We start from the raw sequence: 55872 nt of genomic DNA, 5'->3' as shown, positions 1-55872 counted from the left end.
CGTATTCGTCGTGGTGGGACATCTCGCCGATGGCGTCGCGCATGCGCCGGGCGATCACCGCGTGCTCGTCGGTGCCGCGGCCGGCCAGGCGGCGCTCCAGCTCCTCCCGGGAGGGCGGCAGGATGAAGATCGATACCGCCTCGGGCATCTGGTGGCGCACCTGGCGGGCGCCCTGCCAGTCGATCTCCAGGATCACGTCCTGGCCGGCGGCCAGGGCCACCTGCACGGCGGGGCGTGAGGTGCCGTAGTAGTTGTCGAACACCCGGGCGTGCTCGAAGAACTCGCCGCGCTCGATCATCCCCTCGAAGGTGGGCAGGTCCACGAAGTGGTAGTTGACGCCGTCCACCTCGCCGGGGCGACGTTCGCGGGTGGTGTGCGACACCGAGACCTGGATGCCGTCGAGGCTGTCGATCAGCTCGCGCACCAGGCTGGTCTTGCCGGCGCCGGAGGGGGCGGAAACGATGAACAGCGTACCTTGAGACATGGGCGTGTCCGTAGTCAGCGGCCTGGGGCGATACCTTGGGATCGAGAGGGGGCGCAGTATCGCATACCCGCCCGGCCCCTGCACGCCGGCCCAGCCGGCACCCAGGGCTATTGCAGATAGCTTCCATCGCTCGGGGCTGATCCGGCGACAAGCCTGCGAGGAGGCGCTGTGAACCCCTCCTTGGGCGCTACCGACGCCCTGCTTCGCTCTCGCGTCCTGCTTCGCTTGCAGGGCCGGTGCTGGCCATCCATGGCCAGCCCGTTCGGAGCAATGCTCCTCACCCCTGGCGTAGGACCTCCTCTTCGGCTTGTCCCCGGCGCCCCTCGCTGTCGGCAACTGCGATAGCCCTAAGCGGTACCCCAGGCCGATGGCGGCGTCCCGCGCCGCGAGCTAGCAGGCCGGGGCGGCGGGCGCCTCCGGGGCCTGGGGCGGGGCGCGGCGACGCTCCAGCCACAGCCCCAGGGCGAACACCGCCAGACCGCCCAGGGCCAGGCCCGACCCCACCAGGCCGCTCGCCGACCAGGGGGCACCGGCCTTGATGGTGACCCCGGCCAGCCAGGCGCCGAGGGCGTTGGCGCCGTTGAAGGCGGCGTGGTTCATGGAGGCAGCCATGGTCTGGGCCTCGCCGGCCACGTCCATCAGGCGGGTCTGCAGCGCCGGGCCCAGGGCCATGCTGGTGCCCACCAGGCCGACGAACAGCAGGCCGGCGACGAGGTGGTCGGCGGCGAAGTAGAAGCCGCCCTGCACCACCAGGCACCAGACCAGGATGCGCGGCACCGCCTTCATCAGGTGGCGGTCGGCGAGGCGGGCGCCGACCAGGTTGCCGAGGATGCCGCCGAGGCCGAAGATCGCCAGCACCCAGGGGCCTAGCGCCTCGGCCATCCCGGCCTGGGCGCTCAGGGTCGGCACCACATAGCTGAACACCGCGAACATGCCGCCGAAGCCGATGCCGGCCACGCCCAGGGTGAACAGCACGCGCTGCTTGACCAGGGCGGAGAGCTCGCGACGGGGGCTCGCCTGGCGGTCGCGGGGCTGGGGCGGCACGAAGAGCCGGATCATGGCCATGGTGGCCAGGGCGATGGCGCCCACGGCGTGGAAGGCGAACTGCCAGCCGAGCCACTGGCCGGCCCAGGTGGCCAGCGGCGCCCCCACCACGATGGCGCTGGTCAGGCCCAGCATCACCCGGGCGATGGCCCGGGCGCGCTGCTCGAGGGGCACCGCCGCCGCGGCGACCAGCGCGGCCACGCCGAAGTAGGCGCCGTGGGGCAGGCCGGCGAGGAAGCGCAGGCCGACGAAGGGCCAGAACGAAGTGGCCAGGGCACTGGCGATGTTGCCCACGGCGAATACCAACATCAGCGCGATGAGCAGGGCCCGGCGCGGCACCCGGGCGGCCAGCGCCGAGATCAGCGGCGCGCCCACCACCACGCCCAGGGCGTAGGCGGAGATGGCGTAACCCACGTCGGCGGTGCCCACCGCCAGGTCGCCGGCCACGCGCTCCATCAGGCCCATGATCACGAACTCGCTGGTGCCGATGCCGAAGCCGCCCAGGGCCAGGGCGAGTTCGGCCAGGCGCGGACTGCGCGCGGCGCCGGAAGGGGGGGACGACATGGCGGCTTCTCCACAGACAAGAAACGATCCCGGGAGTGGCCGGGATCGCGGAAAGTTACCTATGATTTAAGACTAAAGTCTAAATCAATCTGGCGTATTCTGCGAGATAGCGATGGCCATGTTAGTAAGTCAACAATATCTGGCGGGCGGTGCCGGGGATGACCGGCACCCCTCCTCGAGGTCGCCGGTCGTCAGGGGATCGGCGTCCTGGCGGGGGCCCTGGCGCCAGCGACCCAGGCGCTCGGCGATCAGTTCCAGGGCGTACTGGGCGGCGACCGAGTTGCCGCTGGCATCGAGCGCCGGCGACCAGGCGCAGATCGACAGCCGACCGGGCACGATGGCGACGATCCCGCCACCGACGCCGCTCTTGGCGGGCAGGCCCACGCGATAGGCGAAGTCGCCCGCGGCGTCGTACATGCCGGAGGTGAACATCAGGGCATTGATGCGTTGCGCCATGTCGGGCGGGATGAAGGACCTGCCGGTGGTGAGTGCCCGGCCATCCGCGGCCAGGTAGTTCAGGGCGACGGCGAGGTCGGCGCAGCTCATGCGCAGCGCGCAGCAGGCGAAGTAGGCGGTCAGGACCTCGTCGACCTCGTTGTCGAGGTTGCCGAAGGCCTTCATCAGATAGGCCGCGGCGGCGTTGCGGGCGCGATGCTGCCATTCCGAGGCGAGCACCTGCCGGTCGATCAGGATCCCAGGGTTGCCGGACAGCGTCCGGGCGACGTCCTGGAGGTGCTTGGCCGGCGTGGCGAAGGCGCCGACCAGGTGGTCGGCGACCACGATGGCACCGGCATTGATGAAGGGGTTGCGGGGCTTGCCGCGCTCCGTCTCGAGCTGCATCAGGGAGTTGAACGGCATGCCCGAGGGATTGAGGCCGACTCGCCGCCACAGGGCGTCGCCATGGCGGCGTAGCGCCAGGCTCAGCAGCAGCACCTTCGACAGGCTCTGGATCGAGAAGGGCATCTCGGCGTCACCGGCCGTGTACAGCTGCCCGTCGTTGGTGCAGACGGCGAGGCCGAAGCGTGCGGGGTCCTGGTCCGCCAGGGCCGGGATGTAGTCGGCGACCCGCCCCATGCCGAGCCGGGTTCGGGCTCGACGATCGATGTCGTCCACCCAGGCCTGCAGCGCCGGCGAGGCGCCGGGCCGTGGACAGGAGAGTGTGGCGTTCATGGGGGTGACCTCGACAGGCAGGGAAAATGGCCCGGACGGGGTCCGGGCCGGGTGTCGCTCACTGGGCGGCGGGGCGGGCGGAGGACGCGCGTCGTACCCGCTCGCGGTCCTCGGGTTCGATCTCCCAGGCGGCCGGATCCACGTTCAGGTCGCTGAACTTGGCGGACTCGAAGATCGGTTGCCCGACGCCGGCCCGGATCTGGTCGTCGAAGTCGCGCATGACGCGCAGCCCCGGCTTGAACAACAGGATCAGGGCGATGAGGTTGGCCAGGGCCAGGAAGCCCATGGTCGTGTCGGCGAAGGCGAAGACGGTGCCCAGGTCGGTCATCGCCCCCCAGGTGCACAGGCCGATGATGGCCAGGCGGAAGGCGTTGAACAGGGTGCGGTTGCCGCGGCTGAAGAAGTCGAGGCTGTTCTCGCCCAGGTAGTAGTTGTAGAGGATGGTGCTGAAGCCGAACAGCAGCAGCGCGATGCTGACGAAGCTGCGGCCCCACTCCCCCACGTGGTCGGCCAGGGAGGCCTGGGTCAGGGCGATGCCGTCGATCCCGGCGCCGAGGGCCGGGTCATAGGCTCCGCCGAGCAGGATGATGAAGGCGGTGGCGGAGCAGATGATCAGGGTATCGATGAACACCGAGAAGGCTTGGACGATGCCCTGGTTGGCCGGGTGTGGCACATAGGCGACGGCGGCGACGTTCGGGGCGCTGCCCAGCCCCGCTTCGTTGGAGAACAGGCCGCGCTTGACCCCCATCAGGATGGCCGCGCCGATGCCCCCACCGATGGCCGGCTCGAGGCCGAAGGCGCTGTTGACGATCAGCAGGATGACGTCGGGCAACTGCGCCACGTTCAGCGCCAGGACCACGAAGGCGATCAGCAGGTAGCCCACGGCCATCACCGGCACCAGCACCTCGGTGACCCGTGCGATCCGCTTGACGCCGCCGAAGATGATCAGGCCCACGCACAGGGCGAGGGCGAGGCCGGTGTAGTGGGCCGGGATGCCGAAGGCATCGTCGAAGGAAGTGGCCACGGCATAGGACTGCAGGGCGGTGAAGGCGAAGCCGAAGGTGGCCAGCAGCAGCACCGAGTAGAGGGCGGCCAGCCAGGTCCAGCGGCGGCCGAGCCCCCGGGCGATGTAGTGTGCCGGGCCGCCGCGGTAGGTGCCGTCGGGCTCCGCGGTCTTGTAGGTCTGGGCCAGGGTGCACTCGAGGAAGCTGGTGGCCATGCCCATCAGGCCGACCACCCACATCCAGAAGACGGCGCCCGGGCCGCCGAGGGTGATGGCCACGGCAACGCCGGCGATGTTGCCGCCGCCGACCCGTCCGGCCACCGACAGCAGCAGCGCCTGGAAGGAGCTGAGGTGGCCGTGCTTGTCGCGCTTGAACGCCTGGCTGGCACCGAGGATGCGGAACATGCGGCCGAAATAGCGGAACTGGACGCAGCGGGAGCGCAGCGTGAAGCCGATCCCGACGGCGATCAGCAAGGCGATCAGCACCTTGCCCCACAGCAGGTCGTTGATCAGATCCAGCATCCTGCACCTCCCGTCATCGCGGTGGTCGTCGTGCGGGATGCGGGTGCGGCCGTCGCGGCCGCCATCATTGTTGTTGGCATGGGTCGTCGAACCTCTTGCTCTTGGATGGTGGTGGCTCCCGTCAGGAAGCCAGCCTATCCAGAGCAAGGCGCGTGCCAGTTGCGCGATGATGGGTTATGTCGTTGTTTCTTAGGAGGTATTCAGGGAGTGAGGGCGATAGTGAGCGCCGCCGAAGGGGTATAACCCCGGGGCGGCCCGAGTCGACGTGGTGTATGTAAGTGCATGAAATAGAATGGGTTATTTGCTGTTATAACCTGGGTTATGGTGGCGGGGAGGTTATAGGGGTTCCGGGCCGGTCTCGCGCATCTTCTTCAGGCGCTTGCTCAGCGCCGGCTGGGAGATGCCCAGCAGTCGCGAGGCGATGGACTGGTTGCCCTCGGCCCGGCGCATGGCCTCGTGCACCAGCAGGTCGGCGACCTCGTGCAGGGTCGGCAGGGGCTCGTCCGGGGCGAAGACCGCGCGTTCGGGGAGCGAGGCGTCCGGCGATGCGGGCTGCGTCCGTGTCGGGTCGATGGCCCGCTTGAACACCTCCATGGAGAGCGTCCTGGCGCGGTGGACGCTCATGGCGTCGTAGGCCATGGCACGCAGCTCCCGCACGTTGCCGGGGAAGTCGTAGTTGGCCAGCAGCACCGGCAGCTCGGGGGGATAGGTCGGCCGGGGCTTGCCGAGTTCGTCGGCGGCCTCGGCGAGGAAGTGATCCAGCAGCAGCGGGATGTCCCCCTTGCGGTGGCGCAGGGCAGGGATATGGACCTGGTGGGTACGCAGCCGGTAGTAGAGATCCTTGCGGAAGGTTCCCGCCCGTTGGCGCTCGCAGAGATCATGATGGGTGGCCACCACGATCCGCGCCCGCATCCGCTTGGGACGGTCGCTGCCCAGGGGGTAGTACTCGCCTTCCTGCAGCAGCCGCAGCAGCTTGACCTGGGAGGCCAGGCCGAGATCGCCGATCTCGTCGAGGAAGAGGGTGCCGTCCGCGGCCTGCTCGATCATCCCGCCGCGGGGCCGGTCGGCCCCGGTGAAGGCGCCCCGCTGGTGGCCGAACAGGGTGTCGGAGAAGACGTTGTCGTCGAGCCCGGCCACGTTGACGCAGACCAGCGGGCCCCGGCGATCGCTCAGCTCATGGGCTGCCCGCGCCACCAGCTCCTTCCCCACCCCGCTCTCCCCGCCGATCAGCAGGGGTTGGCCGCTCGGGGCCACCGATTCGAGGTACTGGAAGACCGAGCGCATGCCCTTGTCGTCGGTAACGATAGGGTCGAAGGCCTCGGGATGTTCCAGGGTGTCGCTGAGGAAGCGCCGGCGCAGCTCCTGGTTCTCGTGGCGCAGCTCCTGCAGCCGGATGGCGCGCTTGATGCCCTCGATCAGCCGGTCCTGCTCGTCGGTCTTGACGAAGTAGTCGAAGGCGCCGAGCTTGATGCAGTCGACGGCGGTCTCCACCTGGTTCAGGCCGCTGATCACGATGACCCCGATGTCCGGGTGCTCCTCGACGATGCGCCTCAGCAGTTCCTCGCCCGAGAGGTTGGGCATGGTGAGGTCCAGGGTCACCAGGCCGATGTTCTCCCGGGCCAGGATGGCCATCACCTCACGGCTATCCTGGCAGCGGTGGAGGTTGGTGATGCCGCCGCTGCGCTCCAGGGCGATGCCCAGGCTGCGCAGGAAGGAGGGCTCGTCGTCGACCAGCAGGAGGCCGAACGCGGGATAGAGGTTCATGCTCATCGGTCAGCGTGTGTCCAGGGGGTGTCGGTCGCCGGGCCGCCGTCGCTTGCCGGGACCACGGGCAGCGACAGGGTCACGGTGGTGCCCTCGCCGGGGCGGGAGTCGAAGGCCAGGCGGCCCCGGTGTTCGTGGACGATGCCGGCGGAGACCGACAGCCCCAGGCCGGTGCCGCCGCATTCGCGCCGGGTGGTGAAGAAGGGGTCGGTCAGCCGGTTGATCGCCTCGGGGTCGATGCCCCGACCCTGGTCGCGGACCTCCAGGATCACGGCCTGCCGGTCGGGCAGGTGGCGCGTGGTCAGGAAGATGCCCTGATCACGACGCTCCAGGGCCTGGCAGGCGTTCAGCACCAGGTTGATCACCACCTGCTCGATCCGCTGGGCATTGCCCCGGACGGTGGGCAGGTCGTCGGCGTAGCGTGTCTCGAAGCGGTCGGTGGCCTGGCGGATCGAGTTGTCGACCAGACGCACGGCCGTCTGCACCGCCGCGTTGAGGTCGAGGCGTTCGCCCAGATCGCTGCTGCCCTGCCGCGCGAAGTCCTTGAGGTCGCCGACGATGCGCTTGATGCGCTGGCTGCCCTCCAGCATCTCGTCGAGCATGGAAGGAATCTCGTCGCGAATGCGCGAGTAGGGCAGGCCGCCGAGCATGAAGTCCCCCTGGCAACGATAGTGCTCGTCGAGCAGTGGTTGGGCGTCGGCATAAGCGTCGCGCAGCACCGGCAGGTTCAGCAACAGCAGGCTGCTGGGGTTGTTGATCTCGTGGGCCACCCCGGAGACCAGGATGCCCAGCGAGGTCATCTTGTCGGCCTGGATCAGCTGTTGCTGCTGTTGGCGCAGCTTCTCGGTGCGGCTCGCCACCTCGCGCCTGAGCATGCGGTTCCAGATCACGATGCCGCCCAGGATCAGCAGCAGCAGCCCGGAGGCGATGGCCCCGACCAGGCCGAGGCGCTTCCAGGGGATGCCATCCGCCTGCTCCAGGGGGCCCAGCCACTCGTCGTAGATCGCCTGGTGGCGGCCGGTGTTCTTGAGGATGGCGAGGCCCTCGCTGAACTGGGCCAGCAGGTCGGCGTCGCCGTCGCGCACCGCATAGCCGTAGCGCAGCGAGAAGGGCCTGGCGACCGGCTCCAGGTTGGTCAGCCCGAGCTCCCGGCTCAGGTAGAGGGCCGGGAGATTGGCCACCAGGGCGTAGTCGTGCCGGCCGGCGGCCAGCGAGCGCAGCGCGTCCGCATGAGTCTCCGTGGTGACCAGGTCGGCGCCCACCGCCTGCTCGAGCAGGTAGTCGTGCATGATGTCGCCGCGCTGGACGATGACCTCCTGGCCGCGCAGCGCCTCCAGGCGCTCCACGGGGGGCGTGCCGCGGCGGGCGAAGATCGACTGGTGCACGATGGCATGGGGCGGTGCGAAATCGAAGGTGGCGTCGCGCTGCTCGGAATAGGACATGCCCTGGAGGACGTCGATCTCGCCACTCTCGAGGCCGCGGCGCATCTCGCTCCACACGCCCAGCTCGATGCGCACCTCGATGCCCATCACCTCGGCGATGGCTCGGGTCAGTTCCACGTTGTAGCCGGCGGGGCGACCGTCCTCGTCGAGGAACTCGTAGGGGGGATGGTAGCGATCCCCGCCGACCACGATGGTCCGGTCGCCGCCGTCCTGGGCCTCGGCGGCTGGCAGTGCGACGAGGCAGGCGAGCAGCAGCACGGCGATTCGCCGCCGCGCGGCGGCGAAAGCGCTCGGGCGGGGAGTAACGGTCGGCGTCACGGTCATTCGCGGGACTACTCGATGTTCTGCACCTGTTCGCGCATCTGCTCGATCAGCACCTTGAGTTCCACGGCGCAGCGGGTGGTGCTGGCGACCACCGACTTCGACGACAGGGTGTTGGCCTCGCGGTTGAGCTCCTGCATCAGGAAGTCCAGGCGCCGACCCACCGGCCCCTTCTGTCCCAGCTGGCGCTCCACCTCGCCCACGTGGGTGGCCAGGCGGTCGAGCTCCTCGTCCACATCGGCCTTCTGGGCGAGCAGGGCGAGCTCGGCCTCCAGGCGCTGGGGATCCAGCTCGGCCTTCACCGCCTCCAGGCGTTCCAGCAGCTGGGCGCGCTGGCGCTCGAGGATCTGCGGCATCAGGCGGCGTACCTCGGCCACCTGTGCCTCGATGCCGGCCAGCCGTTCGCGGATCAGGGCGGCGAGCTTGTCGCCCTCCCGGGCGCGGCCGGTCACCAGGTCGTCCAGGGTGGCCCGGAACAGGGCGAGGGCCTCGGCCTTGACGGTCTCGGGGTCGGGGCCGCGATTCTCCAGCACGCCGGGGTAGTCGAGCAGCGCCAGGGCGTCGGGCAGGGGGGCGTCGTGCACCTCCTGGCGCACCTCGCCGAGGGCGCGGGCCAGCTCGGCGAGCCGTTCCCGGCTGACCGCCAGGCCGGCGGCGTCGCCGGCGGGCTCGAAGCGCAGGCTGCACTCCACCTTGCCGCGGGCCAGGCGGGAACGCAGCGCCTCGCGGAAGCCGGGTTCCAGGTCGCGGAGGCCCTCCGGCAGGCGGAAGTGGGGCTCCAGGTAGCGCTGGTTCACCGAGCGCAGCTCGAGCTGCAGGCTGCCCCAGGCGGCGACGTGCTCCTGGCGGGCGAAGGCGGTCATGCTGTGCACCATGGCGGCGACTCCTGGCGGTTCCGGAACATCTAGGAGCCCGCAGTGTAACCGATTCCCCGGCGTCTCCGGTGGAAGGGTGTAGAATGGCGGCCCACTGATTCCCGAACCGATCCTGATGACGAGGTGCTATGTCTACCGACTTTCGACGCCCCAGCGGGCGCGCCCCCGAACAGTCCCGCGAGATCCGCCTGACCCGGGACTACACTCGCCATGCCGAGGGTTCGGTGCTGGTGGAGTTCGGCGACACCCGGGTGCTGTGCAATGCCAGCGTCGAGGCCGGGGTGCCGCGCTGGCTGCGCGGCAAGGGCCAGGGCTGGGTGACCGCCGAGTATGGCATGCTGCCCCGTGCCACCCATACCCGGGGCGGGCGCGAGGCGACCCGCGGCAAGCAGGGCGGCCGCACCCTGGAGATCCAGCGTCTGATCGGGCGCTCGCTGCGGGCGGCGGTGAACCTCAAGAAGCTGGGCGAGTTCACCATCACCCTCGACTGCGACGTCATCCAGGCCGACGGCGGCACCCGCACCGCCGCCATCACCGGCGGCTGCGTGGCCCTGGTGGACGCCATCCGCTACCTGCAGCGCAACAAGCTGATCAAGGGAGATCCCTTCAAGCAGCTGGTGAGCTCGGTGTCGGTGGGCATCTTCAAGGGCGTGCCGGTGGTGGACCTGGACTATCCCGAGGACAGCGGGGCGGACACCGACATGAACGTGGTGATGGCCGAGAGCGGCGGTCTGATCGAGGTGCAGGGCACCGCCGAGGCGGGCACCTTCAGCCGTGCCGAGCTCAATGCCATGCTGGAGCTGGCCGAGCAGGCCGGGGCGCAGCTGTTCGCCCACCAGCGCGAGGCGCTGGGGATCCCCGCCTGACGCCTCCCGTGTGCCGATAAACGCAGCACGCCGGCCTCGGGGCCGGCGTGCTGCGTTCCGGCGGGCCGGAACGGCGACGGGGGAGCGCTTCAGAGCTGCAGGTCGTACTCGACGATCAGCGGGGCGTGCTCGGAGAAGGTGGCGTCGTAGTCGATCCAGGCGTCGACCACGTGGCGGCGGAAGTTGGGACCCACCACCTGATAGTCGATGCGCCAGCCCTCCTGGCGGGAGCGGGAGACCTCCTCGTCGAGCTTCGGCCACCAGGTGTACTCCCCGGCGTCGCGGTTGATCTCGCGGAAGGTGTCGATGAAGCCGGTGGGGCCGAACACCTGGTCCATCCAGGCGCGCTCCTCGGGCTTGAAGCCAGGCGTCTCCTGGTTGTCGGCCCAGTTCTCCAGGTCGAGGGTCTTGTGGGCGATGTGCCAGGTGCCGCAGATGATGTACTCACGACGCTTGCGTGCCATCTTGCTCAGGTATTCCTGATACTGGGTCATGAAGGCCTGCTTGGCGGCGTAGTCGCTGCCGTCGGGCATCAGGAAGCTGGCGATGCTGAAGCGGTCGTAGTCGGCCTGCAGGAAGCGCGCCTCGTGGTCGCACTGCGGAAAGCCCAGCCCGTACATGATGGCCTTGGGGATCTTGCGGCAGTAGAGCCCGACCCCGGAGAAGCCGTCCTGCTCGGCGTCGAGGAAGTAGCCCTCGTAGCCTTCCGGGTAGAGGATGCTGTCGTCCAGCTCGAAGCTCTTGGCCTTGATGTTCTGGACGCAGACGACATCGGCGTCCTGGTCGGCCAGCCAGTCGAGGAAGCCTCGTCCGACCGCCTCGCGGATGCCATTGACATTGATGGTGGCGATTTTCATACATGGTCCCTTTACCGTCGCGCGTGTATGATACCCGACGTTTCGACGTTTGGGTAAATGGCTGCGACCAATAAACGTGATAGGAGGCCCCGTGGCGGATCGACGCATGCATCCCTACCAGCGTGACTTCATCGAGTTCGCCATCGACCAGGGGGTGCTGCGCTTCGGCGAGTTCACCCTCAAGTCGGGCCGCGTCAGTCCCTACTTCTTCAATGCCGGCCTGTTCCGCACCGGCGGCGCCCTGGCCCGCCTGGGGCGTTTCTACGCCCGCGCCATCGCCGACCGTGCCCCGGCCTTCGACGTGCTCTTCGGGCCCGCCTACAAGGGCATTCCCCTGGCCGCCACCACCGCCGTGGCGCTGGCCGACCATCACCACCGCGATCTGCCCTACGCCTTCAACCGCAAGGAGGCCAAGGCGCACGGCGAGGGCGGCAACATCGTCGGCGCCGAGCTCGAAGGCCGTGTGCTGATCATCGACGACGTGATCACCGCCGGCACCGCCATCCGCGAGGTGATGGGGTTGATCGAGGGCGCCGGGGCCCGCGCCGCCGGGGTGGTGATCGCCCTGGACCGCCAGGAGCGCGGCAGCGGTGAGCGCAGCGCCATCCAGGAGGTGGAGGCCCGCTACGGCATCCCGGTGACCAGCATCGTGACGCTGGACATGGTCCTGGCCTATCTTGAAGAGCATGCCGGCGAATCGCTGCGCGGCCATGCCGCCGCCATTCGCGACTACCGGGAACGCTACGGGGTGGCAGGGAAGGCGTGACGACGTCATCCGGCACGGTGCGCGGACGACCGACAAGGAGCGCGACATGAAAGCGAGACTGATGCTGCTGACCGGACTGTTGCTGCTGGGCGCCGCGGGGCTGGCCCAGGCCAGCAGCCTGGAGCTGAACCTGGGCCCGGACGCCGTGCAGTTCGAGGCGGCCGGCGAGCTGGTCGGCGGCATCGAGCTGGGCGGCGGCGTGGTGGACAGCGAGTATCGCGAGGATGCCAGCGTCTTCCATGCCCAGTTGATGGGCACCCGGCACACCGATGATCGCGAGCTGGGCGTGGGGGCCCGCTGGACCCACTACGATACCGACCATGGCGAGGGCGGTGGCCTGGGCCTGGGCGGCTATGGCTACGTCTATCTGCCCAACCTGCCCGAGGTTTCCCTGGGCGGTTACGGCTTCTACACCCCGGACGCGATCGCCACCCGTGACCTGCAGGATGGCTACGAGATCGGCGTGCGCGCCCGCTATAGCTTCACCCCCAACGTGGATGGCTATCTGGGCCTGCGCCAGCTGGGCGCCGACTTCGACGACGATGACGGCAGCCGCACCCTGGATCGCGGCGCCCAGGTCGGCGTGCGCCTGCGCTTCTGACTCCCGGGCTTCTACCCTGCAGCGGGCCCCGTCACGGGGCCCGCCTGCGTTTCCCAGGCCATCCCATGCTCGATATCGTCCTCTACCAGCCCGAGATACCCCCCAATACCGGCAACCTGATCCGGCTGTGCGCCAACACCGGTTTCCGGCTCCACCTGATCGAGCCGCTGGGCTTCGTGCTGGACGACAAGCGCCTGCGCCGCGCCGGCCTGGACTACCACGAGTGGGCCGCGGTGCGCGTGCATCGCGACTGGGCGGCCTTCCGCGCCGAGGTGGCACCCGCCCGGGTCTTCGCGGTTTCCACCCGTGGCCGCACCGGCTACCATGAGCCCGCCTACCGGGCGGGCGATGCCCTGGTGTTCGGCCCCGAGACCCGTGGCCTGCCCCAGGCGATGCTCGACGCCCTGCCCGAGGCGCAGCGGTTGCGCATCCCCATGCGGCCCGACAGTCGTAGCCTGAACCTCTCCAACGCCTGCGCGGTGGTGGTCTTCGAGGCCTGGCGGCAGCTGGGCTTCACAGGGGCGGCCGAGCCGTCCTAGGCACGCTCGCGACCGCTGCGTCGTCGCCTCCACGCTTCCGTTCCGGACGAGGTATCCCGAGATGTCCATCCAGCAGCGCCTGGCCAAGCTCAACCCCCGTCAGCAGCAGGCGGTGCGCTACATCGACGGCCCCTGCCTGGTGCTGGCCGGGGCCGGTTCCGGCAAGACCAGCGTGATCACCACCAAGATCGCCTACCTGGTGCAGACCTGCGGGATGAGCGCGCGACGCATCGCCGCGGTGACCTTCACCAACAAGGCCGCCCGGGAGATGAAGGAGCGCGTGGGGCAGATGCTCCAGGGGCGCGAGGGCCACGGCCTGACCGTCTCCACCTTCCATACCCTGGGGCTCAACATCATCCGCCGCGAGCTCAAGACCCTGGGCTACAAGCCGGGCTTCTCGCTGTTCGATCCCGAGGACGCCAAGGCGCTGCTGCGCGACCTGATGCACAAGGACGCCCAGGTCGAGGCCGACCAGATCAATGGCGTGCAGGGGCGCATCTCCCAGTGGAAGAACGACCTGGTGCTGCCCGGCCAGGCCATGTCCCATGCCGCCGACGAGGACGAGCTGTTCGCCGCCCGGGTCTATGAGGCCTACAACCGCCACCTCAAGGCCTACAACGCGGTGGACTTCGACGACCTGATCCTGCTGCCGGTGGTGCTGCTGCGCGACGACCCCGAGGCGCTGGCGCGCTGGCGCAAGCGCATCCACTACATGCTGGTGGACGAGTACCAGGACACCAACGTCAGCCAGTACCAGCTGGTCCAGCTGCTGATGGGCGAGCGGGCGACCTTCACCGTGGTGGGCGACGACGACCAGTCGATCTATGCCTGGCGCGGTGCCCGCCCCGAGAACCTGGTGACCCTCGGCGAAGACTTTCCGCGCCTCGAGGTGATCAAGCTGGAGCAGAACTATCGCTCCACCGGCACCATCCTGCGCGCCGCCAACGTGCTGATCGGCCACAACCCCCACGTCTACGAGAAGACCCTGTGGTCGGAGATGGGCGAGGGGGCGCCGATCCGCGTGGTGGTCAACCGCCACGAGGAGGCCGAGGCGGAGCGGGTGGCCAGCGAGATATTGACGCGCCGCATCAAGGAGCGCGCCGAGTGGCGCGACTTCGCGGTGCTCTACCGCGGCAACTTCCAGGCCCGGCTGCTGGAGCTCAAGCTGCAGCACTACCAGATTCCCTACAAGCTCTCCGGCGGTACCTCCTTCTTCTCGCGCAACGAGATCAAGGATGCCATGGCCTACCTGCGGCTGCTGATCAACCCCGCCGACGACAACGCCTTCCTGCGTATCGTCAACGTGCCGCGCCGCGAGATCGGCCCCGGCACCCTGGAGAAGCTGGCCAACTACGCCACCGAGCGCGGCGCCTCGCTGTTCGCCGCCTGCGGCGAACTGGGCCTGGCCGAGCAGCTTCCCACCCGGGCGGTGGAACGCCTGGGGCGGTTCACCCACTTCATCGACGCCGTGCGCCAACGCATGGACGGCGGCGATGCCATCGCCGCCATCCGCGACATGCTGCGCGAGATGGACTACGAGGCCTGGCTCTACCAGAACGCCAGCGCACCGACCATCGCCGAGCGGCGCATGGCCAACGTCTGGACCCTGATCGACCAGCTGGAGAAGTCGATGAACCGTGACCCCGAGGACACGGCCAGCACGGAGACCGAGACCGACGGTGTGGAGGCGGCCATCTCGCGCCTGGTGCTGCGCGACATCCTCGAGCAGCAGGCCGAGGAGGACGACTCCGACCGCGTCCAGCTGCTGACCATGCACGCCTCCAAGGGCCTCGAGTTCCCCCACGTCTACCTGATGGGCCTGGAGGAGGAGCTGCTGCCGCATCGCAATGCCATCGAGGCCGGCACCGTGGAGGAGGAGCGGCGCCTGGCCTATGTGGGCATCACCCGGGCCCGTCGCACCCTGACCCTGACCCTGGCGCGTCAGCGCAAGGCCTATGGCGAGCTGATGGATTGCGTGCCCAGCCGCTTCCTGGACGAATTGCCCGAGGCGGACCTGGAGTGGGAGGGCCGGCCCGACCGGGAGGACCCGGAGAAGAAGCAGGCGCGCGGCCAGGATGCGCTGGCGGGGATCCGCTCGCTATTGGGATGATTCCGGCGGCGGGAGAGCGCAAACGCGAGCGGGGCGCCGGATCGGCGCCCCGCTCGCATCGCATCGGTGCTTACTCGGCCTGGCTCACCATATAGTCGACGATGGCCTGGACCTCTTCGTCGGAGAGGTTCGCGGCGCCGCCCTTGGGCGGCATGGCGCCGATACCGTTGATGGCGCTCTCGTAGAGGGTCTCGACGCCCTTGTCGAGGCGCGGTCCCCAGGCTTCGGCGTCACCGATCATCGGGGCGCCGGCGGCTCCCGAGTCGTGGCAGGCGACGCAGGCCGAGCCGGCATAGAGTTCCGCGCCGTCCAGATCGCTGCCGCCACCGTTCTCGGCCGTGGCGCCCTCTTCCTCAGCGGCGCCCTCTTCCTCGGTGGCCCCTTCTTCGGTGGTATCTTCCTCGGCGGCGACTTCTTCCTCGCCTTCGGCCGGCGCCTCTTCCTCGGCCGCCTCATCGCCGCCCAGCTCGGGGACCTCCATCACCGGCTCGACCAGGTGGGCCAGGGCGGCTTCGACCTCGGCGTCGGAGAGGTTGGGGTTGCCGCCGCGTGCCGGCATGGCGCCGATACCGTTGATGGCGTGATCCAGCAGCGTCTCGAAGCCCTGGTCGGCACGCTCGGTCCAGGCATCCTCCTCGCCGCGCACCGGGGCGCCGGCGGCGCCGGAATCGTGGCAGGCGGCGCAGACGTTGCCGTAGATGGTCTCGCCGTCGGCGTCGCCACCGCCGTCGCCAGAGGAGTCGGCCGCCGCCATGGCCGTGCCGCACTCCTCGCCCTGCAGGCAGACCTCGCCCACCGGTTTCAGGCGCTCGGCGATGGCCTCACGCTCGGCGTCGTCCTGCGCCAGGGCAGAGCCGGCTCCCGCGGCCAGGCCCAGGGTGGCCAGGCACCCCATGATCAGCTTGCTGGATTTCACTCTCACCACCTCTTGACGGTCCTGTAGGAAGTTGTATGCGGCAGCGCCTGGGTCACAGCGACAACGCAGCCGAGCGAGATGCCATCGCGTCTCGAGTTGGCGGACAGTATACCGGCATCCCCTGCGGCTGGAAAATGGCTCCATCCCCGCCATTGGCATGAGAACCCGGCCGCAAGCGGCCGAGCGCTGGACAGCGGCCGGCCGGGCAGTTAGGATGACGACCGCTCGGCGACGCCGTGCATGCGCCCATAGCTCAGCTGGATAGAGCGTTGGCCTCCGGAGCCAAAGGTCGAAGGTTCGAATCCTTCTGGGCGCGCCAGTTATCGAGGGCCTACGGTTCTGCCGTAGGCCCTTCGCTGTTTTTGTGGCACACCTCATGTCCGTCATCGGATCGGTCGTTCCCATTCCATTCGCTTGTCGGGCCGATATCCCGTCTAGCCTTGACGGCCTGTCACGCCTTTATCAGGTGTTCCAGTTCCTCGAGATAGCTTTCCAGCACCAGGTTGGGCGGGGCGCCCTTGCGGGTGATGGCGTTGTAATGGGTGAGATAGTGCCACTTGCCGGGGTTCAGGGCGCGCATCCGGCCATCGCGAACCCAGCGCTCGGCATAGTGGGTCGGCAGGTAACCGATATAGCGACCGGAGAGGATCAGGAAGGCGATGCCTTCGCGGTCGGTGGCCGAAGCGGCGGCCCTGAGGGGCTCATGGAGTGCCTTGATCGCCGGCGTCTGGGCATAGGCGGGCACCACGGCATCGCAGTCCGCCAACTGGTCCTCCGCCACCCCCTCGGCGTCGAACAGGGGGTGCCCGGACGCACAGTAGAGCCGTGAGCACTCTTCATAGAGCGAGAGGTATTGTAGCCCGGGCAGGGTCTTGAGCGCCGGGATCACGCCGGTATGCAACCGGCCGTCCAATACCCCGAGCTCGATATCGCTGGGTGGTATCATGCGGATGTTGATGCGTACGTCCGGGCCGCGCTCCTTGAGCGCGCTAAGGGCATTGGTGATATGCATCTCGGGCATGGTCACCAGGTTGTCGGTGATGCCGATGTTGAGCTCACCCTTGAGCCAGGCATGCAGGCCGTTGACCCGGGTGCGGAAGCCTTCCACCGCGGCCAGCAGCTGCAGCGTGGCCTCATAGACCTCCGCGCCCTCGCTGGTCAGGGCGAAGCCACTGCGTCCTCGCTGGCAGAGCCGCAGGCCGAGCCGCGTCTCCAGGTCGTTCATCGCCATGCTGATGGCGGCCCGGCTAATATTCAGCTCCACCTCGGCGGCAGAGAAGCCTCCGCATTCCACCACCTTTCGGTAGATCCTCAGCAGGCGAAGATCGGCATCACTCGGCTGGCCCGTCAGGCCCGCTCTGCGGGGTGGCATGGGCAGCTTCCTCCTCTCGACGACATTCGGCTTGGAGGATACGTCCAAGCGGGCGGAAAGTTAAATAATAGCTTTCATGAGATTCAATACATCCGGATTTAACTTATCGACAACCGGATCTAGCCTTCCCCATAGAGTCACCGACAACGGCGATATCAACCGAGGGTGCTGCCATGTCAGATCGAGCGTTTCCTCAGGCCGCGGGGCTGAGCCGCGAACAGCTGGACGCCTACTGGATGCCCTACACCGGCAACCGCCAGTTCAAGCGCGACCCGCGGATCATCGTCGGTGCCCAGGGCAGCTACCTGACCGATGCCCAGGGCCGCCGGATCTTCGACGGCCTCTCCGGCCTGTGGACCTGCGGTGCCGGGCATGGCCGCCCGGAAATCACCGAGGCAGTGTCCCGCCAGCTCGCCGAGCTGGACTATTCGCCGGCCTTCCAGTTCGGCCATCCCAAGGCCTTCGAGCTGGCCCATCGCCTGCGTGAGCTGACGCCGGCCGGGCTGGATTACGCCTTCTTCACCGGCTCCGGCTCCGAGAGCGCCGACACCTCGCTGAAGATCGCCCGCGCCTACTGGCGCAAGAAGGGCAAGCCGACCAAGACCAAGCTGATCGGCCGCGCCAAGGGCTATCACGGCGTCAACTTCGGTGGCATCAGCCTGGGCGGCATCGGCGCCAACCGCGCCCTCTTCGGCCAGGGCGTGGATGCCGACCACCTGCCGCATACCCTGCTCCCGGAAAATGCCTTCACCCGGGGCATGCCCGAGCGCGGCGCCGAGCGCGCCGAGGAGCTGCTGGAGCTGATCGCCCTGCACGATGCCTCCAACATCGCCGCGGTCATCGTCGAGCCCCTGGCCGGGTCGGCCGGGGTGATCCCGCCACCCAGGGGCTACCTGCAGCGGCTGCGCGAGATCTGTGATCAGCATGAGATCCTGCTGATCTTCGACGAGGTGATCACCGGCTTCGGCCGCATGGGCGCCATGACCGGCGCCGAGGCGTTCGGCGTGGTGCCGGACATCATGAACGTTGCCAAGCAGCTGACCAATGGCGCGGTGCCCATGGGCGCGGTGATCGTGCAAGGCGAGATCTACCAGACCTTCATGGAGCAGGGCGGGCCCGACTACATGCTCGAGCTGCCCCACGGCTACACCTACTCCGGCCACCCGGCGGCCTGTGCCGCGGCGCTGGCGACCCTGGACGTGCTCGAGAACGACCGCCTGATCGAGCGCGTGCGCGATATGGGCCCGGTCTTCGAGGAGGCGCTGCACGGCCTCGAGGGCACCCGCTATATCAGCGACATCCGCAACTATGGGCTCGCCGGCGCCCTACAGATCGAGCCCTACCCCGGCGAGCCGGCGCGACGCCCCTTCGAGATCGCCATGAAGTGCTGGGAGAAGGGCTTCTACGTGCGCTACGGCGGCGACACCCTCCAGCTCGGCCTGCCCTTCACCGTCGAGCGCGAGGAGATCGACCGCCTCGTCAATGCCCTTGGCGACGCCATCGGCGAACTGGATTGAGAGGACTTACATGACCACCCTCGGCCATCTGATCAACGGCGCTCGCGTCGAAGACGCCGCGCGCACCCAGGACATCTTCAACCCCTCCACCGGCGAAGTGGGCGGCCAGGTCGCCTTGGCCAGCAAGGCCACCGTCGAGGAGGCGATCGCCGCCGCCCAGGCCGCCTTCCCGGCCTGGCGCGACACCCCGCCCGCCAAGCGCGCGCGCATCATGTACCGCTTCAAGGCCCTGCTGGAGCAGAATGCCGACGAGATCTGCCGGCTGATCGGTCAGGAACACGGCAAGATCGTCCACGACGCCAAGGGCGAACTGCAGCGCGGCATCGAGAACGTCGAATACGCCTGTGGCGTGCCGGAACTGCTCAAGGGCGAGTACAGCAAGAACACCGGCCCCGGCATCGACTCCTGGAGCGAATTCCAGCCGCTGGGCGTGGTCGCCGGCATCACGCCGTTCAACTTCCCGGCCATGGTCCCGCTGTGGATGTACCCGATGGCCATCGCCACCGGCAACACCTTCGTGCTCAAGCCCTCCGAGCGCGACCCGACCTCGACCCTCTATATCGCCGAGCTGGCGCTGGAGGCGGGCCTGCCCGCCGGCGTGCTCAACGTGGTCAACGGTGACAAGGAAGCCGTCGATACCCTGCTCGACGATGCCCGCGTGCAGGCCGTGAGCTTCGTTGGCTCCACGCCGATCGCCGAGTACATCTATAGCCGCGCCAGCGCCAACGGCAAGCGCTGCCAGGCCCTGGGCGGCGCCAAGAACCACGCCATCGTCATGCCCGACGCCGACATGGACAACGTGGTCAACTCGCTGACCGGCGCCGCCTTCGGCTCCTCCGGCGAGCGCTGCATGGCGCTGTCCGTGGCCGTGGCGGTGGGCGACGAGGCCGCCGACGCCCTGATCGCCAAGATGCAGGAGCAGATGAAGACCCTGAAGGTCGGCCCCTTCCATGATGCCGACAACGACTTCGGCCCGGTGATCACCAAGGCCCACCAGGAGAAGGTCTGCGGCTACATCGACAGCGCCGAGCAGCAGGGCGCCGAGATCGTCGTCGATGGCCGCGGCGTCCAGGTGCCGGGCTTTGAAGACGGCTTCTACGTCGGCGGCACCCTGATCGACCGCGTGACCTCCGAGATGACCTGCTACCTCGAGGAGATCTTCGGCCCGGTGCTGCTGGTGGTCCGCGCCGGTTCCATGGAAGAGGCCATGCAGCTGATCGACGATCACGAGTACGGCAACGGTACCTGCATCTACACCCGCGACGGCGAGGCGGCCCGCTACTTCAGCGACCGCATCCAGGTGGGCATGGTCGGCATCAACGTGCCGCTGCCGGTGCCGGTCTCCTACCACAGCTTCGGCGGCTGGAAGCGCTCGCTGTTCGGTGACCTGGCCGCCTACGGCCCGGATGCGGTGCGCTTCTACACCAAGCGCAAGACCGTCACCCAGCGCTGGCCGTCCGCCGGCGTCCGCGAGGGCGCGCAGTTCTCCTTCCCCTCATGACCTCTGCGTGACGTGAGGCCATGATCGAAGCCGAATCGGGTCCCCCGGTTCGGCTTCTTTCTTTTTCAGTCCCGCCGTCTTCAGTAACCCTGGCCTCCGGGACGATCAATGCCCCAGGGCCTGGAGCACCGCCGCCCGGGAGGCCCGCTCGCGCTCGGCGTACAGCGCCAGCTCGTCGGTCACCGGGGCGCCCAGCGCGGCCTCGAAGGCCTCGCGATTGGCGTTGCCGGCATAGGCCTCGCCCCCGCCATCGCCCAGGTTGGACTGGAAGATCCCCGCGGCACTCACCGGCAGGAAGTCCTCGTAGGTGATCGGCCGGGCGACCACCAGCCCTCGCGAGATCAGCCCCTCCATGTCGTCTTCGACCGGGGCGGCGGCCGAGCGGCCGGCGTCGGTGAGTCGGTACTCGAAGAACGCCAGGCCCTGCCGGCGCAGCCTGGTCTCGTCGTCGGGGAAGTCGGTGAAGACCTCGGCCAGGGCCCGCTGGTGCGCCTGGTTGGTCAGCCCCCGGGTCCTCTCGCGGGAGGCGCTGAGCAGGCGGTCGTAGAGCGCCCGGCCCTTGGCGGTCAGGGCCAGACCGCGTTGCTCGATCTCGCCGAAGCGGGCGGTATGGGTCCCCTGGCGCTCGCCGGCGAAGCGAGTGGTCTCCTCCAGGGCCTTGAAGCTGGTCTGGCGCAGCAGGATGGGGCATCGGCGACGGGGCGGCCCTTCGATCACTTCCTTGGGATTCATGCCCACCGCCGGCATACGGCGCTGCGCCTCGTCGATATCCAGGGCCCGCGGCGTCAAATGGTTGATGTGCGGGCCCGGGAAGCAGACCACGTCGGCGATCAGGCGGTGCTCGGCATGCAGCGCCTCGTAGGTCGCCAGGTCCACGGTGGCGTCGCGGTGCCAGCGGAAGGTCTCCAGGGCCTCGGCGACGAAGCGCTCGGCCTGATCACTGGTGAGCCCGCCCTGCTCCTCATGGCGCGCTATCGACTCGCGGCAGCCGTCGGTGAAGATATCCCGCCCGGCGAGGATGGCCGCGGCTCGCTCGCGCAGTGCCGGGTTCTCGATCAGCTCCAGGCGCAGCAGCGAGGTGAAGAGGCGGAAGGGGTTGCGGGCCAGCGCCGCGTCGTCGACCGGGCGGAAGGCCGTGGAATGCACCGGCACGCCGGCCGCGGAGAGATCGTAGTAGCCCACCGGGGACATGCCCATCACCGCGAACAGGCGACGCAGCATGGCGAGTTCCTCGGCGGTGCCGACACGGATGGCGCCGTGGCGCTCGACGCCGAGACGGCTGCTCTCGTCATGGGCGTCGAGGCGTTCGGCCAGGGCAGGGTCCTGCGCCAGGGTCTCGCGGTTCACCTGGGCGACCAGCTCGAGCAGGGTCCCGTACTGGGGCACCTCGCTCTGGTACATGGCCGACATGGCCCGGGAGAAGCGGTCGCGGATGGCATCCGGGGAAACGAGGGTCGTATTCATGGGGAATGTCTCTCGGGGTTCGTTGGGTATGACAAGGGGGGCGATCATGGCCGCAGCGTCGCCAGGGCTCGCTCGAGGCGCTGCAACCCCTCGCGCATCACCTCCGGCTCTGCCGTCAAGGGCGCGAGCAGGCGCAGCACGTTGCGCCGGCGGCCGCTGGGCATCAGCAGTACTCCGGCCTCACGGCCGGCCACCAGCAGGGCCGCCAGGTGATCGGCCCCACTGGCGCCTGGGGTGTCCTCGAAGACGATCCCGCGCATGGCGCCGATCCCGGTCAGCGCCCCGATCATCGGGAAGCGTTCGCGGAAGCGCCCATGGGCCTCGACGATCAGCCGCTCCTGGGCCTCGCCCCACTGGCGCAGCTTGTCCTCGCTCATCAGGTCCATCACCGCCCGGGCCGCCGCACAGGCCAGGGCGTTACCCGAATAGGTGCCGCCCAGCCCGCCCACGGGCGGGGCCTCCATGAACTCGGCCCGGCCGGCCAGCGCCGCCAGCGGCAGGCCGGATGCCAGGCTCTTGCCCAGCAGCAGCAGGTCGGGCTCGACGCCCAGCCGGGAGAAGGCAAAACGCCGGCCGGTGCGGCCGAAGCCGGACTGGATCTCGTCGAAGATCAGCACGATGCCATGCTGGTCGCAGCAGGCCCGCAGGCGGGCGGCGAAATCGGCATCGAGTAGCCGGAAGCCTCCCTCGCCCTGCACCGGCTCGACGATGATGGCCGCCACCTCGTCGCTCGGCACCGCCACTTCGAACAGCCGCTCGAGGGCCGCCGTGGCCTCATCGGCGCTCACCCCGCTGTCGCGGCTCGGGAAGGGCAGGTGATGCACCGGCCCGGGCAGCGTACCGAGTCGGTTCTTGTAGGGCTTGACCTTGCCGTTGAGGCTCAGCGCCGCCAGGGTCCGGCCATGGAAGCCGTCGTCGAAGGCGATCACCGCCTGACGCCCCGTGGCGGCGCGCGCCACCTTGAGGGCGTTCTCGGTGGCCTCGGCGCCGCTGTTGGTCAGCATGCAGGACAGTGGCCAGGAGACCGGCACGAAGGCGTCCAGTGCCTTGACCACCTCCAGGTAGCCGCGATGCGGCAGGGCATTGAAGGCGGAGTGCAGCAGGGTCTCGGCCTGGGCCTTGACCGCCTCGACCACGGCGGGATGGCCGTGCCCCAGGTTGAGGACGCCGATACCGCCGATGAAGTCGATGTAGTGCCGTCCCTGCTCGTCCCAGACCTCGGCATTGCGACCGCGCTCGATGCAGAGAGGATGCAGGATGCCCAGCGAGCCGCTGACGTGAGGAAAAGCCATGTCCAGTACCTGTCGTTGCCTCGGGGGAGGTGCCATGGCTCTCGATGTAACCAGCGCCCCGGCAGGGCTTCAAACGAAAAAAAGCGCGTCATGCATTCCATCGAGTCATGAAGGTGGCTAACGAGCCGGCCGGGCCCCGTCGACCCTGGCCGGCGTTTCCAGGTGTTCCAGGATCCACTCGATGAACCCCTTCACCTTGGCCACCTCGCCCTTGTACTCGGGATAGGCGAGGTAGTAGGCATCCCGACTGGTCAGCGAGAACGCCCAGGGGATCGTCAGCTGGCCGGCCGCCAGTTCCTCCTCGGCGAGGAAGCGCGGCACCAGGGCCACCCCGCAGCCCGCCCGGGCGGCACTCAACGCCATGTAGAAGGTGTCGAAGCGCGGCCCGTGATAGCTGTGCTCGGTGTAGCAGCCCTGGGCTTCGAACCAGTCGTGCCAGGCCTCCGGCCGCGTCGCACTCTGCAGCAGCACCAGGTCGGTCAGCGCCAGCGGGCCCTCGATGCCGCCGGCCGGCACCACCGTGGGGGCGCAGACCGGTACCATGGTCTCGTCGAGCAGCTTGATGCACTCGGCCTTCGGCCAGGCGCCGTGGCCGAAGAAGAAGGCCACGTCGACCCGCGCCTCCTCGAGATCGAAGGGCTCCACGCGGTTGCTGATATTCAGGTAGACCTTCGGATGCCGGAAGCGGAAGCCGTTGAGCCGCGGTATCAGCCAGCGGGCGCCGAAGGTCGGCAGGGTCGTCACGTTGAGGACCTCGCTCTGGCCGCCGTAGGACTGCATGTAGCGCGTCGACATCTCGACCTGGGCGAGGATCTTGCGCACCTCGGTCAGATACAGCGAGCCCTCCGGAGTGACCTGCAGGCGCTTGCGCACTCGCCGGAACAGCGGATGCTCGAGCACCGACTCGAGCTGGGCGACCTGCTTGCTGACCGCGCTCTGGGTCAGGCTCAGCTCCTCGGCGGCCCGGGTGAAGCTGAGGTGGCGAGCCGAGGCCTCGAAGCATTGCATGGCGGTCAGCGTCGGCAGGTGGCGGCGATTCATGTCGAGACCCCGTAAGAAGAAAAAATGGAATGACCTCCGTATAAAACGTCGTTTGAGGCTCGTCAAGCACCCCGGCAATACTGCCTGCATGTTCAGTCCAGGTACTCAAGCAGTAGGAGGAAGAATGATCGATACCATCATGCAGCGTCTCGGGGTGGCCGAATCCCTGTACCGGGACGGCGACTACTCCGTGACGTCTCCCACCGACGGCGGCGAGATCGGTCGGGTCCAGCTGGAGGGCGGCGAGGCGGTCGAGGCGCGCATCGCGCGTGCCCAGGTTGCCTTCGCGGCCTGGCGCCGGGTACCGGCGCCGCGTCGCGGCGAGCTGGTGCGGCTGTTTGGCGAGCAGCTGCGTCGTCACAAGGAGGACCTGGGCACCCTGGTGACCCTGGAGTGCGGCAAGATCTACCAGGAAGGGCTCGGCGAGGTGCAGGAGATGATCGACATCTGCGATCTCGCCGTCGGGCAGTCCCGCCAGCTGTACGGCCTGACCATCGCCTCCGAGCGTCCCGGCCACCACATGCGCGAGAGCTGGCATCCGCTGGGCCCGATCGGCCTGATCACCGCCTTCAACTTCCCGGTGGCGCCCTGGGCCTGGAACGCCGCCCTGGCGCTGGTCTGCGGCAACAGCCTGTTGTGGAAGCCCTCCGAGAAGACCCCGCTCAGTGCCCTGGCCTGCCAGGCGCTGCTCGAGCGCGCCATGGCCGAGTTCGGCGACGAGGCGCCGGCGGACCTCAGCCAGGTGATCATCGGCGAGCGCGAGGCCGGCGAGCGCCTGACCGACGATCCCCGCGTGCCGTTGATCAGCGCCACCGGCAGCACCCGCATGGGTCGCGAGGTCGCCCCCCGCGTCGCCGCGCGCTTCGGTCGCAGCATCCTCGAGCTCGGCGGCAACAATGCCATGATCCTGGCGCCCAGCGCCGACCTGGACATGGCCGTGCGCGCCATCCTGTTCTCCGCGGTGGGCACCGCCGGCCAGCGCTGCACCACCTTGCGCCGCCTGATCGTCCACGAGTCCGTGCGCGACGAGGTCGTCGAGCGGGTCAAGAAGGCCTATGCCGGCGTGTCCATCGGCGATCCCATGGCCGGCAGCCTGGTCGGCCCGTTGATCGATGCCCAGGCCTTCGACCAGATGCAGTCGGTGCTCGGCCAGGCGCGTGAGCAGGGGGCCCGGGTCTTCGGCGGCGAGCGCCGGCTGGCCGACGACTACCCCAACGGCTACTACGTGGCGCCGGCCATCGTCGAGGTCGACCGGCAGGACGAGCTGGTCAAGCACGAGACCTTCGCCCCGATCCTCTACGTGATGAGCTACCGCGACTTCGACGAGGCCTTGGCCCTGCAGAACGACGTGCCCCAGGGACTGTCCTCCTGCGTGTTCACCACCGACGTGCGCGAGGCCGAGGCCTTCGTCTCGGATGTCGGCAGCGACTGCGGCATCGCCAACGTCAACATCGGCCCGAGCGGTGCCGAGATCGGTGGCGCCTTCGGCGGCGAGAAGGAGACCGGCGGCGGCCGCGAGTCCGGTTCGGACGTCTGGAAGAGCTACATGCGTCGCCAGACCAATACCGTGAACTACTCCCGCGAACTGCCGCTGGCCCAGGGCATCAAGTTCGACTGATCGCCCTTGCCCAGCCCGCCATGGCGAGGTGCCGGGCGGCGTAGCAGGCCAGCCGGGAGATCCGCAACGAACAGGAGCCGTCATGAAGGAAGGGTGCTTGTGGCACGGCACGTCACCCGAACCGGCACCGGCACGGGCCGCCCTCCAGGGTGACCATGCCGCCGAGGTCGCGGTGATCGGCGGCGGTATCACCGGGCTCAGCACCGCGCTGCATCTCGCCGAGTCGGGCGTCGACGTGGCGCTGATCGAGGCGGGGGAGATTCCCAGCGGCGGTTCGGGCCGCAGCGTCGGCCTGGTCAATGCGGGGCTGTGGATCCCGCCGGACGACATCGTGGCCGCGCTGGGCGAGGAGGACGGGGAACGTGCCAACGCGGTACTGGGGGCGGCCCCGGCGGAAGTCTTTTCACTGATCGCGCGCCATGACATCGCTTGCCACGCGACCCGCACCGGCACCCTGCACCTGGCGCACAATGCCAAGGGCGAACGGGAGCTGGCGCGTCGCGCCGACCAGTTCCAGCGCCGCGGGGCGCCCGTGGAACTGGTGGAAGAGGAGGCGTGCCAGCGACTCGTGGGCACCCGGCGCATCCGCCGTGCTCTGCTGGATCGCCGCGCCGGCACCATCAACCCCACCGCCTACACCCGGGGCCTGGCCCGGGCCGCCGAAACCGCCGGTGCACGTCTGTATACCCGGAGCCCCGCCGGGGACGTGGCCCGCCAGGGGCACGACTGGCGGGTCACCACGCCCCGGGGCAGCCTCAGGGCATCGCGCCTGGTGTTCGCCACCAATGCCTATACCGAGGACCACTGGAACCGGGTCCGGGATCACTTCTTCCCCGGCCATTTCTTCCAGGTCGCCTCGCCTCCGCTGGCCGACGAGATCGCCGGCGACATCCTGCCCGAGCGGCAGGGTGCCTGGGACACCCGCATGGTACTGAGCAGCATGCGGCGCGATGCCGAGGGGCGGCTGATCCTCGGCAGCCTGGGCCGCGGGGAAGGCCGGCCGCGGTCCTATGTCCGCTGCTGGGCCCATCGCATCCAGCGTCATTACTTCCCCCAACTGGGCAAGCTCGATTGGGAGTGTACCTGGACGGGACGGATCGCCTTCACGCCCGATCATACCCTGCGCCTGTTCGAACCCGTGCCCGGGATCCTGGCCGTCGCCGGCTACAATGGCCGCGGTGTCACCACCGGCACGGTCGTGGGCCAGGGCTTCGCCCGCTTCCTGACCGCCGGCGATGACTCCCTGCTGCCCTTGCCGATCCAGACTCCCAGGCCGATCCGGGCCAAGCCCCTGTGGAGCTCCGGCTATGAAGGGGGCTTCACGCTCTACCATACGGGCCAGTGTCTGCGGGTATTGATTTGAGTCGGGCCATGGCATATCGCGAGACGCCCGTCGTGGCCCCCTGCCGATCAGCCGAGGGGATCGATGGGAACCGGCACCGTCACTTCGTCCTTCACGAGCTCCATCACCACGAAGGAGTGCGTCTGGTGCACATGCGGCAACCGGCCGATCTGCTGGACGAGCACGGCACGATAGTGCGAGATGTCGTGGGTCCTCACCTTGAGCAGGTAATCGAAGTTCCCCGCCACCATATAGCAGCCCTGCACCTCAGGGATAAGGCGCACGGCCGCATTGAAGCGATCCAGGGCGTCCTCGCTCGTCTTCTCCATGGTCACCAGCACCACCAGCACATGGCCCGCGCCGAGTTGCTGGGGGTCCAGGTCGGCACGATAGCCGCGGATGATACCGGCCTGTTCGAGTCGGCGTACGCGCTGGGCACAGGGCGTCTTGGTGAGGTTCACCCGGTTGGCCAGCTCCACGATGGGGAGTCGTCCATGCTCCTGCAGCTGATACAGGATGCGACGGTCTATGCGGTCTAGCTTATTAGCCATATTGCCTACCTATAGACTTTATAGAGGACAAAGGTAAATGAACATAGCGTTATTTGGAGCCAATTCCTAGCCATAGTGGCCAACAATGAGTCTTGAGGGCTGGCGAATAAAACACAAGAAGCGAATATGGCCATGCGACCGCCCTCAGACACCGCTCAAGGTGAGGTCGCAGGCCCCATCAACCCGAAGGTGATTGACATGAAAAACCCAAGAATTCCAATAGAATATAACCAGCCAGGCCTGATGCTGGCGCTCACTCCCGTCGTCCTGACGCTGCTGGTCCTGGCGGTGCAACTGTTCTATTTCGGCGACTTCACTCCCCATATCCCGCTGGCCATCGGCCTGGCGCTCACGGCGCTGGTGGGGGTCAAGCTGGGCTTCCGGTGGAAGCAGATCGAAGAGGGCGTCTTTCACGTCATCCACGTCTCCCTGCCCTCCGTCTCGGTATTGATCTGCGTGGGCATGATCATCGGCGTGTGGATCGCCAGCGGCACCGTACCGACTCTCATCTATTACGGGCTGACGATTCTCTCGCCGACCATCTTCCTGGCGGCGGCCATGCTGCTCTGCTCGATCGTCTCGGTGGCGCTGGGCACCTCCTGGGGCACGGTCGGCACGGTGGGCCTCGCCCTGATGGGCATCGGCGCGGGCTTCGATATCCCCATGTACTGGACCGCCGGCGCGGTAGTGTCGGGCGCCTTCTTCGGCGACAAGGTCTCACCGCTGTCGGATACCACGAACCTCGCCCCGGCGGTCACCGGCACGGATGTCTTCTCGCATATCAAGAACATGATGCCGACGACGATCCCGGCGATGCTGATCGCCTTCGCCATCTACCTGGTGGCGGGCTTCACCCTGATCGACGATGGTGCTGCCTCGTTCGACAGGATCGATGCCATCACCGCCGCGCTGCAGGCGAACTTCACCATCTCGGCCTGGCTGCTGCTGCCGGCGGTGCTGGTCATCGTGCTCGCGGTCAAGCGCATGCCGCCCATCCCCTCGCTGTTCGCCGGGGCCCTGGCCGGTGCGGTCACCGCCATGGTCGCGCAGGGGGTCGGCGTGCATGACCTGTTGACCTATGCCAACAGCGGCTATTCGATCGAGACCGGCGTCGCCGCCATGGACAGCCTGCTCAATCGCGGTGGCATCCAGTCGATGATGTGGACCATTTCCCTGATTCTCATCGCGCTGGGCTTCGGCGGCGCACTGGAGAAGACCGGCTGCCTGGAGGCGATCATCCGCGCGATCATGACCAGGGTGCGCAGCTTCAAGGGGGTGCAGACCGCCGCGGTGCTGACCTCGGTGTCCACCAACCTGGTCGCTGGCGATCCCTACCTCTCCATCGCCCTGCCCGGCCGCATGTACGCCCCCACCTACCGCGGCCTGGGCTATTCGACCCTCAACCTGTCCCGCGCCATCGAGGAGGGCGGCACCCTGATCTCGCCGCTGATTCCGTGGAATGCCGGCGGGGCCTTCGTGATCAGCGCCCTCGGGCTCGGCATCGTCGAGGGCAATGTCGAGAACCTGCTGTACATTCCGCTGGCCTTCGCCTGCTGGATGTCACCGGTGATCGGCCTGCTCTATGCGCAGACCGGCCTGTTCTCCCCGCGGGCCAGCGAGGCGGAGCGGCAACTCTGGCAGGAGCAGGGGGAAGCCATTGCGACCGACCTGGGGGCCGCCGGCCCGGCCGCCAGCGAAGCGCCCGCCGCCACTCCGCGCCCGTCGAGCTGATCGCGCGACACCCCGGGCCGCTTTCCAACTGGCCCGGGAACCCGATGCCCCGCCCGGCCCTGCCGGGCGGGGTCCAGCCCCTCACCGCATGATCCGCAGCCCATGGTGCTTGAGCTTGCGCACCACGCTGGGCTGGCTGATGCCGAGCCGTTCGGCGATGGCATAGGTCGAGGCCAGCGTCGTGCAGAGTTCGGCGAGGATGGCGCGCTCGGTGCGGCCCAGGGCATCCTTCAGTCCCTCCCCCTGGCGAAGCCCGGGGGGCGGGGCCGCTACCCTCGGGTCTTCACCGGGGACCGGGTCCCGTTGTCCCGTCGCGGCAGGGCCCAGCGAGGCCGGCCCCACGGCGTGAATGACGTCGTCGCTGGACAGCCAGGCGCGTTCCAGCCAGTTCTCCAGCTCCCGCACGTTGCCGGGCCAGTCCCGGCTCATCAGGGTCTTCCAGCTGTCGCGGGCCAGCAGCTTGTCCTGGCCATAGCGCCGGTTCAGGCGGGTGAGCTGGCGTTCCACCAGGCCGGGGATGTCCTCGCGGCGCTCGCGCAGCGGGGGCAGGGTGACCGGGATCACGTTGAGCCGGTAGTAGAGGTCCAGGCGGAAGGCGCCCTCCTCCACGCGCCGGCCCAGGTCTTGGTTGGTGGCCACCACCAGACGGAAGTCCACGCGCCGCGGGCGGCTGTCGCCCAGCCGGGTGATGCTGCCGTCCTGGATGGCCTTGAGCAGCTTGGTCTGCACCGCCAGGGGCAGCTCGCCGATCTCGTCGAGGAAGAGGGTGCCCCCCGCGGCCTGCTCGATGAGCCCGATGCGTCCCTCGGGTGCCGCGCCGCTGAAGGCGCCGGAGCGATAGCCGAACATCTCGGCCTCGAACAGGCTCTCGGGGATGGCGGCGCAGTTGACGTCGACGAAGGGCCCGTCGCGCCGCGCACTCCAGCGATGCAGCTGGCGCGCGAAGGCGGTCTTGCCGACCCCGGACTCGCCGAGCATCATCACGGTTGCGTCGGTGGGCGCCACCCGCCGGAGCAGTAGCGCGACCTCGCGCATCAGCGGGCTCTTCACTTCCAGCTCCTCGAGCTCGCTCTCCAGCGCCGCGTCATCCCGCTCCAGCGCCTGGCTGCGCTTCAGGTGATCGCTGAAGCGCTGCTGGAGCAGCGAGTATTCCTGCTGCAGCAGCTGGAGGTCGGTGAGGTCCATGGAGCGGCTCACCACGGCGACCAGGCGGCCTGCCTCGAAGACGGGGTGCGCCTGGGCGATCACCCGGCGTCCGGTTCCCGTGCGCTGGACGAGCTGGACGGGGCGGCCGCTGCGGATGACCGCCAGGCTCACCGAGGGATCGAGGACGCCGTCGGCCTCGAGGCGCTGCACGCTGGTCGCACAGAGGGCCTCGCAGGACATGCCATAGACCGCCGCGGCACTGGGGCTCACGTAGCGCACCCGGCCATCCGCCTCGACCACGAAGAAGTGGTCGTGGGCGGTATCGATGATGGTCCGCAGGACCAGGCTGTCGAGGGTACTCATGGCGTGGTTACTCGATCCAGGAATGCATCATTGATCCATGATTGTATCACCGGAGATCGCTCCGTGATCCAGCGATGAATCATCTCCTCCTCCGAGCCCCGGAAAATGGGCTGGCACGGTTTCTGCAAGAGCCCCGGTAGAGCGCCACGCCGCTCCCGACACCGGTCACCAGAGGAGAGCCGCATGAGTGATTTCAACCAGCCCCTGGGCGGCAACGAGATGCCGCGCTTCGGCGGCCCCGCCACCATGATGCGCCTGCCGACCCAGCCGACGGCCGCCGGGCTCGATGCCGCCTTCATCGGCATCCCCATGGACATCGGCACCTCCAACCGTCCCGGCACCCGCCTCGGGCCCCGCCAGATCCGCGACGAGTCGCGCATGCTGCGCCCCTACAACATGGCCACCCGGGCGGCGCCCTTCGACAGCCTGCAGGTGGCGGACATCGGCGACGTGCCGATCAACACCTTCAACCTGCCGAAGAACCTGGACATCATCTCCGGCTTCTACGACCGGGTGCTGGCCCACGACTGCGTGCCGCTGACCCTGGGCGGCGATCACACCCTGACCTGGCCGGTGCTGCGCGCCATTGCCAGGAAGCACGGCCCGGTCGGGCTGATCCACGTCGACGCCCATGCCGACATCAACGAGCAGATGTTCGGCGAGGAGGTGGCCCACGGTTGTCCCTTCCGCCGTGCCCAGGAGGAGGGCCTGCTCGACAGCGAGCGCGTGATCCAGATCGGCCTGCGGGGTACCGGCTACGCGGCGGAGGACTTCGACTGGTGCCGCGAGCAGGGCTTCCGCGTCGTCCAGGCCGAGCAGTGCTGGTACAAGTCGCTGGCGCCGCTGATGGCAGAGGTGCGCGAGCAGATGGGCGACGGGCCGGTCTACATCTCCTTCGACATCGACGCCCTCGACCCCTCGGTGGCGCCGGGCACCGGGACCGTCGAGATGGGCGGGCTGACCGCCCAGCAGGGCCTGGAGATCGTGCGCGGTGCCCAGGGCCTGAACGTGGTGGGGGCCGACCTGGTCGAGGTGGCACCGCCCTACGACCCCAGCGGCAACACCGCCCTGGTGGGCGCCACCCTGCTCTACGAGATGCTCTGCGTGCTGCCCGGCGTCAAGCGCCGCGATTGAGACGCCCGGTCCCGACCGACACGACAACGACAACGTAGCAAGAGGTTTCCCCATGTCATCCTCCCTGGATTCCGCCGACCACATCGCCCAAGAGGGCGGCCCGCTGTCGCGGAGTGGCCTGATCAAGTTCATCGTGCCATCGCTGATCGGCGTGCTGCTGTTCCTGGTGCCCTTCTCGGTGGGCGATACCATCAACATCGGCATGGGCCTGGCCGCCGATGGCCTCAAGGCCCTGCTGGGCGATGCCCTGCCCGCCATCGCCACGGGGGTGCTCTGCCTGTCGGTGGCGCTGACCCTGCTGGTCAAGTTCGCCCATCCCGCCTGGGCGCGCCAGGGCATGCTCGCGGAGCTGTTCGACGTGGCCCCGCTGTGGGTGGCCATGCGGGCCCTCGGGGCGCTCTTCGCCCTGATGACCTACTTCCAGGTCGGCCCGGCGTTCGTCACCGCCTCCTTCACCGGCGGCGTGATGCTCAACGACCTGGCGCCGGTGCTGCTGACCTTCTTCTTCTTCGCCGCCATCCTGCTGCCGTTCCTGGTCGACTTCGGCTTCATGGAGTTCATCGGCAGCCTCTTGCGTACCCCCTTCCGCCTGATCTTCGGCCTGCCGGGCCGCAGCGCCATCGATGCCACCGCCTCCTGGATGGGCTCCGGCACCGTGGGCGTACTGATCACCACCCAGCAGTACGAGAAGGGCTTCTACAACTGCCGTGAGGCGGCGGCCATCGCCACCAACTTCTCCATCGTCTCCATCGCCTTCGCGATCCTGGTAACCAGCTTCATCGGCATCAACCACCTCTTCGTGCCCTTCTACCTGACGGTGGTGGTGGCCGGCCTGGTGGCCGCGGTGGTCGTGCCGCGCCTGCCGCCGCTGTCGCGCAAGCCGAACACTTACTACGAGCCCGTGGGTTGCCGTATCCAGGAGGAGCGTACCGGCGATCAGGGCCTGCTGCGCTACAGCCTGGGCATGGCCGTGGCCCGGGCGGACAAGGCCCCCGGCCCGCGGCAGTTGGTGCGCATCGCCCTGTTCAACGTCGCCGACATCTTCTTCGGCCTGCTGCCGCTGGTCATCGCCATCGGCACCGTGGCGCTGATCCTGGCGGAGTTCACGCCGCTGTTCACCTGGCTGTCGATGCCCATGGTGCCGGTGCTGGAGTGGATGGGCCTGCCGGAAGCCGAGGCCGCGGCCCCCGCCACCCTGGTAGGCTTCGCCGACATGTTCCTGCCGGCGGTGCTGGCCAGCAACATCGAGAGCGAGCTGACGCGCTTCGTGATCGCCTGCCTGTCGCTGACCCAACTGGTCTACATGTCGGAGATCGGCGCCCTGCTGCTGAAGTCCAAGATCCCGCTGAAGTTGTGGGAGCTGGTGGCCATCTTCCTGATCCGTACCGCCATCACCCTGCCGATCATCGTCGTCATGGCCCACTGGCTGGTGGGCTGAGGAACCCTGCCATGACCTGTGCAGAACTGCTGATTCGCCTGCTGCGCGACACCTACGGGGTGGAGACCGTCTTCGGCATCCCCGGGGTGCACACCATCGAGCTCTATCGCGGCCTGGAGGGGGGCGAAGCCGGCGGCATCCGCCATGTCACCCCGCGCCACGAGCAGGGCGCCGGCTTCATGGCCGACGGCTATGCCCGGGCCACCGGCCGGCCGGGGGTGTGCTTCATCATCACCGGCCCCGGCATGACCAATATCGCCACGGCCATGGGCCAGGCGCTGGCCGACTCCATTCCCATGCTGGTGATCTCCAGCGTCAACCGCCGCGATACCCTGGGGCGCGGCCAGGGCCGGCTGCACGAGCTGCCGAGCCAGCAGCAGCTGCTGGCGGGCGTCTCGCGCTTCAGCCATACCCTGCTGGAACCCGAGGCACTGCCGGAAGTCCTCTCCCGAGCCTTTGCGGTGTTCGAGGGCGCCCGCCCGGGGCCGGTGCATATCGAGATTCCCATCGACCTGTTCGCCGCCCCGGTGACCCCGCCACGGACCCGGCGGCGACAGCCGCTGGCCAGGCCAGCGCCGGATCCCGCCGTCCTGGAGACGGCCGGCGACTGGCTGACGGCGGCCCGGCACCCCCTGCTGCTGCTGGGGGGCGGCTGTGCCGATGCGCCGGCAGCGGCCAGGACGCTGGTCGAGGCCCTGGATGCCCCCGCGGTGACCACCATCAACGCCAAGGGGCTGCTCGGCGTCGACCATCCCCTGGACCTGGGCGCCAACGCCTCCCTGCCGGCGGTGCGCGCGCTGGCCCGCGACGCCGACGTGGTACTGGCCATCGGCACCGAGCTGGGCGAGACCGACTACGACGTGGTCTTCGACGAGGGCTTCGAGCTCGCCGGCCGGCTGATCCGGGTGGACATCGACCCCCAGCAGCTGGCCCGGAACCAGGAAGCCGACCTGGCGCTGGTGGCCGATGCCGGGGTCACCCTGACGGCCCTGGCCGCGCGCTTCGCCGCGGCCCCCCTGCAGCGTGGCGGTGCGCAGCGAACCCGTGCCGCCCGGGAGGCGCTGGGGCTGGCCCGGGATCCGGCCTTCGCCCCCTATGTGCCGCTGTTCGACACCCTTCGCGAGACGCTCCCCGAGGCCATCCTGGTCGGCGACTCCTGCGCCACCACCTATGCCGCCAACCATCTCGTCGCCCGGCCGGCGCCGCGGCGCTTCTTCAATGCCTCGACCGGCTACGGCACCCTCGGCTACGGCCTGCCCGCCGCCATGGGCGCCAGCCTGGCGCGCCCCGACCTGCCGGTGGTGGCCCTGGTCGGCGACGGCGGGATCATGTTCACCCTGACCGAGCTGGCCTGTGCGGTGGAGGAGGGCCTGCCGCTCGTCGTGCTGCTGTGGCACAACCAGGGCTATGAGGAGATCCGCCGGTTCATGGACGGCGCCGGCGTGCCGCGGCTGGGGGTGGATATCCAGGCGCCGAACTTCCAGATGCTGGCCGCCGGCTTCGGCTGCGCGGCCCGGCGCGTCGGCGACCCGGCGGCGCTGGCCGCGGCGATACGCCAACGACCCGAGCGCGGGCCGATGCTGATCGAGATCGATGCGGCCGCCTGGCATGCCGCGCTGCCGGCCTAGCGCCTCATCCCCCGAGATCCCCTTGCCGAGGAGCCCCCCATGCACCAGCTGACACGACAGTTCATCGACAACCAGTGGGTCGAGAGCGCCGGCCGGCGCCGCCTGGCCGTCACCGACCCCTATCGCCAGGAGACGTTCGCCGAGGTCACCGCCGGCGATCCGGCCGACGTCGACGCCGCGGTAACCGCCGCGCGTCGCGCCCTGCCGGCCTGGCAGGCGCTGGGCGGCACGCGGCGCGCCGCCTACCTGTCGGCCTTCGCCGAGGCCCTGGCGGCCCGGCGGGACGAGCTGATGCGGCTGTCGTCCCGCAACAACGGCAAGGCGCTGGCCGAGGCCGGCGTGGACCTCGACGATGCCATCGCCTGCTACCGCTACTACGCTGCCCGGGCCGCCGACCTGGAGGCGCGCCAGGGACGCCGGGTCGACCACGGCGCCGAGGGCATCCGGGCCCAGGTCTACGAGGACCCCGTCGGGGTGGTGGGCCTGATCACCCCCTGGAACTTCCCGCTGGTGACCAGCGCCTGGAAGATCGCCCCGGCCCTGGCCGCGGGCTGCACGATCGTCTTCAAGCCCTCCGAGGTCACGCCGCTGCCGGAACAGGCGCTGGCCGAGATCGCCGCGGCCAGCGACCTGCCCGCCGGCGTGCTCAACCTGGTGCACGGCGACGGCGACGGCATCGGGGCGCCGCTGACCGTCCACCCCGGCGTCGACAAGCTCTCCTTCACCGGCAGCAACGCGGTGGGGGAGAAGGTGATGCGCGCGGCGGCCGAGGGGGTCCGCAACATCTCCCTGGAGCTGGGCGGCAAGTCGCCCATCCTGGTGCTGGATGACGCCGACGTGGAGCGGGCCGCCGACTGGGTGATGGCGGGCATCTACTTCAACTCCGGGCAGGTCTGCTCCGCCACCTCGCGGCTGATCGTCCATGAGGCCCTGGCCGAGTCCCTCTACGCGGCCCTGGGCGAACGCCTCGACGCCATCCGCCTGGGGGATCCGCTGGCCGACGAGACGGACATGGGCCCCATGACCAGTTCCCGCCAGCGCGAGGCCGTGGAGCGCTACCTGGCGGTGGCCGGCGAGGAGGGCCTGGTGGCGGTGCGCGATGCCCGCCATCGCCGGCTGCCGGCGCGCGGCGAGTTCGTCGCGCCCACCCTCTACCGCGATGTCCCGGTCGAGAGCCGCCTGTGGCGGGAGGAGATCTTCGGGCCGGTGCTCTGCGGGCGCAGCGTCTCCAGCGACGAGGCCGCCATCGAGCTGGCCAACGCCAGTCCCTTCGGCCTGGCCGCCACGGTGATCGCCGGCGATGTCGAGCGCGCCCGGCGGGTGGGCCGGGCACTGCGCGCCGGCAGCATCTGGGTCAACAGCGAGCAGCTGGTACTGCCCGAGGCGGGCTGGGGCGGCTTCGGGATCAGCGGCATCGGCCGCGAACTCGGTCCCTGGGGCCTGGCCGAATACCTCGAGGTCAAGCACCTGATCGGGCCCGCCGACTGAGTACCTTGATGCCGTGATTCCATGAATCCAGGCCCTAAGGCATAGTGGACATCATGGCCAATATCCGTATCCCCGATTTCCTCCCCCGAGATCGCGTCCGTCCCCGGTCGCTGCGAGGCCTTGTGGGGGCCGTCTTGCTGATGGGCTTGTCTGGCTGCGCCATGCTGGCCCCGGCGCCACCCGAGAACCAGTCCAATATCTGCGAGATCTTCCGCGAGCAACCCGACTGGTATGACTATGCGCATGCCTCCGAGGAGCGCTGGGGCACGCCCATCGCCACCCAGATGGCGTTCATCGAGCGCGAGTCCAGTTTCCGCAGCCATGTGAAGCCGCCACGTCGCAAGCTGCTCGGCTTCATCCCCTGGACTCGGCCCTCCTCGGCCTACGGCTATGCCCAGGCCCAGGATCCGGTGTGGGGCGAGTACGAGGACGATGCCGGGCGGCTGTTCGCGAGGCGCACCCACATGAAGCACGCCACCGATTTCATCGGCTGGTACAACGCCCGTACCCATCGCATGGCCGGTGTCTCCCTGCATAACCCCGAGCATCTCTACCTGGCCTACCATGAGGGTCAGGGTGGCTACCGTAGCGGTTCCTGGCGCGGCAAGCCCGCCGTACGGCGGGCCGCTCGCCAGGTGGCGGCGAATGCCGCGCGCTACCGGGGCCAGCTGGCCGCCTGCGAGGCGGAGCTCCGCTGCGACGGCCTGTTCGAGATCTGGCCCTTCTGCCGCTGATCCGCGGGCATGGCTCAGAACCCCTTGGCGGCACCGCGCGGACGCGCCGGCTGCGGCTTGTCGCAGGTCAGGAAGCGCCCGTGGCCCGGCTCGACCGTGGGCTCGCCGTCGCGCGACACCACCTGGCCCCGGCACAGGGTCAGCACCGGGCGGCCGGTGAGTTCCAGCCCCTCGTAGGGGGTGTAGTCCACCGCATGGTGCAGACTCGCGTTACGCACCCGGGTGCGGGCCTCGGGGTCCCACAGGGTCAGGTCGGCGTCGCTGCCGATGGCGATGGTGCCCTTGCGCGGGTAGAGGCCGTAGATCTTGGCCGGGTTGGTGGCGGTCAGGGCCACGAAGCGGGTCGGGTCGATACGCTCCTTGACCACCCCCTCGGAGAACAGGATGGCCAGCCGGGTCTCCAGGCCCGGGATGCCGTTGGGGATATGGTGGAAGCCGGCGTCGTCGCCGTGCAGTTTCTTGCCCTTGGGGTCGTCGTAGCGGAAGGGGGCGTGGTCGGAGGAGAAGACCTGGAAGACGCCGCTCTCCAGCGCCTGCCACACCGCCTCCTGGGCCGCCGGGTCCCGGGGCGGCGGGCTGCATACGCACTTGGCGCCCTCGAAGCCCTCCTGGTCCAGGTCGTCGGCGGTGAGCATCAGGTACTGGGGACAGGTCTCGCCGTAGATGCGCAACCCGCGGCCCTGGGCCCAGCGGATCTGCTCGATGGCCTCGGGGCCGGAGACGTGCACGACCAGCAGCGGCACGTCGATCAGCTCGGCCAGCGAAATGGCGCGGTGGGTGGCCTCGCGTTCGGCGATCGCCGAGTGGGCCACGCCGTGGTAGTAGGGCGACGTCTGGCCCCGGGACTCGAGCAGCTCGGTGAGGTAGGCGATGCAGTCGGCGTTCTCGGCGTGGACCATCACCATGCCGCCCTCGCGGCGGGCCATGGCCAGCACCTCCAGCACCTCGCGATCGTTGAGCTTGAGGTCGTCGTAGGTGAGATAGATCTTGAAGGAGCTGTAGCCCTCCTCGATCAGCGCCGGCAGCTCCTCGGTGAGCACCGTCTCGGTGGGGTCGGTGACGATCATGTGGAAGGCGTAGTCGATGGAGGCCTTGCCCTCGCTGCGCCGGTGGTAGTCTTCCACCGCGGCACGCAGGCCCTGGCCCTTCTGCTGGGCGGCGAAGGGGATCACCGTGGTGGTGCCGCCGCAGGCCGCCGAGCGGGTGCCGGTGAGGAAGTCATCGGCCATCACCGCGCCGTCGCCGAGCGGCTGGTCCAGGTGGCAGTGGGCATCGATGCCGCCGGGCATCACCCACAGGCCGCCGGCGTCGATCACCTCGGCGGCGTCCTCCAGGCCCTGGCCCAGGGCGACGATGCATCCGTCCTTGATGCCGATGTCGGCGTGGTAGTTGTCGGCCGCGGTGATGAGGCGGCCGTTCTTGATCAGGATATCGAAACGTGTCATGTCGCTTGCCTCGTCGTTGTCGGGGGGCCTAGCCCATGGCCTCGGGCAGCCACAGCACCAGGCCGGGCCACAGGATGATCAGCAGCACGAACAGCAGCATGATGGCCAGGAAGGGCAGGCTGCCGGCCATCACGTCGGTAATGGAGCCGCGCCCGCGCACGCCCTGTACCACGTAGAGGTTCATGCCGATGGGCGGGGTGATCAGCGAGATCTCCATCATGATCACCAGGAAGATGCCGAACCACACCGGGTCGAAGCCGAACTGCACCACCATGGGCACCACGATGGGTACGGTGGCGATCATCATCGACAGGGTCTCGAGGAAGCAGCCCAGCACCAGGTAGAAGACCACCAGCGCCAGGATCAGCCCCAGCGGCGTGAGCCCCAGGTCGGCCACCCAACGGGTCAGGGTGGTGGGGATGCCGAGGATGCCGACGACGTAGTTGAGGAAGAAGGCCGCCACGATGATCAACATGATCATGGCCGTGGTGCGGGCCATCGACAGGAAGCACTCGTGCAGCATCGCCAGCGTCAGCTTGCGCCGCCAGGCGGCCAGCCCCAGGGCGGCGACGACGCCGAGCGCCGCGGCCTCGGTGGGGGTCGCCCAGCCGCTGTAGATGCTGCCGATGACCACGGCGAAGACGCCGGCCGGCGGCAGCAGGTCCACCAGGGAGGCGAGGCGCTGGCGCAGCGAGACGCGCTCGGAGGCCTGCCCCACCACGCCGGGACGCAGCAGGCTGAAGGCCATGATCGTCAGCATGAAGGCCCCCGCCAGGGCCAGCCCGGGCAGGATGCCGGCGATGAACAGCTTGCCGATGGAGGTGTTGGTGATGGCCCCGTAGATGATCATGTTGATGCTCGGCGGGATCAGGATGCCCAGGGTCGCCCCGGCCGCCAGGGTGCCCAGCGCCAGCCGCTCGCTGTAGCCGCGTTCGGCGAAGGCCGGCAGGGCCACGGTGCCGATGGTGGCCGCCGTGGCCACCGAGGAGCCGGACATGGCGGCGAACACCGAGGAGGCGCCGATGTTGGTGTGCAGCAGGCCGCCGGGCAGGCGGTCCAGCCATACCGACAGGGCGCTGTACATCCGTTCGGTGATGCCGCTGCGCAGCAGTAGCTCCCCCAGCAGGATGAACAGCGGGATGGCCGTGAGGAGGAAGTCGTTGAGGGTGCCCCACAGGGTGTCGCCGAAGGAGTAGAGCACCGGCGTGCCCAGGTACATCAGGGTCCCCAGGGTGGCGACGGTGAAGATCGCCACCGCCACGTGGATGCCGGCCGCCATCATCCCCAGCATGAGGAAGAAGCCGACCATCACCTCGAAGGCGCCGATCATGAGACGGCCCTCCCCGGCTCGGCGGGAGTGCCGCCGCCGTAGTCCTGGCGAGCCTCATCCAGCTCATCGTCGGTGGTGCGCGGGCCGTAGTCGCGGTCGAGGATCGCGAGCCGGCCACCGACCAGCAGCAGCAGGGCGCGTGCCGCCAGCAGCACGGTCAGGATGGTGAATACGCCCAGCCCGATCACCCACAGGCCCTGGGGAATCCACAGCGGCGTCTGCAGCGGCGTGCTGGCCAGGCTGCCGAACTCCAGGGTCTCCCCGAGCGTCTCGATGGCCCGCCACAGCATGAAGGACGAGAAGGCCGCCAGCATCAGCATGGCCAGGACGTTGAGCGGCGCCTGCAGCCAGCCGGGCAGGCGTGTCAGCAGCACGTCGACCCGAGTGTGGGCCCGGTGCAGCAGGGCGTAGGCGAAGCTGAACGACACCCCGATGGCCAGGACGTAGCCGCCGATCTCGTCGACGCCCTGCAGCGAGAAGCCGAACAGCTTGCGGGCCAGCACCTCGAAGGTGATCAGCAGCGACAGGCCCAGGGCGGCATAGCCGGCGGCGATGGCGGCGCCGTGGGCCAGCCGCCGGGCCAGCAGGTAGGGTTGTGGTGAAGGCATCGGAATCCTCCCGCCGCGCCCCGGGCCGGCCGGGGCGCGGCCTCGGCGTTACTGGGAAATGGTCATGCCGGCGGCATCACCCACGGTGTCGTTCCATACCTCGACGCAGCTCGTGTACTGCTCGCTGCAGGTCTCGGCCCAGACCGGCAGCACCGCCTCCTGGGTGATGGCCGCCACCCGCTCGCGGGACGCCGGGTCGATCTCCACCAGCGCCATGTCGTAGGCCTCGTGACGCGAGCACCCCTCCTGGCCGGTGTTGCAGGCGATGGCGTCGTCGTTGACCTCGTAGGCCAGCTCCCACATCTGCTCCTCGAGCCGCCCGAAGGCCTCGGTCAGCTCCCGCTGCTGGGCCTCGTCGAAGCGGTTCCAGGTGTCCAGGTTCATGAAGTGGCCCTGCACCGAGTAGGAGAGCGGCAGCGGCACGAAGGTGTCGGTGACCTCGGGCCACTTGCCGTTGTTGCCCGCCGAGGGCGCCGTCACGCCGCAGTCGGTCACCCCGCGCTGCAGCGCCAGGTAGACCTCGCTGAACTGCAGGGTCACCGGCGCGGCGCCGAGCCCCTCCACCAGGCGCGACATGGAGGGCGTGAAGACGCGGACCTTCTTGCCGGAGAGGTCGCCGACGTCGTCGATGTCGCCGTTGCAGAACATCATCTGCGGACCGAAGGGCCACAGCGTCATCAGCTTGGCGTTGAAGCGTTCCTGCAGGCGAGCGTCGAAGGCCTCGCGCACGGCATCCACGGCCTCGCGCTGGGCGTCGAGGTCCGGCGAGACGCCGGCCAGGTCGATGCCCTCGAGGAAGGGCTCGTCGCGGGAGGCCATGCCGATCTGCACCGACATCACGTCGAAGGCCCCGGAGCGGATGTTGCGCAGGGCGTCGGCGGCCTCCACGCCGATGGCGTCCATGGTGTTGTAGACCACCGAGACGTCGTCGCGGGCGCCCAGTTCCTCGAAGAAGGGCCGCTCGACCTCGTCCACGTGCAGCTTGTTGCCGGAGAAGTTGCCGACGACCCGTAGCGGGGTCTCCGCCTGGGCCAGGCCGCCGGCGAACAGGCCGCCGGCCAGCGAAACGCCCAGGGCCAGGTGCTTGAGGGGGAACTTGATGGGCATGGTGTCACCTCGTCGTTGAAGTTGTTGGGGTGTATCCATGACGTCACGCGCCGAGGCGCGGGTCCTGGAAGAGTTGCCCCCAGCCCGCGAGGCGGGCGGGGTCGATGCCGGCCAGGGCCAGCGTCTTCCACACCGTCACGCTGACCGAGTCGTAGATGGGGATGCCGAGTTCGCGCTCCAGCGCCGGCACGATGCCGGCACCGCGCAGGTTGGTGCACAGGATGGTGATGGCATGGGGCTGCGCCGCGGCCACCTCGCGCACCAGCCCCGCCAGGGTGGCCTCGTCGACCTCGGAGAAGGAGAAGTTGCCGCGATCATTGAGATGGCGCTCGCTCACCACCTCGATGCCCTCCGCGGCGTAGTTGGCGACGATGGCCGCCTGGATGTCGTCGAGATAGGGCGTCACCAGGCCGAGGCGCGTGACGCCGGTGCGCTCGAGCACCTCGTTGAGCGCCAGCACGCTGGTGGTGGCCGGCGCCCCGGTGGCCTCGGTGATGGCCACGCACAGCCGCCGGTCCGTCTCGAAGCCGAGCCAACTGGCCGAGGTGCCGTTCCAGGCGATGACGTCCATGCGCGCGTCGTTGAGTCGCTGCGCGGCCTCCAGCAGCGGGGCCGGGTCGAACTGGGCCAGGGCGTCGTCGCGCATCGAGATCTCGCGGACCGTGAAGCGCTGGAAGTGGGCCGTGACACTGGGGAAGAGGTCGCGCAGCAGGGCCGCGGTATAGGGCTCCAGCACGGTGTTGGAGGAGGGCGTGAGCATGCCGATCAGGGTGCGGTCCATGGGGGCTCCAGGGTTGTTCTTGAAATTCTGTATACTGTATCCGGTGTACCCAATAAAGCCTTGCACAGCCGCGCGATTTTGCAAGTCGAATTTGCCGGTTCGGCATAAAAGCGCCAAAAAATAAAAGATCAAGTATTTGTTTTATAACAAAAAATAAAAAAACAGTATTCGGTATTTTGTATTTCTGTGAAGCCTGTCCTATGGTTTCTCCTAGTCGCCCGGCATCACCCAGGGGGCGATTTTCCCCACCCGCTCAACGAAGAGGATTCCCGCATGACAACAACAACGCGCCCTGCCAACCGTGCCGCCGTCCTGCTCCTGGCCCTGGGCCTGGGGACGCCGCTGATGGCCAGCGCCGAGAACCTGCGTTTCGGCGGCAACTTCACCGACGACCACTCCAGCAGCCGTGCCATGGAGATCTTCCAGGAGCAGCTCGCCGAGCGCACCGACGGCGAGGTCACCGCGGAGCTGTTCCCCAACATGCAGCTGGGTGGCGCCGGGGAGAACGTCGACCAGGTCAGCACCGGCGTCATCGCCGGCACCTGGATCGGCATTTCCTACCTGTCGCGCACCGTGCCCGAACTCGAGGCCCTGAGCCTGCCCTTCGCCTTCGACAGCCGCGAGGAGGCCTTCGAACTGATCGATGGCGAGGTGGGCGAGCTGCTCGACGAGAAGCTGGCCGAGAAGGGCTTCACCGCCCTGGGCTACATGGAGCTGGGCTTCCGTCACGTGACCAACAGCGAGCGGCCCATCGAGGCTATCGAGGACTTCGAAGGCCTGAAGATTCGCCTGCAGCCCAACGAGACCCACCTGGACACCTTCCGCGCCATCGGCGCCAACCCGGTCTCCATGGACATCAACGAGGTCTACGGCGCCCTGCAGCAGGGCGTGCTGGATGGCCAGGAGAACCCCTACAGCATCATCAGCACCAAGCGCCTGGACGAGGTTCAGCAGCATCTCTCCGACAGCGGGCACTTCTATGACTTCATCGTGGTGGTGGCCAACCGCGATACCTTCGACGGCCTGAGCGAGGAACACCAGCAGGCGGTCCAGGAGGCCATGGACGAAGCCGTGGCCTGGCAGCGCCAGACCGCCGCCGAGGAGGACGAGGCGGCCCGCGAGACGCTGATCGAGCGCGGCATGGAGTTCACCCCGATCGACGCCGACACCCGTGCCGCCCTGCGCGAGGCGAGCCAGGGGGTGGTGGACGACCTGCGCGACAAGATCGGCGCCGAGGTGGTCGACCGGGTGCTCGAGGAGCTCGAATCATGACACCCGCCTGGCAGCGGCTGGAGGCGCACGCCTCCAGCCCGGTCAAGCGCCACTTCCTGCACCTTCTGGCGCTGCTCGACCGGACGTCCTACTACGCCATCCTGGTGGCCATGGGCATGATGACCCTGCTGGTCTCGGCCCAGGTCTTCACCCGCTACGTGCTGGCCGGGTCCATCGACTCCGCCGACGAGCTGTCGCGCCTGTTCTTCGTGTGGGCGATCTTCCTGGCCATCCCTCACGGCATCAAGGTGGGCATCCACGTAGGGATCGACGCCCTGGTCTCCCACTTTCCCGAGGCGCTGCAGCGGCGCCTGGCCCAGCTGATGGCCTGGATCGGCGCCGCCATGATGGCCGCGCTGTTCTGGATCAGCCTCGGCGCCGTGGCCAGCAAGTGGCAGGAGCTGATGCCGACCCTGCCGATCACCGCCGCCGTCTTCTACATCGCCGTGCTGGTCTGCGCCGGCCACAGCTGCCTGCACCTGGTGGCCCAGGCCCTGCGCCTCGAGCCCCTGCCCAGCGCGCCCGAACGCCGTGGAGGGACCGCATCATGACCCCGGCCATCATCTTCACCTTCCTGGGCTTCGCCCTGCTGCGCATGCCCCTGGCCTTCGCCCTGGGCCTGGCGTCGCTGGTGGGCCTCTACGTGGGCGGCATGGACTTCACGGTGCTGCCCCAGCGCATGATGCACTCGGTCAACAGCTTCCCGCTGATGGCCATCCCGCTGTTCATGCTGGCCGGCGAGCTGATGGTGGCCGCCGGCATCCTGCAGCGCCTGGTGGACTTCGCCAACTCGCTGATCGGCCGCGTGCACGGTGGCCTGGCCCATGTGGCCATCGTCGCCGGCATGGTGCTGGCGGCGGTGAGCGGGGCCGCCGTGGCCAGCGCCAGCGCACTGGGCAGCTCGCTGGTGCCCTCCATGCGCCAGCAGTACGACACCGGCTACAGCAGCGCCGTGGTCGCTTCCGCGGCCAACCTGGGGGCCATCATCCCGCCCAGCAATGCCATGATCGTCTATGCGCTGATGGCCGGCTCCTCGGTCTCGGTGGGCGGGTTGTTCATGGCCGGCGTGGTGCCGGGCATCATCCTCGCCCTGGGGTTCATGGGGCTGGCGTCGTTCATCGCCATGCGTCGCCGCTATCCCCTGGCGGGGGGCGTGATCGGCCTCAGGCACGTGCTGGTGCAGACCTGGCGGGCCCTGCCGATCCTGCTGATGCCCATCGTGGTGGTGGGCGGCATCGTCGCCGGGGCCTTCACCCCCACCGAGGGGGCGGCCATCGCCGTGGTCTATGCGCTGGTGATCGGCTTCTTCGTGACCCGCCAGCTGCGCTTGGCCGATCTGCCCAAGGCGATGTTCAACGCCGCGGTGACCGCCGCCATGGTCGGCGCACTGATCGCCTTCGCCTCCACCATGACCTTCGCCTTCACCATCGACCTGATCCCCATGCAGCTGACCAGCTGGCTGCAGGGCGTCACCCAGGATCCGCTGGTGTTCCTGCTGCTGGTGATGGCGTTGCTGATCGGGGTGGGCATGTTCATCGAGTCCAACGCCGCCTACATCATGCTGGTGCCGTTGCTGGCGCCCATCGCCCTGGCCTACGGCATCGATCCGCTGCTGTTCGGCTTCCTGTTCGTGATGAACCTGGTGGTGGGCATGATGACGCCGCCGGTGGGCGTGCTGCTGTTCGTGATGTGCGGCATCTCCAAGATCAGCCTCAACGAACTGATGAAGAGCGCCTGGCCCTTCATCGCCTTCCAGTACGCCGTGCTGATCGCCTGCATCGCCTTCCCGGGCATCGTCACCTGGCTGCCCCGCGCCCTGGGCTACTGAGCCGCCCCAACACCATAACGATCCAAGGAACACGCCATGCGACTCCTCGTCATCAATCCCAACATCTCCCGCGACGTGACGCGGCTGATCGAGGCCGAGGCGCGACGCAGCACCCGGCCCGGTACCCAGCTGACCCTGGCCACCGCCCCCTTCGGGGTGGCCTACATCGAGACCCGCGCCGAGGCCCAGATCGGCGGCTATGCCGCCATGCAGGTGGCGGCCGAGCGACATGTCGGCCACGACGCCGTGGTGGTCGCCGCCTTCGGCGACCCGGGCCTCACCGCCCTGCGCGAGATCCTGCCCATCCCGGTGGTGGGCATGACCGAGGCCGCCCTGGTCAGCGCCTGCCAGGTCGGCAGCCGCTTCTCGGTGATCGCCATCTCCCAGCGCATCCAGGCCTGGTATCGTGAAGCCATCGCCGCGCATGGCTTCGCCGACCGCCTGGCCAGCATCCGCGCCCTGGACGAGCCCCTGGCGCACATCGGCCGGGTCCAGGAGGACCAGGGCGAACGCCTGGTGGCCCTGGCCGAGCGGGCGGTCCAGGATGATGGCGCCGACGTGCTGATCCTCGCCGGAGCTCCCCTGGCCGGCCTGGCCCGGAGCGTGGCCGACCGTCTGCCGGTACCGGCCCTGGACGGGGTGACCTGTGCCCTGCACCAGGCCCAGACGCTCGTCGACATGGCGGTCACGCCGCCCTCCGGCGGCAGCTTCGCCCCGCCCCCCGAGAAGGGTTGCCGGGGGCTTCCGGAGGCCCTCGCCGGGCTGGTGGGGCGTCGCATCGCCGAGGCCCCGACATCCGTCGATTGATTGTTTCCTGGCCGACAGTTCGGAGACAATCGCCGCGTCTCCTCACCGAAGAGGAATGGTTGACATGACAACGGAAGGTGCTGCCCTGCTCGGGCGGCGGCGTATCACGACCCCCTCGCTGGCGGAGGAAGCCTATGAGGCGCTGCACGACCTGATCGTCCACGGGCGCCTGGCCCCGGGTCAGCGGCTGGTCGAGCCGGAGCTGTGCGAACAGCTGGGGATCTCGCGCACGCCGCTGCGCGAGGCCCTGAAGATGCTGGCCAACGATGGCCTGGTGACGCTGCGACGCAACCGCAACGCCCAGGTCTCGCTGATCGATCCCCAGGAGCTGGAACATCTGTTCGAGGTCGAGGCCGGGCTGGAGAGCCTGGCCGCCACCCTGGCGGCCGAGCGCATGACCGCCAGCGAGCTCAAGCGCCTGGAGAAGCTCCAGTTGCGCCTGGAGAAGCTGCTCGACCAGGGCGATCGCGACGCCTACTTCGCCCTCAACCAGCGCATCCATGCGCTCATCGTCTCGGGGGCCAAGAACCCCGTGCTGGAGAGGACCCACCGGCGCCTGCTGGGCCAGCTGGAGCGCGCCCGTTACCTGGCGCTGGACCAGCTGGGACGCTGGGAGCAGTCCACCGAGGAGCATCGCGAGATACTCGAGGCGCTGAAGGCCCGCGACGGCGAGCGGGCCGGGCGCTGCCTGCTCGCCCATATTCACCACACCGGCGAGGCGATTGCCGCCGTCAATCGGCGCGACTGAGGCACGGCCGTTCGGCAGGCGTTGAGACGCCACTGTCGCCGAACGTGGACAGCCAGGCTCGGGTTGGCGATAGTCGACCCATCACCGCATCCCGGGAGCCTGTCATGCGCGTCCTCGCTCGGCCTTTGCCTTTCCTGTCGCTGCTCGGCGGGCTGCTGCTGGCCATCGCCTTGCCCGCCACCGCCCAGTCCGAGGAGGTCACCCTGGTGGTGTCGCAGGGCAGCGAGAGTCGCCGCCTCTCCCTCGAGGAGATCGAGCGAACGGGGCTGCATCACGTGGAGATGCACCATCCCGAGGGCCCGGAGGGGCGGTTCTCCGGGGTGTGGCTGGACGCCTTCCTGGCCGACCAGGGGCTGGACGAGGCGCGGCGGGTGCGCTTCATCGCCCACGACGACTACACCACCTTCCTGACCCCGGCCCAGCGCGACGCGAAGGCCTACCTGCTGGTCACCCGTCTGGACGGCGCGCCGCTGGCGCGCGATTACCTCGGCCCCTTCATGCTGGTGGTGCCGGCGGACGTCGAAGCGGTGCGTCGGGGCAGCGAACCCATGAGCCGCTGGATCTGGGCGATCCGTGAGGTCAGCGCCTTGTGAGGCGGCTGTCGAGTCGACAGCTGCGTGCCCGCCTGCTGCTCGCCTTCCTGCTGCTGACCGGCGTCTGTGCGCTGGCCTTCGGCTACTACCTGGCCGAGGCCCGGCGCCTGGTGGGGGCCAACTACACCGCCATGGTCACCGACGTCGTACGTGCCCAGGAGGACCCGACGCGGCTGCGCCTGAGCCTGGATAACCTGCTGGCTCGCCCGTCCCCCGGGCATGTGGCGCAGGCCAACGACCTGCTGTGGCGGATCCCGTTGAGGATCGAGGGGATCCGCCGCCAGCTGGAGCGCAGCGATCTTCCCCCGGCCGACTACCGGCCGTTGCTCGAGGAGCTGGCCTGGGTGGAGACCCGCCTGCCCCGGCTCTCGGAGGCGGTATCGGCGGCCGAGGAGGAGGGCCTGGCGGAGCCGGATCGCGAGGCACTGCTCGAGCTGGGCATGGCGGTGGAAGAGAGCCTCGCCTGGGCCTACAGCGAGCTCAACGAGCTGCTGCACCAGGCCTCGGCCGACCAGCGTCGACTGATGGTGCGGCTGACCCTGGCGGTGGCCATCCTGCTGCTGCTGGTGCTGGCGGCGGCGGGGGCGGTGATGGTCATGCTGCTCAAGCTGCACCGCCAGCGCGAGGCGATGCGCGAGCAGAGCCGCACCGACGAACTGACCGGCCTGTTCAACCGCCGGCGCCTGCTGGAGGCCGCCGCCCAGGAACTGGAGCGCCGGGCGCGACATGGCACTCCGCTGAGCCTGCTGCTGCTGGACCTCGATCACTTCAAGCGCGTCAACGATGCCTTCGGCCATCCCCTGGGCGACCGGGTGCTGATCGGCTTCGCCGGGCTCCTCGAGGACCAGACGCGCCGGGTCGACCTGGTGGTGCGCCTGGGCGGCGAGGAGTTCGCCATCCTGGTCCCCGACAGCGGCCTGGCGGCGGCGCGTCGCCTGGCCGAGCGGATCCGCCGGGCGGTGGGCGAGATGCCGCTGCCCGGGGCGGCCGCCGGCCGTCGCCTGACGGTCAGCATCGGGGTGGCCGAGGCGCTGGAGGGCGACGACTTCGATCGGCTCTACGGGCGTGCCGATCGCTGTCTCTACCGGGCCAAGGAAGGCGGCCGCGACCGGGTCGAGGCGTAGGGAAGAAAAAAACCGCAATTTCCGGGCCCGAAAACGAAAAGGATCGGCGGTCGATCCGGGGCCCCGGCCTATCGGTCGAGGCCGGGGGAGTCTGCTATCGTCTCGCCTGGAACCCACGCCCCGCACGGGGCCCCACCGAGGAGGCAGCAGATGGCAGTTTCAACCCCCGACGCGCCCGTTCCCGCCACCATGTCGGCCATGCTGCTGACCGGTCACGGCGACGTCGACAAGCTGGTCTACCGCGACGACGTCCCCGTCCCGCAGCCCGGGCCGGGCGAGGTACTGGTGCGCGTCACCGCCACCGCCAAGAACAACACCGACCGCAAGGCCCGCGAGGGGCTCTACCCGACCAAGGACAAGGGCGACGTCACCTCCTTCGCCATGGGCGGCGAGGCGACCCTGACCTTCCCGCGCATCCAGGGCGCCGACATCGCCGGCCGCGTAGTGGCGGTGGGCGAGGGCGTCGACGCCGGGCGTATCGGCGAGCGCGGCCTGCTCGACTTCAACCTCTATGCCGATGCCCGTCGCGACCTCAACCTGACGCCCGACTACTATGGTCACGGCGCCGACGGCGGCTTCGCCGAGTACGTGGCCCTGCCCTCGGACCAGTTCCACCACGTGCCCAACCCGGAGTTGCGGGATGCCGAGCTCGCCGCCATGGGCATGTGCTCCTACCAGACCGCCTACCATATGATGACCTCGGCGCGTGTCGCCGCCGGCGAGCGGGTGCTGGTCAGCGGCGCCAGCGGCGGGGTGGGCACCGCGCTGATCCAGCTGTGTCGCATCGTGGGGGCGATCCCCTATGCGGTGAGCCAGCCCGAGAAGGCCGACGCCCTGCTGGCGCTGGGCGCCGAGGCGGTGATCGATCGCGGTGACCTGCCGAGCTTCGTCGAGCGGGTGCTCGAGGCCACCGGCGGCACGCCCATCGACGCGGTGATGGACCTGGTGGGCGGCGAGATGACCGACCGCTTCATCGACACCATGATCGGCGACATGCAGGCGCGCACCAGCTACCCGCGGCTCTCTATCGCCGGGGCCAGCGGCGGCAACCTCAGCGAGATCATGTGGACGCGCATCTACCTCTACCAGGTGCAGATCTTCGGCGTCTCCCACGGCACCCGCGAGGAGGCCGAGCAGCTCGTCGCGTGGATCCGCGAGGGCCGGCTCAAGCCGGTACTGCACGCGGCCTTCCGGCTGTCGGACCTGCACGCGGCGGAGCGCTACTTCGTCAGCCGCGGTAGCAACTTCCTCGGCAAGATCGTCATCGTGCCCGATGCCCAGTGGGAGGAGCACGGTGCCCCTTTCGCCCTCGCCGACCCGGAGGGTCCGGCATGAGCCAATCGCTGACCTTCAGGATGATGGACACCCACGCCGGCGGCGACGTCAGCCGCATCGTGCTGGGTGGCATCGACGCCCTGCCCGGCGCCACCGTACGCGACCAGATGCACTACCTGCGCGACGACGCCGACGGCCTGCGCAAGCTGTTGTTGCATGAGCCCTACGGCATCCCCGAGATGTCGGTGGACCTGATCGTGCCGGCCACCGACCCCGAGGCGGCCGCTGGCTACATCATCATGGAGGTGATGGGCTACCCGATCTATTCCGGCTCGAACACCATCTGCACCGCCACGGCGGTGCTGGAGGCGGGTATCGTGCCCAAGCAGGAGGGCGTCCAGCACTTCAAGCTGGAGTCCCCGGCGGGCCTGGTCAACATCGAGGCCAAGGTCGAACGCGGCGTGGTGGAGGCGATCACCTGTGGGGGCCTGCCCAGCTACATCGACACCTACCGCGCCAGCATCCACGTCCCCAGAGTGGGCGACGTGACCTATTCGGTGGCCTACAGCGGCGGCTTCTACGCCCTGGTGGACGCCGCCGAACTGGGCTTCCACCTGACCCCGGACGAGGAGCGCGCCCTCTCCGACTGCGCCCACAGGATCGTCGAGGCGATCCAGGCCGAGCGCGGCTTCTCCCACTACACCCTCGGTGACGTGGGGCCGCTGCCCTTCCTGCACTTCATGGGCCCGGTGGAGCAGGTGGCCGACGACTTCTATCGCTCACGCTCGACGACCTACGTGCATCCGGGGGTGATCTGCCGCAGCACCACCGGCACCGGCACCTCGGCGCGCCTGGCGTTGATGCACCACGAGGGCCGTATCCGCCCCGGCGACCACCTGGAGACCGTCTCGCTGCGCGAGACCGGCTTCATCGGGACCTTCACCAGCACCCGCGAGGAGGGCCCTCACACCGTGGTGGAGAACACCATCACCGGCAAGGGCTATGTGCTGGGCCACACCGAGGTGGTGGTCAACTGCGAGGATCCCCTGGTGGAGTGTGCCGGCCTGCACCATATCCTCAGCGCCGGCCACGCCTGAGGCGCCGCACGAACGCCCGGGCTCGGCCCGGGCGTGTGCCCTCTGCAGGCGTGTGGGACCGCCTGCCGTGATGGGCCATAGGGTTGAATTATCGGCGCCATGGCACCATTCAATTTACGCTATCAACCCGGGCGGGCTACCATGCCTCCCGTATTCACCCGCTACATTCAACGAAAGTCTAGAGGAGCACCGTTCGATGTCCCTGCTTAACACCGAAGTCAAGCCGTTCAAGGCCACCGCCTACTATAACGGCGAGTTCGTCGAGGTGACCGAAGAGAAGCTGAAGGGCAAGTGGAGCATCTTCTTCTTCTACCCGGCCGACTTCACCTTCGTCTGCCCCACCGAGCTGGGCGACCTGCAGGACAACTACGAGGAGTTCAAGAAGCTGGGCGTCGAGATCTACAGCGTCTCCACCGACACCCACTTCACCCACAAGGCCTGGCACGACAGCTCCGAGACCATCGGCAAGCTGACCTATCCGATGCTGGCCGACCCGACCCATGCCATCTCGCGCAACTTCGAGGTGCTGATCGAGGAAGACGGCATTGCCGAGCGTGGCACCTTCGTCGTCGACCCGGACGGCAAGATCCAGATCATCGAGCTGAACGCCGGCAACATCGGCCGCAATGCCGAGGAGCTGCTGCGCAAGGTCAAGGCCGCCCAGTACGTGCGTGCCAACCCGAACGAAGTCTGCCCGGCCAAGTGGGAAGAAGGCGAAGAGACCCTGGCTCCCTCCCTGGATCTGGTCGGCAAGATCTAAGGAAACGCTGATTCATTGCTGCGCTCGATATCTTGGCCGCCGGCGGTGCTCGAAATCCTCACCTAGTACCGCATAGGCTCCGGTTTCTGCGCTCCGGCGGCGGCCAACCTCTCTTCGCTCGCGACATGAATCAGCAGTTTCCCAAGTAGAAATATTGCGAGGCCCCGCCCCGGGCCTCGCCGCCCTTCCCCGGGCATCCCCTGCCCGGGGCCCCGTTTTCGCATCACGAGACCCATGGCGGTGCCGCATGGCCATCGCACGGCCCCCTCGTGATCCCGAAACCCGAACATGAAGGAACGCTGTCATGTTGGACGACAATCTGAAAAACCAGCTCAAGGCCTACCTGGCCAAGGTCACCCAGCCCTTCGAGATCGTCGCGTCCCTCGATGACGGCGCCAAGTCGCAGGAGCTGCACGGCCTGCTGACCGACATCGTCGGCCTGACCGACAAGATCGCCCTGCGCACCGACGGCAGCGACGCGCGTCGCCCGTCCTTCGCCCTGAACCGCCCCGGCGAGGACACCGGCCTGGTGTTCGCCGGCCTTCCCATGGGCCACGAGTTCACCTCCCTGGTGCTGGCGCTGCTGCAGATCGGCGGCCATCCGCCCAAGGCCAGCAGTGATGTGATCGAGCAGATCAAGGGCCTCGAGGGCGAGCTGCACTTCGAGACCTACTTCTCGCTCTCCTGCCAGAACTGCCCCGACGTGGTCCAGGCGCTCAACCTGATGGCCATCCTCAACCCGAAGGTGCGCCACGTGGCCATCGACGGCGCGCTGTTCCAGGACGAGGTAGAGAAGCGCGAGATCATGTCGGTGCCCAGCGTCTACCTCAACGGCGAGCCCTTCGACCAGGGCCGCATGAGCCTGGAGCAGATCCTGGCCAGGGTGGACACCGGCGCCGCCGAGCGCGAGGCCGCCAGGCTCGGCGAGAAGCCGGTCTTCGATACCCTGATGATCGGTGGCGGCCCCGCCGGCGCCGCGGCGGCTGTCTACGCCGCGCGCAAGGGCATCCGCACCGGCGTGGCCGCGGAGCGCTTCGGCGGCCAGGTCCTCGATACCCTGGCCATCGAGAACCTCATCTCCGTGCCCCAGACCGAGGGCCCCAAGCTGGCCGCAGCGCTGGAGGAGCACGTCAAGGAGTACGAGGTCGACATCATGAACCTGCAGCGCGCCATCGAGCTGGTGCCGGCTCCCCGCCCGGGCGGCGAGCACGAGGTACGCTTCGAATCCGGCGCCAGCCTCAAGGCCAGGACCCTGGTGCTGGCCACCGGTGCCCGCTGGCGCGAGATGGGCGTGCCCGGCGAGGCCGAGTACCGCAACAAGGGCGTGGCCTACTGCCCGCACTGCGACGGCCCGCTGTTCAAGGGCAAGCGCGTGGCGGTGATCGGCGGCGGTAACTCCGGCGTCGAGGCGGCCATCGACCTGGCCGGCCTGGTGGCCCGGGTCACCCTGATCGAATTCATGGACGAGCTGCGCGCCGACGACGTGCTGCAGAAGAAGCTGGCCAGCCTGCCCAACGTCGAGATCATCAAGGGGGCCCGGACCACCGCGGTGAACGGCGACGGCAGCCGGGTCAATGGCCTCACCTACGAGGAGCGGGCCAGCGGCGAGCTGCGCCACCTGGAGCTGGAGGGCGTCTTCGTGCAGATCGGCCTGGTGCCCAACACCGAGTGGCTGAAGGATTCGCCCATCGAGCTCTCCGAGCGCGGCGAGATCATCACCGACGAGCGCGGCATGACCAGCGTGCCCGGCATCTTCGCCGCCGGCGACGTGACCACCGTGCCCTACAAGCAGATCGTCATCGCCATGGGCGAGGGCTCCCGCGCCGCCCTGGGGGCCTTCGACCACCTGATCCGCAGCTGATCTCGGGAGGGGACGCCCTCACCACCGAACGACGCCCCCGTCGGCCCCGGCCGGCGGGGGCGTCGTCGTCTGGCGTGGTGGTCGCGGGTCAGTCGATCAGGCCCAGGAAGGGCAGGGTCGAGGCGGCGAGGATCGCCAGGGCGGCGATGGCCAGCAGCAGGATCCGCCCGGGATGGTGGCGCAGCCGCTTCCACAGTGTGGGGGCCTCGCCCCGCGCGGCCAGGTCGTCGCGCTCCCGGCGGACCCGTTCGCTGAGCCCCCGCTGGTAGGCGTCGAGGACCTCGCGGGCCTCGGTATAGCGCGCCTCGTCGCGCAGCCAGATCGCCGCCACCCCCAGGCCCCAGAAGCCGGCCCGGCTCTCGTAGGTGTCGAAGCCGTGCTCCTCGAGCAGGGCCCGCACCTCCTCGGCCTCCTCGTCGGGCACGTTACCCAGCCGGAACAGCAGCCTCGCCACGTCAGCCTCCCTCGTCCGTCAGTCGCCGAACGGCGTGATGCTGGCCGGGGCCAGCGGTGCGCGGTCGCGGTGGCGGGTCAGTGGCTGGCCCTCCAGGGCGGCGAGCAGGATCTGCAGCGGGTCGCCGTGGCTGACCAGCAGCAGGGTCTCGCCGCGGTGGCGCGCCTCCAGGGCGTCGACCACCGCGCGCATGCGCGTCGCCACGGCACTCACCGGCTCCACGCCGAAGGCGCGGTGGTCGGAGGCCTCGGCGTCGCGGGCCCAGACCTCCGGGTAGCGGTCGTCGCCCTGGCCCTCCAGCTCGCCGAAGTGGCGCTCGCGCAGGCGCGGCTCGGGCTCCAGGGCCAGGCCGAAGCATGCCGCCACCCGGGCGGCGGTCTCGGTGGTGCGCCGGAAGTCGGAGTGCAGTGCCTGGGTCGGGGCCGGCCAGCGCCAGTCGGCCAGCAGGGCCTCGAGCTGGGCCTCGCCGGTGGGCGAGAGGCCGAAGTCGTCGAGTCCGCGTTCGGGGCTGCTGACGATGATCCCGCGGGCGTTGGCCTGGCTGTGGCCGTGGCGCATCAGCAGGTAGCGGTTGCGCATGGCGGCCTCAGCGGAGCTCTCGGCGAATCTCGGCACGCTCGATCACCACCGCCTCCTGGGGCGCATCCTGGAAGCGACCGCGGTTGCCGGTGGGCAGGCGCTTGATGGTGTCCACCACCTCCATGCCCTCTACCACGCGCCCGAACACCGCGTAGCCCCAGGTTCGGCCGGACTGCGGGCTGACGTGGTCGAGGGAGGGGTTGTCGGCGACGTTGATGAAGAACTGGGCGGTGGCCGAGTGGGGATCGCCGGTGCGCGCCATGGCCAGGGTGCCGCGGCGGTTGGAGAGGCCGTTGTCGGCTTCGTTGTCGATCGGCTCGCGGGTGGGCTTCTGCTGGAAGTCGGCGTCGAAGCCGCCGCCCTGGATCATGAAGCCGTCGATCACCCGGTGGAAGAGGGTGCCGTCGTAGTGGCCCGCCTCGGCATAGGCGAGGAAGTTCTCGACGCTCTGCGGCGCCTCTTCCTCGAACAGTTCGAGGCCGATGGCGCCCTCGCTGGTGTGCAGGACGACATCGGGGTCGGCAGCGGCCTGGGCGAAGGCGAGGGTCGGCAGCGCGGCGGTGAGCAGCAGGGCAAGGGAGAGGCGTCGCATGGTCTCGTCGGGTCCTGGGTGATGGATGACTCGGCGTCCAGCATACGGCGCCGGGCGGCGCCTGTCAGCGTACCGCCGCGCGACAGGCGCGTTGGGCGCGGTCCATGGCGGCGTCGGCGCCGGCCAGGGCGAAGACCATGAACCAGGGGTCGTCGGGGCCGCGCATCAGGCGCAGCCGCAGGGTCTCGCCGCGGCGCAACTCGTCCAGCAGCAGCGGCCGGTCGTCGAGGTCGAAGTGCACGTAGAAGCCGCTGTCGCCGCGCTCGACGCGGAACTCGCCGCGGCCGGTGTGGATCGTCTCGTGGTCGACCCGCAGGTCGGCGGGCACCCGGTTCACCGTGCGGCTCTCGGGCTGGCGCTCGCCCAGGTCGACGCGCAGCTCCAGCCAGGGGGCGTCGCAGGCGCCG

General features: G+C 68.9%; 50 protein-coding genes and 1 tRNA gene (2 of these 51 running past the window's edge). 27 read left to right on the top strand and 24 right to left on the bottom strand.

Annotation, left to right across the window (positions count from 1 at the left end; genetic code table 11):
• The 7 genes from gmk to QWY80_RS14990 all read right to left on the bottom strand — a co-directional run.
• On the bottom strand, window positions 1–484 hold the 5' portion of the coding sequence (gmk, locus tag QWY80_RS15020) for a guanylate kinase (RefSeq protein ID WP_290233118.1). The gene continues 149 nt to the left of window position 1, outside the view; only the first 484 of its 633 coding nucleotides appear in the window; its start codon is at window positions 482–484; its stop codon lies off the left edge, out of view.
• 390 nt (window positions 485–874) lie between these two features.
• Window positions 875–2092: an MFS transporter gene (locus QWY80_RS15015; protein WP_290233116.1), complete on the bottom strand. Its 1218-nt coding sequence runs from the start codon at window positions 2090–2092 to the stop codon at window positions 875–877.
• 129 nt (window positions 2093–2221) lie between these two features.
• Window positions 2222–3262 carry a glutaminase B gene (gene glsB / locus QWY80_RS15010; RefSeq protein ID WP_290233114.1) on the bottom strand — a complete coding sequence of 347 codons (1041 nt, stop codon included), beginning with the start codon at window positions 3260–3262 and terminating at the stop codon, window positions 2222–2224.
• A gap of 58 nt (window positions 3263–3320) precedes the next feature.
• Entirely contained in the window at window positions 3321–4787 is a 1467-nt protein-coding gene (locus tag QWY80_RS15005) for an alanine/glycine:cation symporter family protein (RefSeq protein WP_290233111.1), read from the bottom strand.
• 336 nt (window positions 4788–5123) lie between these two features.
• A complete protein-coding gene (locus QWY80_RS15000) occupies window positions 5124–6557 on the bottom strand; it encodes a sigma-54-dependent transcriptional regulator (protein WP_290233108.1) in 1434 nt (477 codons plus the stop codon).
• Window positions 6554–8317, bottom strand: a complete 1764-nt coding sequence (locus tag QWY80_RS14995; RefSeq protein WP_290233103.1) for a transporter substrate-binding domain-containing protein — start codon at window positions 8315–8317, stop codon at window positions 6554–6556. Before QWY80_RS14995 ends, QWY80_RS15000 begins: the two co-directional genes overlap by 4 nt.
• An 8-nt stretch (window positions 8318–8325) precedes the next feature.
• Window positions 8326–9189, bottom strand: coding sequence for a YicC/YloC family endoribonuclease (locus QWY80_RS14990; RefSeq protein WP_290233101.1), 864 nt, complete (start codon window positions 9187–9189; stop codon window positions 8326–8328).
• Window positions 9190–9317: 128 nt separating this feature from the next.
• Between QWY80_RS14990 and rph the strand changes: the two genes are divergently transcribed.
• Complete coding sequence (gene rph, locus QWY80_RS14985) at window positions 9318–10055, top strand: ribonuclease PH (RefSeq protein WP_290233098.1); 738 nt, start codon at window positions 9318–9320, stop codon at window positions 10053–10055.
• 89 nt (window positions 10056–10144) lie between these two features.
• Here the strand turns inward: rph and QWY80_RS14980 are convergent, their stop codons facing one another.
• Complete coding sequence (locus QWY80_RS14980; RefSeq protein WP_290233095.1) at window positions 10145–10912, bottom strand: exodeoxyribonuclease III; 768 nt, start codon at window positions 10910–10912, stop codon at window positions 10145–10147.
• Window positions 10913–11018: 106 nt separating this feature from the next.
• On the opposite strand from QWY80_RS14980, the gene pyrE reads away from it, so the two are divergent.
• The 4 genes from pyrE to rep all read left to right on the top strand — a co-directional run bounded on the left by pyrE (window position 11019) and on the right by rep (window position 14928).
• Window positions 11019–11678 carry an orotate phosphoribosyltransferase gene (gene pyrE / locus QWY80_RS14975; RefSeq protein ID WP_290234163.1) on the top strand — a complete coding sequence of 220 codons (660 nt, stop codon included), beginning with the start codon at window positions 11019–11021 and terminating at the stop codon, window positions 11676–11678.
• A gap of 46 nt (window positions 11679–11724) precedes the next feature.
• Window positions 11725–12279, top strand: a complete 555-nt coding sequence (locus tag QWY80_RS14970; RefSeq protein WP_290233092.1) for a YfaZ family outer membrane protein — start codon at window positions 11725–11727, stop codon at window positions 12277–12279.
• A 65-nt stretch (window positions 12280–12344) separates the two neighbouring features.
• Window positions 12345–12818 carry a tRNA (uridine(34)/cytosine(34)/5-carboxymethylaminomethyluridine(34)-2'-O)-methyltransferase TrmL gene (gene trmL, locus QWY80_RS14965; protein ID WP_290233090.1) on the top strand — a complete coding sequence of 158 codons (474 nt, stop codon included), beginning with the start codon at window positions 12345–12347 and terminating at the stop codon, window positions 12816–12818.
• Between the two features lie 61 nt (window positions 12819–12879).
• Window positions 12880–14928, top strand: a complete 2049-nt coding sequence (rep, locus tag QWY80_RS14960) for a DNA helicase Rep (RefSeq protein ID WP_290233087.1) — start codon at window positions 12880–12882, stop codon at window positions 14926–14928.
• Window positions 14929–14998: 70 nt separating this feature from the next.
• Here rep and QWY80_RS14955 read toward each other — a convergent pair whose 3' ends face one another.
• The gene (locus tag QWY80_RS14955; RefSeq protein ID WP_290233084.1) at window positions 14999–15844 is read right to left on the bottom strand and encodes a c-type cytochrome; all 846 of its coding nucleotides are present in this window, start codon (window positions 15842–15844) and stop codon (window positions 14999–15001) included.
• A gap of 242 nt (window positions 15845–16086) precedes the next feature.
• On the opposite strand from QWY80_RS14955, the gene QWY80_RS14950 reads away from it, so the two are divergent.
• Window positions 16087–16163: transfer RNA gene (locus tag QWY80_RS14950), tRNA-Arg, on the top strand.
• Between the two features lie 132 nt (window positions 16164–16295).
• On the opposite strand, the gene QWY80_RS14945 is transcribed toward QWY80_RS14950, so the two are convergent.
• Window positions 16296–17216 carry a LysR family transcriptional regulator gene (locus QWY80_RS14945; RefSeq protein WP_290233081.1) on the bottom strand — a complete coding sequence of 307 codons (921 nt, stop codon included), beginning with the start codon at window positions 17214–17216 and terminating at the stop codon, window positions 16296–16298.
• Window positions 17217–17389: 173 nt separating this feature from the next.
• On the opposite strand from QWY80_RS14945, the gene aptA reads away from it, so the two are divergent.
• Window positions 17390–18733: an omega-aminotransferase AptA gene (gene aptA, locus QWY80_RS14940; protein WP_290233077.1), complete on the top strand. Its 1344-nt coding sequence runs from the start codon at window positions 17390–17392 to the stop codon at window positions 18731–18733.
• A 10-nt stretch (window positions 18734–18743) separates the two neighbouring features.
• Window positions 18744–20234 (top strand): CoA-acylating methylmalonate-semialdehyde dehydrogenase, encoded by a 1491-nt coding sequence (locus tag QWY80_RS14935; protein ID WP_290233073.1) that lies wholly within the window; start codon window positions 18744–18746, stop codon window positions 20232–20234.
• 105 nt (window positions 20235–20339) lie between these two features.
• Here QWY80_RS14935 and hglS read toward each other — a convergent pair whose 3' ends face one another.
• The 3 genes from hglS to QWY80_RS14920 all read right to left on the bottom strand — a co-directional run bounded on the left by hglS (window position 20340) and on the right by QWY80_RS14920 (window position 24031).
• Complete coding sequence (hglS, locus tag QWY80_RS14930) at window positions 20340–21698, bottom strand: 2-oxoadipate dioxygenase/decarboxylase HglS (protein WP_290233070.1); 1359 nt, start codon at window positions 21696–21698, stop codon at window positions 20340–20342.
• Window positions 21699–21742: 44 nt separating this feature from the next.
• On the bottom strand, window positions 21743–22990 hold the full coding sequence (locus QWY80_RS14925; protein WP_290233067.1) for a 2-aminoadipate transaminase: 1248 nt from the start codon (window positions 22988–22990) through the stop codon (window positions 21743–21745).
• 117 nt (window positions 22991–23107) lie between these two features.
• A complete protein-coding gene (locus QWY80_RS14920; protein WP_290233064.1) occupies window positions 23108–24031 on the bottom strand; it encodes a LysR family transcriptional regulator in 924 nt (307 codons plus the stop codon).
• A 124-nt stretch (window positions 24032–24155) separates the two neighbouring features.
• Between QWY80_RS14920 and amaB the strand changes: the two genes are divergently transcribed.
• Together amaB and amaA are read left to right on the top strand one after the other, a co-directional pair.
• Window positions 24156–25649, top strand: coding sequence for an L-piperidine-6-carboxylate dehydrogenase (gene amaB, locus QWY80_RS14915; protein WP_290233061.1), 1494 nt, complete (start codon window positions 24156–24158; stop codon window positions 25647–25649).
• An 82-nt stretch (window positions 25650–25731) separates the two neighbouring features.
• Window positions 25732–27012: an L-pipecolate oxidase gene (amaA, locus tag QWY80_RS14910; protein WP_290233058.1), complete on the top strand. Its 1281-nt coding sequence runs from the start codon at window positions 25732–25734 to the stop codon at window positions 27010–27012.
• A 47-nt stretch (window positions 27013–27059) separates the two neighbouring features.
• On the opposite strand, the gene QWY80_RS14905 is transcribed toward amaA, so the two are convergent.
• Window positions 27060–27542 carry an Lrp/AsnC family transcriptional regulator gene (locus tag QWY80_RS14905; protein WP_290233054.1) on the bottom strand — a complete coding sequence of 161 codons (483 nt, stop codon included), beginning with the start codon at window positions 27540–27542 and terminating at the stop codon, window positions 27060–27062.
• A gap of 198 nt (window positions 27543–27740) precedes the next feature.
• Between QWY80_RS14905 and nhaC the strand changes: the two genes are divergently transcribed.
• Entirely contained in the window at window positions 27741–29273 is a 1533-nt protein-coding gene (gene nhaC / locus QWY80_RS14900) for a Na+/H+ antiporter NhaC (protein ID WP_290233051.1), read from the top strand.
• An 81-nt stretch (window positions 29274–29354) separates the two neighbouring features.
• Here nhaC and QWY80_RS14895 read toward each other — a convergent pair whose 3' ends face one another.
• Window positions 29355–30782 carry a sigma-54 interaction domain-containing protein gene (locus QWY80_RS14895; RefSeq protein ID WP_290233048.1) on the bottom strand — a complete coding sequence of 476 codons (1428 nt, stop codon included), beginning with the start codon at window positions 30780–30782 and terminating at the stop codon, window positions 29355–29357.
• Window positions 30783–30965: 183 nt separating this feature from the next.
• Here QWY80_RS14895 and speB point away from each other — a divergent pair, with 183 nt between their 5' ends.
• The 5 genes from speB to QWY80_RS14870 all read left to right on the top strand — a co-directional run bounded on the left by speB (window position 30966) and on the right by QWY80_RS14870 (window position 37204).
• Window positions 30966–31916 (top strand): agmatinase, encoded by a 951-nt coding sequence (gene speB, locus QWY80_RS14890; protein ID WP_290233045.1) that lies wholly within the window; start codon window positions 30966–30968, stop codon window positions 31914–31916.
• A gap of 52 nt (window positions 31917–31968) precedes the next feature.
• Window positions 31969–33354: a YjiH family protein gene (locus tag QWY80_RS14885; RefSeq protein WP_290233042.1), complete on the top strand. Its 1386-nt coding sequence runs from the start codon at window positions 31969–31971 to the stop codon at window positions 33352–33354.
• Window positions 33355–33365: 11 nt separating this feature from the next.
• Window positions 33366–34982 (top strand): 5-guanidino-2-oxopentanoate decarboxylase, encoded by a 1617-nt coding sequence (locus QWY80_RS14880; RefSeq protein WP_290233039.1) that lies wholly within the window; start codon window positions 33366–33368, stop codon window positions 34980–34982.
• 39 nt (window positions 34983–35021) lie between these two features.
• Window positions 35022–36470 (top strand): aldehyde dehydrogenase family protein, encoded by a 1449-nt coding sequence (locus tag QWY80_RS14875; protein ID WP_290233036.1) that lies wholly within the window; start codon window positions 35022–35024, stop codon window positions 36468–36470.
• A gap of 140 nt (window positions 36471–36610) precedes the next feature.
• Window positions 36611–37204: a transglycosylase SLT domain-containing protein gene (locus QWY80_RS14870; RefSeq protein ID WP_290234160.1), complete on the top strand. Its 594-nt coding sequence runs from the start codon at window positions 36611–36613 to the stop codon at window positions 37202–37204.
• Window positions 37205–37218: 14 nt separating this feature from the next.
• On the opposite strand, the gene hydA is transcribed toward QWY80_RS14870, so the two are convergent.
• The 5 genes from hydA to QWY80_RS14845 are packed head-to-tail and all read right to left on the bottom strand — an operon-like array spanning window position 37219 to window position 42475.
• A complete protein-coding gene (hydA, locus tag QWY80_RS14865; RefSeq protein WP_290233032.1) occupies window positions 37219–38649 on the bottom strand; it encodes a dihydropyrimidinase in 1431 nt (476 codons plus the stop codon).
• Between the two features lie 28 nt (window positions 38650–38677).
• On the bottom strand, window positions 38678–39979 hold the full coding sequence (locus QWY80_RS14860) for a TRAP transporter large permease (protein WP_290233030.1): 1302 nt from the start codon (window positions 39977–39979) through the stop codon (window positions 38678–38680).
• Window positions 39976–40587 carry a TRAP transporter small permease subunit gene (locus QWY80_RS14855; protein WP_290233028.1) on the bottom strand — a complete coding sequence of 204 codons (612 nt, stop codon included), beginning with the start codon at window positions 40585–40587 and terminating at the stop codon, window positions 39976–39978. The genes QWY80_RS14860 and QWY80_RS14855 overlap by 4 nt, the downstream gene beginning before the upstream one ends.
• Window positions 40588–40635: 48 nt before the next feature.
• Complete coding sequence (locus QWY80_RS14850; RefSeq protein WP_290233025.1) at window positions 40636–41694, bottom strand: TRAP transporter substrate-binding protein; 1059 nt, start codon at window positions 41692–41694, stop codon at window positions 40636–40638.
• Between the two features lie 43 nt (window positions 41695–41737).
• A complete protein-coding gene (locus QWY80_RS14845) occupies window positions 41738–42475 on the bottom strand; it encodes a maleate cis-trans isomerase family protein (protein ID WP_290233022.1) in 738 nt (245 codons plus the stop codon).
• 273 nt (window positions 42476–42748) lie between these two features.
• Between QWY80_RS14845 and QWY80_RS14840 the strand changes: the two genes are divergently transcribed.
• The 11 genes from QWY80_RS14840 to ahpF all read left to right on the top strand — a co-directional run bounded on the left by QWY80_RS14840 (window position 42749) and on the right by ahpF (window position 53840).
• A complete protein-coding gene (locus QWY80_RS14840; RefSeq protein ID WP_290233019.1) occupies window positions 42749–43747 on the top strand; it encodes a TRAP transporter substrate-binding protein in 999 nt (332 codons plus the stop codon).
• The gene (locus QWY80_RS14835; RefSeq protein ID WP_290233017.1) at window positions 43744–44298 is read left to right on the top strand and encodes a TRAP transporter small permease; all 555 of its coding nucleotides are present in this window, start codon (window positions 43744–43746) and stop codon (window positions 44296–44298) included. Before QWY80_RS14840 ends, QWY80_RS14835 begins: the two co-directional genes overlap by 4 nt.
• Window positions 44295–45575, top strand: coding sequence for a TRAP transporter large permease (locus QWY80_RS14830; protein ID WP_290233015.1), 1281 nt, complete (start codon window positions 44295–44297; stop codon window positions 45573–45575). Before QWY80_RS14835 ends, QWY80_RS14830 begins: the two co-directional genes overlap by 4 nt.
• Before the next feature lie 36 nt (window positions 45576–45611).
• Window positions 45612–46382 carry an aspartate/glutamate racemase family protein gene (locus QWY80_RS14825; RefSeq protein ID WP_290233011.1) on the top strand — a complete coding sequence of 257 codons (771 nt, stop codon included), beginning with the start codon at window positions 45612–45614 and terminating at the stop codon, window positions 46380–46382.
• A 64-nt stretch (window positions 46383–46446) separates the two neighbouring features.
• Complete coding sequence (locus QWY80_RS14820) at window positions 46447–47130, top strand: GntR family transcriptional regulator (protein ID WP_290233009.1); 684 nt, start codon at window positions 46447–46449, stop codon at window positions 47128–47130.
• A gap of 104 nt (window positions 47131–47234) precedes the next feature.
• Complete coding sequence (locus QWY80_RS14815; protein ID WP_290233006.1) at window positions 47235–47723, top strand: hypothetical protein; 489 nt, start codon at window positions 47235–47237, stop codon at window positions 47721–47723.
• Window positions 47720–48847: a GGDEF domain-containing protein gene (locus tag QWY80_RS14810; RefSeq protein ID WP_290233004.1), complete on the top strand. Its 1128-nt coding sequence runs from the start codon at window positions 47720–47722 to the stop codon at window positions 48845–48847. The genes QWY80_RS14815 and QWY80_RS14810 overlap by 4 nt, the downstream gene beginning before the upstream one ends.
• Before the next feature lie 150 nt (window positions 48848–48997).
• Entirely contained in the window at window positions 48998–50182 is a 1185-nt protein-coding gene (locus tag QWY80_RS14805) for a zinc-binding dehydrogenase (RefSeq protein WP_290233002.1), read from the top strand.
• Window positions 50179–51219 (top strand): proline racemase family protein, encoded by a 1041-nt coding sequence (locus QWY80_RS14800; protein ID WP_290233000.1) that lies wholly within the window; start codon window positions 50179–50181, stop codon window positions 51217–51219. Before QWY80_RS14805 ends, QWY80_RS14800 begins: the two co-directional genes overlap by 4 nt.
• A gap of 196 nt (window positions 51220–51415) precedes the next feature.
• Window positions 51416–51979: an alkyl hydroperoxide reductase subunit C gene (gene ahpC / locus QWY80_RS14795; RefSeq protein ID WP_290232998.1), complete on the top strand. Its 564-nt coding sequence runs from the start codon at window positions 51416–51418 to the stop codon at window positions 51977–51979.
• Window positions 51980–52283: 304 nt separating this feature from the next.
• The gene (gene ahpF, locus QWY80_RS14790) at window positions 52284–53840 is read left to right on the top strand and encodes an alkyl hydroperoxide reductase subunit F (protein ID WP_290232995.1); all 1557 of its coding nucleotides are present in this window, start codon (window positions 52284–52286) and stop codon (window positions 53838–53840) included.
• An 88-nt stretch (window positions 53841–53928) separates the two neighbouring features.
• Here the strand turns inward: ahpF and QWY80_RS14785 are convergent, their stop codons facing one another.
• The 4 genes from QWY80_RS14785 to QWY80_RS14770 all read right to left on the bottom strand — a co-directional run.
• Window positions 53929–54294 carry a DUF6164 family protein gene (locus QWY80_RS14785; protein WP_290232993.1) on the bottom strand — a complete coding sequence of 122 codons (366 nt, stop codon included), beginning with the start codon at window positions 54292–54294 and terminating at the stop codon, window positions 53929–53931.
• 18 nt (window positions 54295–54312) lie between these two features.
• Window positions 54313–54909, bottom strand: coding sequence for a histidine phosphatase family protein (locus tag QWY80_RS14780; RefSeq protein WP_353960457.1), 597 nt, complete (start codon window positions 54907–54909; stop codon window positions 54313–54315).
• On the bottom strand, window positions 54881–55465 hold the full coding sequence (locus tag QWY80_RS14775; protein ID WP_290232991.1) for a peptidylprolyl isomerase: 585 nt from the start codon (window positions 55463–55465) through the stop codon (window positions 54881–54883). Before QWY80_RS14775 ends, QWY80_RS14780 begins: the two co-directional genes overlap by 29 nt.
• Window positions 55466–55529: 64 nt before the next feature.
• On the bottom strand, window positions 55530–55872 hold the 3' portion of the coding sequence (locus QWY80_RS14770) for a hypothetical protein (RefSeq protein ID WP_290232988.1). The gene runs 209 nt beyond the window's last position; only the last 343 of its 552 coding nucleotides appear in the window; its start codon lies off the right edge, out of view; it ends in the stop codon at window positions 55530–55532.

The organism is Halomonas ramblicola (genome assembly GCF_030409215.1).
Classification (GTDB): domain Bacteria; phylum Pseudomonadota; class Gammaproteobacteria; order Pseudomonadales; family Halomonadaceae; genus Halomonas; species Halomonas ramblicola.
The sequence above is the reverse complement of the archived record's forward strand: the minus strand, read 5'-3'. Positions and strand labels throughout refer to the sequence as shown.

What these genes read in the sequence shown, in the direction of transcription:
- QWY80_RS14860 (WP_290233030.1), bottom strand. Translation starts at nt 39,979, where the DNA reads ATGATCGGCGCCTTCGAGGTGATGGTCGGCTTCTTCCTCATGCTGGGG.
- QWY80_RS14820 (WP_290233009.1), top strand. Translation starts at nt 46,447, where the DNA reads ATGACAACGGAAGGTGCTGCCCTGCTCGGGCGGCGGCGTATCACGACC.
- QWY80_RS14935 (WP_290233073.1), top strand. Translation starts at nt 18,744, where the DNA reads ATGACCACCCTCGGCCATCTGATCAACGGCGCTCGCGTCGAAGACGCC.
- amaA (WP_290233058.1), top strand. Translation starts at nt 25,732, where the DNA reads ATGAAGGAAGGGTGCTTGTGGCACGGCACGTCACCCGAACCGGCACCG.
- amaB (WP_290233061.1), top strand. Translation starts at nt 24,156, where the DNA reads ATGATCGATACCATCATGCAGCGTCTCGGGGTGGCCGAATCCCTGTAC.
- QWY80_RS14990 (WP_290233101.1), bottom strand. Translation starts at nt 9,189, where the DNA reads ATGGTGCACAGCATGACCGCCTTCGCCCGCCAGGAGCACGTCGCCGCC.
- QWY80_RS14805 (WP_290233002.1), top strand. Translation starts at nt 48,998, where the DNA reads ATGGCAGTTTCAACCCCCGACGCGCCCGTTCCCGCCACCATGTCGGCC.
- QWY80_RS14815 (WP_290233006.1), top strand. Translation starts at nt 47,235, where the DNA reads ATGCGCGTCCTCGCTCGGCCTTTGCCTTTCCTGTCGCTGCTCGGCGGG.
- rep (WP_290233087.1), top strand. Translation starts at nt 12,880, where the DNA reads ATGTCCATCCAGCAGCGCCTGGCCAAGCTCAACCCCCGTCAGCAGCAG.
- ahpC (WP_290232998.1), top strand. Translation starts at nt 51,416, where the DNA reads ATGTCCCTGCTTAACACCGAAGTCAAGCCGTTCAAGGCCACCGCCTAC.
- hydA (WP_290233032.1), bottom strand. Translation starts at nt 38,649, where the DNA reads ATGACACGTTTCGATATCCTGATCAAGAACGGCCGCCTCATCACCGCG.
- QWY80_RS14800 (WP_290233000.1), top strand. Translation starts at nt 50,179, where the DNA reads ATGAGCCAATCGCTGACCTTCAGGATGATGGACACCCACGCCGGCGGC.
- nhaC (WP_290233051.1), top strand. Translation starts at nt 27,741, where the DNA reads ATGAAAAACCCAAGAATTCCAATAGAATATAACCAGCCAGGCCTGATG.
- hglS (WP_290233070.1), bottom strand. Translation starts at nt 21,698, where the DNA reads ATGAATACGACCCTCGTTTCCCCGGATGCCATCCGCGACCGCTTCTCC.
- QWY80_RS14945 (WP_290233081.1), bottom strand. Translation starts at nt 17,216, where the DNA reads ATGCCACCCCGCAGAGCGGGCCTGACGGGCCAGCCGAGTGATGCCGAT.
- ahpF (WP_290232995.1), top strand. Translation starts at nt 52,284, where the DNA reads ATGTTGGACGACAATCTGAAAAACCAGCTCAAGGCCTACCTGGCCAAG.
- QWY80_RS14840 (WP_290233019.1), top strand. Translation starts at nt 42,749, where the DNA reads ATGACAACAACAACGCGCCCTGCCAACCGTGCCGCCGTCCTGCTCCTG.
- speB (WP_290233045.1), top strand. Translation starts at nt 30,966, where the DNA reads ATGAGTGATTTCAACCAGCCCCTGGGCGGCAACGAGATGCCGCGCTTC.
- QWY80_RS15005 (WP_290233111.1), bottom strand. Translation starts at nt 4,787, where the DNA reads ATGCTGGATCTGATCAACGACCTGCTGTGGGGCAAGGTGCTGATCGCC.
- QWY80_RS14775 (WP_290232991.1), bottom strand. Translation starts at nt 55,465, where the DNA reads ATGCGACGCCTCTCCCTTGCCCTGCTGCTCACCGCCGCGCTGCCGACC.
- QWY80_RS14825 (WP_290233011.1), top strand. Translation starts at nt 45,612, where the DNA reads ATGCGACTCCTCGTCATCAATCCCAACATCTCCCGCGACGTGACGCGG.
- aptA (WP_290233077.1), top strand. Translation starts at nt 17,390, where the DNA reads ATGTCAGATCGAGCGTTTCCTCAGGCCGCGGGGCTGAGCCGCGAACAG.
- QWY80_RS14980 (WP_290233095.1), bottom strand. Translation starts at nt 10,912, where the DNA reads ATGAAAATCGCCACCATCAATGTCAATGGCATCCGCGAGGCGGTCGGA.
- QWY80_RS14870 (WP_290234160.1), top strand. Translation starts at nt 36,611, where the DNA reads ATGGGCTTGTCTGGCTGCGCCATGCTGGCCCCGGCGCCACCCGAGAAC.
- QWY80_RS14855 (WP_290233028.1), bottom strand. Translation starts at nt 40,587, where the DNA reads ATGCCTTCACCACAACCCTACCTGCTGGCCCGGCGGCTGGCCCACGGC.
- QWY80_RS14885 (WP_290233042.1), top strand. Translation starts at nt 31,969, where the DNA reads ATGTCATCCTCCCTGGATTCCGCCGACCACATCGCCCAAGAGGGCGGC.
- QWY80_RS14920 (WP_290233064.1), bottom strand. Translation starts at nt 24,031, where the DNA reads ATGAATCGCCGCCACCTGCCGACGCTGACCGCCATGCAATGCTTCGAG.
- QWY80_RS15015 (WP_290233116.1), bottom strand. Translation starts at nt 2,092, where the DNA reads ATGTCGTCCCCCCCTTCCGGCGCCGCGCGCAGTCCGCGCCTGGCCGAA.
- QWY80_RS15000 (WP_290233108.1), bottom strand. Translation starts at nt 6,557, where the DNA reads ATGAGCATGAACCTCTATCCCGCGTTCGGCCTCCTGCTGGTCGACGAC.
- QWY80_RS14895 (WP_290233048.1), bottom strand. Translation starts at nt 30,782, where the DNA reads ATGAGTACCCTCGACAGCCTGGTCCTGCGGACCATCATCGATACCGCC.
- glsB (WP_290233114.1), bottom strand. Translation starts at nt 3,262, where the DNA reads ATGAACGCCACACTCTCCTGTCCACGGCCCGGCGCCTCGCCGGCGCTG.
- QWY80_RS14835 (WP_290233017.1), top strand. Translation starts at nt 43,744, where the DNA reads ATGACACCCGCCTGGCAGCGGCTGGAGGCGCACGCCTCCAGCCCGGTC.
- QWY80_RS14875 (WP_290233036.1), top strand. Translation starts at nt 35,022, where the DNA reads ATGCACCAGCTGACACGACAGTTCATCGACAACCAGTGGGTCGAGAGC.
- QWY80_RS14925 (WP_290233067.1), bottom strand. Translation starts at nt 22,990, where the DNA reads ATGGCTTTTCCTCACGTCAGCGGCTCGCTGGGCATCCTGCATCCTCTC.
- trmL (WP_290233090.1), top strand. Translation starts at nt 12,345, where the DNA reads ATGCTCGATATCGTCCTCTACCAGCCCGAGATACCCCCCAATACCGGC.
- QWY80_RS14995 (WP_290233103.1), bottom strand. Translation starts at nt 8,317, where the DNA reads ATGACCGTGACGCCGACCGTTACTCCCCGCCCGAGCGCTTTCGCCGCC.
- rph (WP_290233098.1), top strand. Translation starts at nt 9,318, where the DNA reads ATGTCTACCGACTTTCGACGCCCCAGCGGGCGCGCCCCCGAACAGTCC.
- QWY80_RS14845 (WP_290233022.1), bottom strand. Translation starts at nt 42,475, where the DNA reads ATGGACCGCACCCTGATCGGCATGCTCACGCCCTCCTCCAACACCGTG.
- QWY80_RS14830 (WP_290233015.1), top strand. Translation starts at nt 44,295, where the DNA reads ATGACCCCGGCCATCATCTTCACCTTCCTGGGCTTCGCCCTGCTGCGC.
- pyrE (WP_290234163.1), top strand. Translation starts at nt 11,019, where the DNA reads ATGCATCCCTACCAGCGTGACTTCATCGAGTTCGCCATCGACCAGGGG.
- QWY80_RS14850 (WP_290233025.1), bottom strand. Translation starts at nt 41,694, where the DNA reads ATGCCCATCAAGTTCCCCCTCAAGCACCTGGCCCTGGGCGTTTCGCTG.
- QWY80_RS14880 (WP_290233039.1), top strand. Translation starts at nt 33,366, where the DNA reads ATGACCTGTGCAGAACTGCTGATTCGCCTGCTGCGCGACACCTACGGG.
- QWY80_RS14905 (WP_290233054.1), bottom strand. Translation starts at nt 27,542, where the DNA reads ATGGCTAATAAGCTAGACCGCATAGACCGTCGCATCCTGTATCAGCTG.
- QWY80_RS14970 (WP_290233092.1), top strand. Translation starts at nt 11,725, where the DNA reads ATGAAAGCGAGACTGATGCTGCTGACCGGACTGTTGCTGCTGGGCGCC.